Annotated in this window: 57 protein-coding genes and 5 pseudogenes (1 of these 62 running past the window's edge); 25 read left to right on the top strand and 37 right to left on the bottom strand. The window is 67.4% G+C overall.

Translation table 11 applies throughout. From position 1 onward, the window contains the following. The 11 genes in view from grxD to nifB are tightly spaced (at most 27 nt apart) and all read right to left on the bottom strand, a layout consistent with a single transcriptional unit that may run on beyond the window. Nucleotides 1-221, bottom strand: partial view of a Grx4 family monothiol glutaredoxin gene (gene grxD / locus MBENS4_RS11415; protein ID WP_039390838.1) — the 5' portion only. Its footprint begins 94 nt before the window's first position; the window shows 221 of its 315 coding nt (coding positions 1-221); it begins with the start codon at nucleotides 219-221; its stop codon lies off the left edge, out of view. Nucleotides 222-232: 11 nt separating this feature from the next. Then, nucleotides 233-490: a BolA/IbaG family iron-sulfur metabolism protein gene (locus MBENS4_RS11410; RefSeq protein ID WP_039390836.1), complete on the bottom strand. Its 258-nt coding sequence runs from the start codon at nucleotides 488-490 to the stop codon at nucleotides 233-235. 24 nt (nucleotides 491-514) lie between these two features. Continuing rightward, nucleotides 515-814: a 2Fe-2S iron-sulfur cluster-binding protein gene (locus MBENS4_RS11405; protein WP_039390835.1), complete on the bottom strand. Its 300-nt coding sequence runs from the start codon at nucleotides 812-814 to the stop codon at nucleotides 515-517. A gap of 27 nt (nucleotides 815-841) precedes the next feature. Then, complete coding sequence (locus MBENS4_RS11400) at nucleotides 842-2020, bottom strand: DegT/DnrJ/EryC1/StrS family aminotransferase (RefSeq protein WP_052322214.1); 1179 nt, start codon at nucleotides 2018-2020, stop codon at nucleotides 842-844. Next, nucleotides 2017-2292, bottom strand: coding sequence for a hypothetical protein (locus tag MBENS4_RS11395; RefSeq protein WP_039390833.1), 276 nt, complete (start codon nucleotides 2290-2292; stop codon nucleotides 2017-2019). The genes MBENS4_RS11400 and MBENS4_RS11395 overlap by 4 nt, the downstream gene beginning before the upstream one ends. Nucleotides 2293-2311: 19 nt before the next feature. Further along, a complete protein-coding gene (locus MBENS4_RS11390; protein ID WP_039390831.1) occupies nucleotides 2312-2683 on the bottom strand; it encodes a DUF3024 domain-containing protein in 372 nt (123 codons plus the stop codon). Next, nucleotides 2680-2958, bottom strand: a complete 279-nt coding sequence (locus MBENS4_RS11385) for a nitrogen fixation protein NifZ (RefSeq protein WP_039390829.1) — start codon at nucleotides 2956-2958, stop codon at nucleotides 2680-2682. The genes MBENS4_RS11390 and MBENS4_RS11385 overlap by 4 nt, the downstream gene beginning before the upstream one ends. Further along, nucleotides 2955-3305 (bottom strand): nitrogen fixation protein NifZ, encoded by a 351-nt coding sequence (locus MBENS4_RS11380; protein ID WP_039390828.1) that lies wholly within the window; start codon nucleotides 3303-3305, stop codon nucleotides 2955-2957. Before MBENS4_RS11380 ends, MBENS4_RS11385 begins: the two co-directional genes overlap by 4 nt. After that, nucleotides 3286-3861 carry a tetratricopeptide repeat protein gene (locus MBENS4_RS11375; protein WP_052322213.1) on the bottom strand — a complete coding sequence of 192 codons (576 nt, stop codon included), beginning with the start codon at nucleotides 3859-3861 and terminating at the stop codon, nucleotides 3286-3288. The genes MBENS4_RS11380 and MBENS4_RS11375 overlap by 20 nt, the downstream gene beginning before the upstream one ends. Further along, complete coding sequence (locus MBENS4_RS11370) at nucleotides 3858-4079, bottom strand: 4Fe-4S binding protein (RefSeq protein ID WP_039390827.1); 222 nt, start codon at nucleotides 4077-4079, stop codon at nucleotides 3858-3860. The genes MBENS4_RS11375 and MBENS4_RS11370 overlap by 4 nt, the downstream gene beginning before the upstream one ends. Nucleotides 4080-4085: 6 nt before the next feature. Next, a complete protein-coding gene (gene nifB / locus MBENS4_RS11365) occupies nucleotides 4086-5669 on the bottom strand; it encodes a nitrogenase cofactor biosynthesis protein NifB (protein WP_039390825.1) in 1584 nt (527 codons plus the stop codon). Between the two features lie 302 nt (nucleotides 5670-5971). Here nifB and MBENS4_RS11360 point away from each other — a divergent pair, with 302 nt between their 5' ends. Then, nucleotides 5972-7066, top strand: coding sequence for a CNNM domain-containing protein (locus tag MBENS4_RS11360; protein ID WP_039390823.1), 1095 nt, complete (start codon nucleotides 5972-5974; stop codon nucleotides 7064-7066). A gap of 15 nt (nucleotides 7067-7081) precedes the next feature. On the opposite strand, the gene MBENS4_RS11355 is transcribed toward MBENS4_RS11360, so the two are convergent. From MBENS4_RS11355 to MBENS4_RS11335, 5 genes are all read right to left on the bottom strand, one after another. Next, the gene (locus MBENS4_RS11355; RefSeq protein WP_039390821.1) at nucleotides 7082-7930 is read right to left on the bottom strand and encodes an SIR2 family protein; all 849 of its coding nucleotides are present in this window, start codon (nucleotides 7928-7930) and stop codon (nucleotides 7082-7084) included. Between the two features lie 5 nt (nucleotides 7931-7935). Continuing rightward, nucleotides 7936-8145 (bottom strand): putative nitrogen fixation protein NifT, encoded by a 210-nt coding sequence (gene nifT / locus MBENS4_RS11350; RefSeq protein ID WP_226635292.1) that lies wholly within the window; start codon nucleotides 8143-8145, stop codon nucleotides 7936-7938. A 12-nt stretch (nucleotides 8146-8157) separates the two neighbouring features. Next, nucleotides 8158-9030, bottom strand: coding sequence for a 4Fe4S-binding leucine-rich repeat protein (locus MBENS4_RS11345; RefSeq protein ID WP_039390817.1), 873 nt, complete (start codon nucleotides 9028-9030; stop codon nucleotides 8158-8160). A 16-nt stretch (nucleotides 9031-9046) separates the two neighbouring features. Further along, nucleotides 9047-9241, bottom strand: a complete 195-nt coding sequence (locus MBENS4_RS11340; protein ID WP_039390815.1) for a 4Fe-4S dicluster domain-containing protein — start codon at nucleotides 9239-9241, stop codon at nucleotides 9047-9049. 144 nt (nucleotides 9242-9385) lie between these two features. Then, nucleotides 9386-10822 (bottom strand): alginate export family protein, encoded by a 1437-nt coding sequence (locus MBENS4_RS11335; RefSeq protein ID WP_052322212.1) that lies wholly within the window; start codon nucleotides 10820-10822, stop codon nucleotides 9386-9388. A 332-nt stretch (nucleotides 10823-11154) separates the two neighbouring features. Between MBENS4_RS11335 and modA the strand changes: the two genes are divergently transcribed. Genes modA through MBENS4_RS11320 form a run of 3 tightly spaced genes read left to right on the top strand, consistent with a single transcriptional unit; the run spans nucleotide 11155 to nucleotide 13347 of the window. Further along, a complete protein-coding gene (gene modA, locus MBENS4_RS11330) occupies nucleotides 11155-11928 on the top strand; it encodes a molybdate ABC transporter substrate-binding protein (protein WP_039390813.1) in 774 nt (257 codons plus the stop codon). 2 nt (nucleotides 11929-11930) lie between these two features. Then, nucleotides 11931-12635, top strand: a complete 705-nt coding sequence (gene modB, locus MBENS4_RS11325) for a molybdate ABC transporter permease subunit (protein ID WP_039390811.1) — start codon at nucleotides 11931-11933, stop codon at nucleotides 12633-12635. After that, a complete protein-coding gene (locus tag MBENS4_RS11320) occupies nucleotides 12625-13347 on the top strand; it encodes a molybdenum ABC transporter ATP-binding protein (protein WP_084592049.1) in 723 nt (240 codons plus the stop codon). The genes modB and MBENS4_RS11320 overlap by 11 nt, the downstream gene beginning before the upstream one ends. On the opposite strand, the gene MBENS4_RS11315 is transcribed toward MBENS4_RS11320, so the two are convergent. Beyond that, nucleotides 13274-13657, bottom strand: coding sequence for a winged helix-turn-helix domain-containing protein (locus MBENS4_RS11315; protein WP_039390810.1), 384 nt, complete (start codon nucleotides 13655-13657; stop codon nucleotides 13274-13276). The genes MBENS4_RS11320 and MBENS4_RS11315 overlap by 74 nt on opposite strands. Nucleotides 13658-13852: 195 nt before the next feature. On the opposite strand from MBENS4_RS11315, the gene MBENS4_RS11310 reads away from it, so the two are divergent. After that, entirely contained in the window at nucleotides 13853-14503 is a 651-nt protein-coding gene (locus MBENS4_RS11310; RefSeq protein ID WP_039390808.1) for a TetR family transcriptional regulator C-terminal domain-containing protein, read from the top strand. 19 nt (nucleotides 14504-14522) lie between these two features. On the opposite strand, the gene MBENS4_RS27385 is transcribed toward MBENS4_RS11310, so the two are convergent. Both MBENS4_RS27385 and MBENS4_RS27380 read right to left on the bottom strand, forming a co-directional pair. Then, nucleotides 14523-14957: a LysR substrate-binding domain-containing protein gene (locus tag MBENS4_RS27385; RefSeq protein WP_340140816.1), complete on the bottom strand. Its 435-nt coding sequence runs from the start codon at nucleotides 14955-14957 to the stop codon at nucleotides 14523-14525. Then, the gene (locus tag MBENS4_RS27380; protein ID WP_340140815.1) at nucleotides 14954-15445 is read right to left on the bottom strand and encodes a LysR family transcriptional regulator; all 492 of its coding nucleotides are present in this window, start codon (nucleotides 15443-15445) and stop codon (nucleotides 14954-14956) included. Before MBENS4_RS27380 ends, MBENS4_RS27385 begins: the two co-directional genes overlap by 4 nt. Before the next feature lie 72 nt (nucleotides 15446-15517). Here MBENS4_RS27380 and MBENS4_RS11300 point away from each other — a divergent pair. From MBENS4_RS11300 to astD, 3 genes and pseudogenes are all read left to right on the top strand, one after another. Continuing rightward, nucleotides 15518-16542, top strand: a pseudogene (locus MBENS4_RS11300) (2-oxoadipate dioxygenase/decarboxylase family protein). Beyond that, the gene (locus tag MBENS4_RS11295) at nucleotides 16539-17954 is read left to right on the top strand and encodes an FAD-binding oxidoreductase (protein WP_052322211.1); all 1416 of its coding nucleotides are present in this window, start codon (nucleotides 16539-16541) and stop codon (nucleotides 17952-17954) included. Before MBENS4_RS11300 ends, MBENS4_RS11295 begins: the two are co-directional and overlap by 4 nt. A 19-nt stretch (nucleotides 17955-17973) precedes the next feature. After that, nucleotides 17974-19398: a succinylglutamate-semialdehyde dehydrogenase gene (gene astD, locus MBENS4_RS11290; protein WP_039390806.1), complete on the top strand. Its 1425-nt coding sequence runs from the start codon at nucleotides 17974-17976 to the stop codon at nucleotides 19396-19398. Here astD and MBENS4_RS11285 read toward each other — a convergent pair whose 3' ends face one another. The 12 genes and pseudogenes from MBENS4_RS11285 to MBENS4_RS11230 form a co-directional block, all read right to left on the bottom strand. After that, a complete protein-coding gene (locus MBENS4_RS11285) occupies nucleotides 19399-20283 on the bottom strand; it encodes a LysR family transcriptional regulator (protein WP_039390803.1) in 885 nt (294 codons plus the stop codon). A gap of 82 nt (nucleotides 20284-20365) precedes the next feature. Next, nucleotides 20366-21601 (bottom strand): NAD(P)/FAD-dependent oxidoreductase, encoded by a 1236-nt coding sequence (locus tag MBENS4_RS11280; RefSeq protein ID WP_039390802.1) that lies wholly within the window; start codon nucleotides 21599-21601, stop codon nucleotides 20366-20368. 46 nt (nucleotides 21602-21647) lie between these two features. Beyond that, nucleotides 21648-22852 (bottom strand): annotated as a pseudogene (pcaF, locus tag MBENS4_RS11275) (3-oxoadipyl-CoA thiolase). Nucleotides 22853-22866: 14 nt separating this feature from the next. Further along, complete coding sequence (gene pcaD / locus MBENS4_RS11270; protein WP_039390800.1) at nucleotides 22867-23646, bottom strand: 3-oxoadipate enol-lactonase; 780 nt, start codon at nucleotides 23644-23646, stop codon at nucleotides 22867-22869. Next, nucleotides 23646-24317: a CoA transferase subunit B gene (locus tag MBENS4_RS11265; RefSeq protein WP_039390799.1), complete on the bottom strand. Its 672-nt coding sequence runs from the start codon at nucleotides 24315-24317 to the stop codon at nucleotides 23646-23648. The genes pcaD and MBENS4_RS11265 overlap by 1 nt, the downstream gene beginning before the upstream one ends. Continuing rightward, the gene (locus MBENS4_RS11260) at nucleotides 24317-25024 is read right to left on the bottom strand and encodes a CoA transferase subunit A (protein ID WP_039390797.1); all 708 of its coding nucleotides are present in this window, start codon (nucleotides 25022-25024) and stop codon (nucleotides 24317-24319) included. The genes MBENS4_RS11265 and MBENS4_RS11260 overlap by 1 nt, the downstream gene beginning before the upstream one ends. A gap of 8 nt (nucleotides 25025-25032) precedes the next feature. Then, a pseudogene (gene benD / locus MBENS4_RS11255) lies at nucleotides 25033-25784 on the bottom strand (benzoate diol dehydrogenase BenD). A 45-nt stretch (nucleotides 25785-25829) separates the two neighbouring features. Further along, nucleotides 25830-26345, bottom strand: coding sequence for a benzoate 1,2-dioxygenase small subunit (gene benB, locus MBENS4_RS11250; RefSeq protein ID WP_039390795.1), 516 nt, complete (start codon nucleotides 26343-26345; stop codon nucleotides 25830-25832). Next, nucleotides 26342-27697 carry a Rieske 2Fe-2S domain-containing protein gene (locus tag MBENS4_RS11245; RefSeq protein WP_039390793.1) on the bottom strand — a complete coding sequence of 452 codons (1356 nt, stop codon included), beginning with the start codon at nucleotides 27695-27697 and terminating at the stop codon, nucleotides 26342-26344. The genes benB and MBENS4_RS11245 overlap by 4 nt, the downstream gene beginning before the upstream one ends. A gap of 43 nt (nucleotides 27698-27740) precedes the next feature. Next, complete coding sequence (locus MBENS4_RS11240) at nucleotides 27741-28655, bottom strand: dioxygenase family protein (protein ID WP_039390791.1); 915 nt, start codon at nucleotides 28653-28655, stop codon at nucleotides 27741-27743. A 45-nt stretch (nucleotides 28656-28700) separates the two neighbouring features. Then, complete coding sequence (gene catC, locus MBENS4_RS11235; protein WP_039390789.1) at nucleotides 28701-28991, bottom strand: muconolactone Delta-isomerase; 291 nt, start codon at nucleotides 28989-28991, stop codon at nucleotides 28701-28703. A 6-nt stretch (nucleotides 28992-28997) separates the two neighbouring features. Beyond that, nucleotides 28998-30155, bottom strand: coding sequence for a muconate/chloromuconate family cycloisomerase (locus tag MBENS4_RS11230; RefSeq protein ID WP_039390787.1), 1158 nt, complete (start codon nucleotides 30153-30155; stop codon nucleotides 28998-29000). 107 nt (nucleotides 30156-30262) lie between these two features. Here MBENS4_RS11230 and MBENS4_RS11225 point away from each other — a divergent pair, with 107 nt between their 5' ends. The 7 genes from MBENS4_RS11225 to MBENS4_RS11195 all read left to right on the top strand — a co-directional run bounded on the left by MBENS4_RS11225 (nucleotide 30263) and on the right by MBENS4_RS11195 (nucleotide 38044). After that, nucleotides 30263-31204 (top strand): LysR family transcriptional regulator, encoded by a 942-nt coding sequence (locus MBENS4_RS11225; protein ID WP_039390786.1) that lies wholly within the window; start codon nucleotides 30263-30265, stop codon nucleotides 31202-31204. A 137-nt stretch (nucleotides 31205-31341) separates the two neighbouring features. Further along, nucleotides 31342-32715, top strand: a complete 1374-nt coding sequence (locus tag MBENS4_RS11220) for an MFS transporter (protein ID WP_039390784.1) — start codon at nucleotides 31342-31344, stop codon at nucleotides 32713-32715. Between the two features lie 20 nt (nucleotides 32716-32735). Continuing rightward, entirely contained in the window at nucleotides 32736-33962 is a 1227-nt protein-coding gene (locus tag MBENS4_RS11215; RefSeq protein ID WP_039390782.1) for a benzoate/H(+) symporter BenE family transporter, read from the top strand. A 30-nt stretch (nucleotides 33963-33992) separates the two neighbouring features. After that, the gene (locus MBENS4_RS11210) at nucleotides 33993-35519 is read left to right on the top strand and encodes an alginate export family protein (RefSeq protein WP_039390781.1); all 1527 of its coding nucleotides are present in this window, start codon (nucleotides 33993-33995) and stop codon (nucleotides 35517-35519) included. 160 nt (nucleotides 35520-35679) lie between these two features. Continuing rightward, nucleotides 35680-36279, top strand: coding sequence for a CHAP domain-containing protein (locus tag MBENS4_RS11205; RefSeq protein ID WP_084592048.1), 600 nt, complete (start codon nucleotides 35680-35682; stop codon nucleotides 36277-36279). Between the two features lie 77 nt (nucleotides 36280-36356). Then, on the top strand, nucleotides 36357-37073 hold the full coding sequence (locus MBENS4_RS11200; RefSeq protein WP_144400897.1) for a hypothetical protein: 717 nt from the start codon (nucleotides 36357-36359) through the stop codon (nucleotides 37071-37073). A gap of 125 nt (nucleotides 37074-37198) precedes the next feature. Then, the gene (locus tag MBENS4_RS11195) at nucleotides 37199-38044 is read left to right on the top strand and encodes an alpha/beta fold hydrolase (RefSeq protein WP_039390779.1); all 846 of its coding nucleotides are present in this window, start codon (nucleotides 37199-37201) and stop codon (nucleotides 38042-38044) included. On the opposite strand, the gene MBENS4_RS11190 is transcribed toward MBENS4_RS11195, so the two are convergent. Further along, on the bottom strand, nucleotides 38041-39057 hold the full coding sequence (locus MBENS4_RS11190) for a nitrilase-related carbon-nitrogen hydrolase (protein ID WP_039390777.1): 1017 nt from the start codon (nucleotides 39055-39057) through the stop codon (nucleotides 38041-38043). The genes MBENS4_RS11195 and MBENS4_RS11190 overlap by 4 nt on opposite strands. Beyond that, a complete protein-coding gene (locus MBENS4_RS11185) occupies nucleotides 39054-40172 on the bottom strand; it encodes an LLM class flavin-dependent oxidoreductase (RefSeq protein WP_039390775.1) in 1119 nt (372 codons plus the stop codon). The genes MBENS4_RS11190 and MBENS4_RS11185 overlap by 4 nt, the downstream gene beginning before the upstream one ends. 178 nt (nucleotides 40173-40350) lie before the next feature. On the opposite strand from MBENS4_RS11185, the gene MBENS4_RS11180 reads away from it, so the two are divergent. From MBENS4_RS11180 to MBENS4_RS11160, 6 genes and pseudogenes are all read left to right on the top strand, one after another. Continuing rightward, the gene (locus MBENS4_RS11180) at nucleotides 40351-40860 is read left to right on the top strand and encodes a hypothetical protein (protein WP_039390774.1); all 510 of its coding nucleotides are present in this window, start codon (nucleotides 40351-40353) and stop codon (nucleotides 40858-40860) included. A gap of 15 nt (nucleotides 40861-40875) precedes the next feature. Continuing rightward, nucleotides 40876-41490: a class I SAM-dependent methyltransferase gene (locus tag MBENS4_RS11175; protein WP_039390772.1), complete on the top strand. Its 615-nt coding sequence runs from the start codon at nucleotides 40876-40878 to the stop codon at nucleotides 41488-41490. Continuing rightward, on the top strand, nucleotides 41487-41795 hold the full coding sequence (locus MBENS4_RS11170) for a hypothetical protein (RefSeq protein WP_039390771.1): 309 nt from the start codon (nucleotides 41487-41489) through the stop codon (nucleotides 41793-41795). Before MBENS4_RS11175 ends, MBENS4_RS11170 begins: the two co-directional genes overlap by 4 nt. 127 nt (nucleotides 41796-41922) lie before the next feature. Continuing rightward, nucleotides 41923-42660, top strand: a pseudogene (locus tag MBENS4_RS27185) (histidinol dehydrogenase); the annotation flags it as partial. A 101-nt stretch (nucleotides 42661-42761) separates the two neighbouring features. Beyond that, nucleotides 42762-43274: a histidinol dehydrogenase gene (locus MBENS4_RS27180; RefSeq protein WP_255352653.1), complete on the top strand. Its 513-nt coding sequence runs from the start codon at nucleotides 42762-42764 to the stop codon at nucleotides 43272-43274. Between the two features lie 308 nt (nucleotides 43275-43582). Beyond that, on the top strand, nucleotides 43583-44299 hold the full coding sequence (locus tag MBENS4_RS11160) for a hypothetical protein (protein WP_039390770.1): 717 nt from the start codon (nucleotides 43583-43585) through the stop codon (nucleotides 44297-44299). A 78-nt stretch (nucleotides 44300-44377) separates the two neighbouring features. Here MBENS4_RS11160 and MBENS4_RS11155 read toward each other — a convergent pair. The 3 genes and pseudogenes from MBENS4_RS11155 to MBENS4_RS11145 form a co-directional block, all read right to left on the bottom strand. Further along, nucleotides 44378-45840 (bottom strand): annotated as a pseudogene (locus tag MBENS4_RS11155) (aldehyde dehydrogenase family protein). A gap of 106 nt (nucleotides 45841-45946) precedes the next feature. Next, nucleotides 45947-46726: a maleate cis-trans isomerase family protein gene (locus MBENS4_RS11150; protein WP_052322210.1), complete on the bottom strand. Its 780-nt coding sequence runs from the start codon at nucleotides 46724-46726 to the stop codon at nucleotides 45947-45949. Then, nucleotides 46723-47013 carry a hypothetical protein gene (locus MBENS4_RS11145; protein ID WP_144400896.1) on the bottom strand — a complete coding sequence of 97 codons (291 nt, stop codon included), beginning with the start codon at nucleotides 47011-47013 and terminating at the stop codon, nucleotides 46723-46725. The genes MBENS4_RS11150 and MBENS4_RS11145 overlap by 4 nt, the downstream gene beginning before the upstream one ends. Nucleotides 47014-47196: 183 nt before the next feature. On the opposite strand from MBENS4_RS11145, the gene MBENS4_RS11140 reads away from it, so the two are divergent. The 4 genes from MBENS4_RS11140 (at nucleotide 47197) to MBENS4_RS11125 (ending at nucleotide 52568) form a co-directional block, all read left to right on the top strand. Then, entirely contained in the window at nucleotides 47197-47994 is a 798-nt protein-coding gene (locus tag MBENS4_RS11140) for a helix-turn-helix domain-containing protein (protein ID WP_039390766.1), read from the top strand. Nucleotides 47995-48163: 169 nt separating this feature from the next. After that, a complete protein-coding gene (locus MBENS4_RS11135; protein ID WP_039390765.1) occupies nucleotides 48164-49561 on the top strand; it encodes an FAD-dependent oxidoreductase in 1398 nt (465 codons plus the stop codon). After that, nucleotides 49561-50376 (top strand): alpha/beta fold hydrolase, encoded by an 816-nt coding sequence (locus tag MBENS4_RS24125; RefSeq protein WP_052322209.1) that lies wholly within the window; start codon nucleotides 49561-49563, stop codon nucleotides 50374-50376. Before MBENS4_RS11135 ends, MBENS4_RS24125 begins: the two co-directional genes overlap by 1 nt. A 23-nt stretch (nucleotides 50377-50399) precedes the next feature. Then, entirely contained in the window at nucleotides 50400-52568 is a 2169-nt protein-coding gene (locus MBENS4_RS11125) for a xanthine dehydrogenase family protein molybdopterin-binding subunit (RefSeq protein ID WP_039392252.1), read from the top strand. Between the two features lie 114 nt (nucleotides 52569-52682). On the opposite strand, the gene MBENS4_RS11120 is transcribed toward MBENS4_RS11125, so the two are convergent. Then, nucleotides 52683-53528: TonB-dependent receptor domain-containing protein (locus tag MBENS4_RS11120; protein ID WP_039390764.1), on the bottom strand; the 846-nt coding region annotated here is incomplete at its 5' end.

The following is a 53528-nucleotide window of genomic DNA, read 5'->3' as shown; positions in this document are numbered from 1 at the left end:
TAGACCTGGGGCAGCGTGGGCCAGTCGGAATACTCCTTGATGCCTTCGCGCAGGAACGGATCGTCGAGCACGTTGATCCCGACATAGGGCCGCCCGATAGCGTCCAGCACCTTCACCACGCCTGCGGAAAAGCCGCATTGCGGGGCGGCGGGCACGCCCTTCATGAAGACGACGATCTCGTTGTCGGTGACAAGCGCGCGGATACGGTCGGACGTGGCCATGGCCATTCTCCTCAGGTTGCAGGGGTGGTGGGGGGGACTGCAGGAACGAACGTCTGCAGCGCCAGCGCGTGCAGTTCATGGCCCATGTCCGCGCCAATCGCGGCGTAGACCATCTTGTGCTGGACGATCCGGCTCTTGCCCGCAAAGGCGGCGCAGGTGACGCGCGCGGCCCAGTGGTCGCCGTCCCCGGCCATATCGACCATCAGCACGTCCGCGTCGGGAAAGGCCGCGGTGATGCGGCGTTCGATCTCGGTGGCATCCATGGGCATAGGCTGTCTCTCCTTGGCACGTCGTCAGACGAAGCTCAGAACCTCGACGGTCACGTCCTCGGTGCCGGTCAGCGTTGCCTGGCAGGCGAGGCGCGACTTGGAACCGACGCCGACGATGGTGTCGAGAATGTCGTTCTCCGCGCGGCTGATGCGCGAGAGGCCCTTGCGCCCCTCGATCACGAAGAGGTGGCACTGGCCGCAGGAGGCTTCCCCGTCGCACTTGTGGGCGACCGGTGCCCCGCTGGCGAGCATGGCGGCGAGCAGGCTGTCCCCCTCGGCAACGGCGATGGAGGTGGCGGACGGCAGGATGGTGAGCGTGGTCATGGCGTTTTTCTGTGTCTCTTTCGGTGGTCAATAGATGGCGGCCCCGGCGCCTGCGTTGATCGAGGCGTCCTTGAGACGCGCGACCATGAAGGCGATCTGTTCGGGCGTGAGGTGGGCGTGAAAGGGCAGCACGACCGCGCGGTCGGCGACCTTCTCGGTCACGAAGAGGTCACCGCGCGTCCAGCCCAGCGCCCGGTAGGCGCGCTGGAGGTGGAGCGGGCTGGAATAGGCATGCGCCTCGACGCCCTCGGTGCGCATGTCCTCCAGGATCGCGTCGCGCGACCCCTTGGTGAAGCGCGTCCCCAGGTGCACGGTGTAGAGGAACCAGTGGACCTCCTTGACATCGGGCGAGATGTAGGGCGGCTTGATCCCCTCGAAGCTCTGCATGAAGCCGTCGTACATGGCCTGCACCCCGCGGCGGCGTTCCAGGAGCACGTCGAGGCGGCGCAGCTGCGCGAGCGCAAGGGCAGCCACCATCGCGCCCATCGCGGCCCCGAAGGGCGCATCCACCCCGGCCGAGACCGAAGTGCGGTCCGAGAGGCTGCGGCTGCGCAGCCGCCGCAGGGCCATGGCCAGCTGCGTGTCGTCGGTGAGCGCGATGCCCCCCTCCCCGCAGGCGATGACGCCGGGCTGGGCGAAATCGAAAAGCGCGACATCGCCGAAGCTGCCGACCACGCCCGCCTTGTGGCGCGAGCCGATCGCCTCGCTCGAATCCTCGATCAGGAAGAGGCCGTGCGCATCGGCTAGCGCGCGCAGGCCCGGCCAGTCGGCGGGGTGCCCGCAGGTGTTGCCCGCCAGGATCGCGCGGGTCCGGCTCGTCACCTTGTCCGCGCTCTTCGTCGCCGAAAGACAGCCCGACCAGTAGTCGATGTCGGCAAAGACCGGGGTCGCCCCGCAGCGCAGGACCGCGTGGCCCAGTTCGTGGAAGGAGTGAGCCGAGAGGATCACCTCGTCGCCCGGCCCGATCCCCTTTGCCGTCAGCACCATGACCAACGCCATGGCCGCACTGGAGGCCGCGACCCCGCGCGCGCGGCCGCACTGGGCGGCGAAGGCCTGCTCCAGCTCCTCGACCAGCGCGCCCTGCCCCAGCTGCGCGCCGCGCAGGACCTGCTCGACCGCGACCACGTCCTCCAGCGTCAGGTCGGGGTCGCTCATCGGGATCTGCAGCACCTCGCCCGTGGCGATCGAGACGACCTGCCCGCTCATGCCGGAGCCCTCCCCGCGACCAGAAGCCCGCTCGCCTGTGCCGGATCGCCGGTGACGCGGATGCAGTGGGCGGAAACGTCGAGCAGATGCAGGTCGCAGGCGCCCGCCGAGCGGTAGGGTTCCTCGAGCACGTCGCCCGCATCGCACTGGCGCAGGGCGAGATTTGGGACGAGACGCCGCAGCGCGACGCCCAGGGTTTCGGGCCGCGCACTGTCGCCCAGCGCCTGTACCAGCGCGTCGATGCGCGCGAGATCGATTTCGCTGAGCGGCATGGGCCTTCGCCTCCTTCCTCTATTGCCAGAAAACGCGGGCAGGATCGGCGTTGAGCCAGCCCATGAGCTCACCAAGGCGCGCGAACGGGCCGTCCTCAATCCAGCTGTGCGTGCCGTGATCGCGCCGGTAGAGCCTCCATTCGCGCGCGCGCTCGTCCCAGAGGAGGCGCGCGATGTCGATTTCCCCGCCTTCGGGATCGACGGTGCGTGAACAGCACGGCGCGCGCACGAGGTAGCCGTCCTCGATGGGCACGACCACGGGCTCGACGTAGCGGTAGCGCCGCCGCCGAACGAGCAGGCGCTCGATCCGCGCCAGGTCGAACTCGTTGGGCTGGCGGACGAGAGGCGCCCGCGGCGCGGGGGCCTGGGCGGAGGCGGCGGCAAGGCTCATGGCAACGTCCCTCCCGCTTCGGCGCGTTCGATCTCCTCTTCGAGGCACCCGACGACAAGCGGGGACCCGGCCCCCTCGCCGCGCGCAAACTCGACGAGGTAGACCGGCTGGTTGCTCTCCTCGTGGTGGCCCACGTTGACGATCTCGCCGCGCGTCCCGCGCGGGGCCAGGATCGCTTCGGGCGGGGCGCCCGGAAACGAACCGTCGTTGACAAGGTCCACCACGGCGCGCACGGCCTCGCCCCAGCCGTAGACGGGCTCGCGAATGTCCATCATGGCGCCGCACTCGGAAGGGGCGATGCAGGGCGCGGCGCACGCGCGACAGGCAGTTCGTCCTCGTCCTCCTCGCTCGCCCAGACCGGGTCGAGCTCGCGCCGCTTCATGCCCACGCGGTGGCCGCTCTCGAAGAACTCGATGCCATAGATGTAGAACTGCTGGAGAAAGGTGCCGATCGAGACGACGACGCCCTCTTCGCCCTTCTTGACCAGCAGTTCGCCGATCTCCTTGCCCGCGTAGGTGCCGTCATTGCGCACAAGACGCCGCGCGCGCACGCGTTCTCCATAGCGGAAGGCGGGCGGGCCATTGAGTTCAACGACCTCGCTGTCACGAACGATGTTCGCCATCGGCCTCCTCCTCATCCTCCATGCGGTTCAGGACATCGATGAGAACCTGCGCGCCGATGCGGTCGCGCGGGTCGAGTTCGAGCAGTTTCTCGGCCGCCTCCCGCCCCGCTTCGAGATGGCCGGTGCGCAGCGAGAGGTAGGCGTAGCCCTTGAGGCTGAAGAGGAAAAAGCGCGGCAACAGCGCCTCCCACTCCCCGAAGGCGGCATCGCACGGCTGCACCCGCCGCCAGTCCTCGCCCAGGACGTTGAGGCGCAGGGCCTTGGCAACGCAGGCGCGCGCCACGTCGAGAGCTTCGTTCAGCCGTCCCTTGTAGAAATAGAAGCGGTAGAGCGCGATCAGGACGGCGGCATGGTCGGGCGCGATCTTCTCGGCTTCGAACAGATGCGTCTCGGCCACATCGGTCAGGTGATAGCGCGTGGCCGCACGTTCGAGGTGAGAGCGCGCCTCCTCGGGCAGGCCCCCTCCCAGGAGGGGGCTGGCGAGGATCGAACGCTCGAACGCATCCGATGCCCCGCCAAAGCCCTCGAACGGCAGCGTTTCACGCGCCCCGCTCATGCCGGCTGGTACCGCGGCACGCTGGCGTCGAGCACGCAGGTGTCATCGACCGGGCAGATCGCGACGCACTGCGGGTCCTCGAAGTGGCCGATGCACTCGGTGCAGAGCGCCGGGTCGATGACGAAGGTGCCCTTCGCCTCCGAGATCGCCATGTTGGGACACAGCGCCTCGCAGGCCGTGCAGTTGGTGCACTGGCTGGCGACGATCTTGTAGGCCATCGCCGCTCACCCCGCCTGGCTGAGCAGCGCACCCTGGCGGATGGCCGCATCGCCGCGCTGCTGGTGGACGATCTCGCCGCTCGCGATACGTTCAAGGTAGTCCTTGAACCAGACCAGCGCGGACTGTTCGATGTACTCGTGGGCGTACTGGTCGACCGGCTCGACGCCCGCTGCCTGGAGGTCGGCCTTGGGACAGCCGCCGATCTTGGCGACGAAGACCGCGTGGCAGTCGTTGATCGCCGCGATCACGGTGTCGAGCGCATCCTCCTCGCCATAGCCGCCCTGGCAGTAGAGGTCGACGCGGCGGTGGCCGACGAACTTGGCGCCCTTGGCGTTCAGTTCATAGACCTGGAACTCCTTGGCGTGGCCGAAGTGCTCGTTGATGATCCCGTGGCCCTTGGTGGCAACCGCGACCAGGACCGAGATATCGCCCGCCTTTTCAAGGCCGTCCAGTTCGCTCGCCTTGGCGGCCACCTTGGCCTGGCGCTCGCCTTCGACCGCCTGCTGGTAGGCCTTGCGGCCTTCGGCGTCGTATTCGATGTCCATCGCCATGATCTTCTCGGTGGTAAACTCGGCCGAACGATCTTCGCCGAGCAGCCCGACCGCGTCGGCGCGGCACTGGCGGCAGTGGCGCATCATGTTCATGTCGCCCTCGCACGCGTCCTGAAGCGCCTTGAGTTCCTGCGCGGAAGGACCGCGCTGGCCGTTGAGACCGAACACGGTGCCATGCTCGGGCGCGGAAATGAGCGGCATGATGTTGTGCAGGAATGCGCCCCGGCTCTTCACCGCCTTGTTCACCTCGACGAGGTGCGCATCGTTGATGCCCGGGATCATCACCGAGTTGATCTTGGAAAGGATGCCCCGCTCGGTGAGCATCTCGAGGCCCAGCATCTGCCGCTCGGTCAGGATCTTGGCGGCTTCATAGCCCTGCAGGCGCTTGTTCTCCCAGAAGATCCAGGGATAGATGTGCTGGCCCACTTCGGGGTCCACCATGTTGATGGTGATGGTGACGTGGTCGACCTTGTACTTGGCGATCTCGTCGACCCAGTCAGGCAGTGCGAGGCCATTGGTCGAGAGGCACAGCTTGATGTCGGGGGCGACCTCGCTGATGAGGCGGAAGGTCTCGAAGGTCTTGGCCGGATTGGCGAGCGGGTCGCCCGGTCCGGCAATGCCCAGCACGGTCATCTGCGGAATGGTCGAGGCCACCGCAAGCACCTTCTTCGACGCCTGCTCGGGCGTCAGGCGTTCGGAAACGACACCCGGACGGCTCTCGTTCGCGCAGTCGTACTTGCGGTTACAGTAGTTGCACTGGATGTTGCAGGCGGGCGCGACGGCCACGTGCATGCGTGCGTAGTGGTGGTGGGCTTCTTCGGAATAGCACGGATGGTTCTTCACCTTCTCCCAGATCTCGGGCGGCATGTCGGCCGGCCCCGCGCTCGATCCGCAGCTCGCCTTGCCCGAACCGCCTTCGGTCCCGCAGCCCTTGTGCTCGGCCACCTTCTGCATGACATCGGAAATATCGACGACGCCGTCTGCGGAACTGGCCTCGCGTGTGCTGTCCGGATCCTGGCTGAAAAGGGTGTCGGTCATGGAAAACTCCCCAAGTCGCAGCCGGCGGAGGGGGCACCACCGGCTTTCTGCTGATGGGAGAGGCTCAGCAAACTGCGTGCCAGATATCGGAAACTACCGATTTTCGGCCACTTCATGCCGCATCGCAGCACAGCGTGCCCGAAGGCCCCTGTCGCGATTGTCACGCTTGGTACGCCCGCTTTGTCCGGCTCGCGACACGACAAGGTGCAGTTCGTGCACGATCAGGCACCTAGGCAAGGCGGAGAATCCCCGTTACCAGAACGGGTTCGCGCACACTCGCGCAACGGAGTACGAATAGCCGCATGGCCTTGCTGGTCTTCTATGTCGCCCTGGCGCTGTGCGTCTCGTTCCTGTGTTCGCTGCTCGAATCCTCGATGCTGACGCTCACGCCCTCGCAGGTACGCACCTTCGAGCAGCGCGGCACGCCCTGGGCGCGCAAGCTCAAGCGGCTGAAGGACGATGTCGACCGCCCGCTGGCCGCGATCCTCACCCTCAACACGATTGCCCACACGATGGGCGCGGCGGGTGCGGGCGCGCAGTACGCCAAGCTCTACGGCAGTGGCAGCGAGGCGGTGTTTGCCGCGCTGCTGACGGTCGCGATCCTGATCCTCACCGAAATCATCCCCAAGACCATCGGCGCGCGCTACGCGACGGGGATTGCCCCGTTCTGCGCCTGGATCCTGCCGCCGATGATGGTCGTGCTCGCCCCGCTGGTGTGGTTTTCGCGCCAGATCACCAAGCTTATCGCGCTGGGGCGCACCGCGGAGACACCGCGCCACCGCGAAGAACTCCTTGCCGTCACCAGCCTGGGCCAGGCCTCGGGCCAGATCGACACGGCCGAAGCCCGCTTCCTCAACAACCTGCTCCAGCTCGACCGGATCAAGACGGCCGACGTGATGACCCCGCGCACGGTGGTCTTCAGCCTGTCGCAGGACATCGCGCTGGACGAGTTGACCGAGAAGGTGCGCAAGTCCCCCTTCACTCGCATTCCCGTCTCGGGCGAGGGTGTCGACGAGATCCGCGGCTTCGTCATCAAGCACGACGTGCTCGATCTGCTCATGGACGAGGACTGCGACGAGCAGGGCTTTGCCGACCTGATCCGCCCGCTGCCCAGCGTGCTCGACCAGCTGAGCGTCGACCGCCTGTTCCACCGCTTCATCTCCGAGCACCACCACATCCTCATGGTGGTCGACGAATACGGCAGCTTCCTGGGTCTGGTCACGCTGGAGGACGTGCTGGAGACGATCTTCGGCTTCGAGATCGTGGACGAACTCGACGCGGTCGACGATCTGCAGGAATACGCCCGCGAACTCTCGCGCCGTCGCGCCGAGGCCGCCACGCGGATGAAGACCCCCGCGCCTGCCGCCGCGCCCGAACGCCGCGCCGCGCGCGACTGAGAGCCTTTCCGCCCTTCAGCCCATCAGCTGACCCAGCGCCTCGCCCAGAGGCTTGGCGATGGGAGAGATGTTCTGTTCCTCCAGGAAGCGTCGCTCGTTGCGGGTGAGCGTTTCCACGTCGAGCACGGCATAGTGCCGCGCGGACGAGCGTTTCATGATCTGCCGGGCATAGGTGCGCAGGAGCTGGTCGTCGAAGCGGCAGCCTAGGAACACGAAGCCAAGACCTGTCCGGCGATGCCGGACCTCTTCTGGGATCGGGGTCTGGATGTCGATTTCGGTGAGGACCTCGACGTAGTCCGCATCGGTGATGAGGAAGTTCGCATCGGGCGCGATGCCGCCATGGGGGGTGTAAAGCAGCGTCGTCGCGGCCTCGGCCTCCTGTGCTTTCGCCGGATCGCCGCCGGGCGTGTAGAAGCGGAACCAGCGGTCCTCGCCGATGTGCGCGCGGGTGATCCCCTGCACTTCGGCCCAGTCCTCGCGGCCTGCGGCAAGAAGCGCGGTGCGCATCTCGCCCGCATACCAGGCATCGACGACAAGCGGCAGCGGCAGGCCCGCCAGCCAGCGGTGGAAGGCCGAGGGCAGCACGCCCTGCGCAAAAGCCTCCTTCATCCAGGCCGTCACGGTATCGCGAAAGCGCGTGCTCTCGATGTACTGTGCCGCAGCCCAGCAATTGCCCTTCGCGCGGCGTGGCAGGGTGGTCTTCGTCGCGAAGAAGTCGGCCAGAGCCGCGGTCGAGAGCGGCACCGCATGCGCGCCCAGCGCCGAGATACCCGGCCCCACGAAAGGCACCAGTTGCCCGGCCCGCAGCCCCTCGCCCACTTCATCAAGCAGCACCTCGGGATTTTCCAGAACATGTGTCGCCATCACGCTCAGTCCTCTTCCACGGTGGCGCGCTTCTTCGCCTCGACAGTGATCGGCAGGCGCGTGTCCTCGGCCAGCCAGGGCAGTTCGAGCACCCATCCGTTGGCAAGGCGCACCCAGCCGCCCCACAGGCTTTCCTTCTCGACCTCCACGATCGGCTCCTCCAGGTCTTTCTTGGGCACGTAGGCCGAGAGCTGTCCCTCGGCGCGGCGGATCATGACTTTCACGGACTAGGTCTCCTTTCCGGGATCATGGGGCGCGGGAAAAGCCACCACGGCGGCACCGTCATTCCCGGTATGGTCCGCGAGCCGGCCCGCCAGTTCGGGCACCGCCTCGATGCGCGTGCGCGCCAGCTCACGAATGGCGGGTTCCTCGTCATCGAGCAGCGCGAAGAGATCCTCCTCGGCCAGCCGCTCGGCCACAGTGAAGCGCACGCGCATGTCGCTGTCCTCGACCAGCAGGCGCAGCGGATCGGGCGGCAACCGCCCGGCAACCTCGCGGCGCACCAGCGGGTCGGGGTCGAACGCCATGTCGGGCAGCGCGCGCACATCGATGCGCCGGGCGACCCAGGCGCGCACTTCCGGATCGGGGTCATGGCGTACCAGTGGCAGCATCTCGACCGGCATGCGCCGCACCGCGGTGATGCGCACCATGTAGGCCTCGTCGCGGATTGCGGGCACCAGGTCCGCCCCGGTCAGGCGCGAGGCCGCCGCGATGCGCACGTCGATGTCCTCGTCGTGGATCATGTCGCGGATCCTTTCTGCAGGCAGGCGCAGCGTCGCCATCGCGCGGACTTCGGGTTCGGGATCGTCCAGCAGGGGAGCGAGCCGGAACACCGTGGCGTGGCGCGCGGCGCCTGCGCGCACCTCGAAATAGGGATGGTCAAGGTACTGGTCGGCAAGCTCGGGATTGGCGCGCAGGAACGTCTCCACCCGGCGCGCGCGGCGGTCACGGATGCAGGCGCGCCCCTTCGCGCACAGGCCCATCGCGTTGATGGACTGGTGGTCGCACTCGCGGCAGCGCACCGGGCGCCCCTTCCAGTCGAGCGCGGCACCCAGGTTGTCCTCGAAGGCGTTGTCCTCGAAGGCCACGGCCCGTCCCATGCCCCTTGCGCGCCGGTCAGGCCGGCACGCAGGTCTTGGGGACGGGGCAGACCGTGTCGCACTGCGGATGGTCGTACTCGCCCGCGCACTCGGTGCACTTGGCGGGATCGATGATGAAGGTGTCGCCCTTCATCGAGATCGCCGCGTTGGGGCATTCGAATTCGCACGCGCTGCACCCGGTGCACTGCGAGGCGATGATCTTGTAGGCCATGGTAGTCCTCCTGCCTGTGTCCGCTCGAGTGGAAGCAGGAAGCGTGCCAGCCAGAAAGGTCAGGACTTATAGTACGTTAGGATTACAGCGTGTTGTCCGGGACCCGACAAACGTGTCCGTTTTCGTCCATCGTTCCGGCGCGTGTCAGAAGTGGACCGTCGCGCTGGTATAGCCATAGAGCGTATCGCCCCAGCCGTTGGCACCGCTTGCATTCTTCAGGAAATCGCCGCGAAACAGCACCGCCCCGCCGGTGTCGATTTCCAGCACCCTGGGCACCAGCCAATAGCCCGCGCGTGCCTCCAGCTGGTAGCCGGCGAAACGGCCCGCGTTCCCATCGGCGTCCGAAACACCGGTCGAGGAAAAACTGTCCTCAAGACTGTCCGCCCAGTTCGCCCGGCCCATCGCCGCAAGGGAAAGCCGCTTGGCCGGGCTGGCCTGGACCAGCGCCCCTACCGAGCGGATATTGGCACGGCCCAGCGCTCCGTAGAGCGAGGTCGGTCCGAACTCGAAGCGGCGCGCGCCGAACAGGGTGTCGAAGCGGTTGTAGGAACCTCCCCCGTTCTCACCCGGTTTGTCGCCCGAGACGAGATCAAGCTCCAGCGCCACGCGCGGGCTCCAGCCGCCGGAAAAGCGGTAGCCCACCTCGGCGTGTGCAAAGTAGGCCGAGACGTCGCGCTTCAGCGCGCCCGGCGCCGTCGAATTGCGGATATTGCCGAACTGGTAGGCCCCCTCGACGTCGAAATCCAGGCACCCCGCCGTACTCTTGCGCGACAGCCGCGCCCCGGCCGTGCGCAGATGCCGGTTGCGCGTGGCACGCGAGGGCGTGTCATCCTCGTCGAGGGCGTAGAAATAACCCTCCAGCGCCGCCCCGCGAAGGCCGATGGGCGTGCGCGCAAAAGCGCCCCAGAAGGTCTCGTCGAAACCCTGGCTATCGGCGTGGACGTGGTTATCCAGAATGCCATCCCGGTCGCCGGGCAGACGCCGCACCGGCATCGTGTAGAAGGCCGAGACGGACTCTCCGCCCTTGCCCGTCCAATCCGCCCGAAAGCCGGTGAAGGCGTTGATCGTGTTGCGAAAGCGATTGCGCGCGACAAGGCGGCGCGAGCCCATGTCCATGGTGAAGCGCCCGGCCTGGAGCCGCGCGGACGTGCCCTCGCCCAGCGCCGTGCCAAAATCGAAGGCGAGATAGGCCTGCGTCACCGCCAGCGCGTTGACCTCGGTGGTGCCGAGCGAACTGCCCTCACCCCCACCATAGGCGCGCGAGTCGGTGATCTCGCCGCCCACCTGCACCGGCCCTGCGTCATAGGTCACCTGCAGGTCGCTGCGCAAAAGAAGCGCATCGCTGCTGCGCGCGCGGCCGGGACGAAACTGGTTGTCGATCGCCTCGTAGCGCGCCCGCACATGGCCCTCGACCGTCAGCCCCTCGGGATTTCCCAGAGCCTTCTGGAGTGTGGGGGCATCCCCCTCCCCGGCATGGGCCACTCCTGGAAAAAGGGGCAGGACGGGCAGCATGGGCAAGACCAGCGCGCGCAACACGCCCGCGTCACGGGCGCGCACGGCGCCCTGCAATATCGTCGTCATGGGAACTCCCTGGAGCATGCGCGCGACCTGTCCCTGTGCCTGGCACAGGACAAACGTTGGGGTCGCGGCACCGTTTTCTATATCCAAGTGTATATTAATGTTGCTGAGAGTCCAGACCACGCTCCACGCGCTCTTGCGAAAAATATTCTTCACTCGCAATAAGCAGCTTGAGGAACACGCCTATTTCTCGTGACTTAGAGACATATCGCCCACCAGAATCGGATGATGCAACGCATCATGACACCCGCTGCACCGCAGCAAATTCCTGTTTCACATCTTTTCCGCACAGCCATTTTAATATACAGATGGATATAGCAATTTCCGGAGGGATCATGTTGAACCGAATCGGCCGCTGGTGCGCGGCCCTCGCGCTGCTGCTGGCCATCGGCCTTTCCGGCCCGGCCGCATGGGCCGCAGGCCCTACCGTGCTCGCCGCGGCAAGCCTTCGCGAATCGATGAATGCGGCGGCCGATGCCTGGGCCGCGAAGGGCCATGATCGCCCGGTCATCTCCTTTGCCGGTTCCTCCGCGCTCGCCCGCCAGATCGAGGCCGGGGCGCCGGCCGACATCTTCGTGTCGGCCGACGAGAAGTGGATGGACTATCTCCAGACCCGCAAGCTGATCCGCACGTCCACACGCCGTTCCTTCCTTGCCAACGACATCGTTCTCATCGCCCCCAAGTCCAGTGCGCTGAAACTGGCGATCAAGCCGGGCTTCCCGCTCGCGCGCACGCTTGGCAGCCGCCGTCTCGCCATGGCCGACACCAACGCCGTTCCCGCCGGACGCTACGGCAAGGAAGCGCTCCAGAAGCTGGGCGTGTGGGAGAGCGTTTCGGGCAAGGTTGCCAGCGCCGAGAACGTGCGCGTCGCGCTCGCCTTCGTCAGCCGGGGCGAAACCCCGCTGGGGATCGTCTATGCCACCGATGCCAAGGCCGATCCGGGCGTGCGCGTCGTCGGCACCTTCCCGCGCTCCAGCCACACCCCGATCAGCTATCCCGTCGCGCTGACCGCAAAGGCCGCCAACCGGGAGGCCGAGGCGTTCCGAAAGTTCCTGATTTCCAGCCAGGGCAAGGCCGTCTTCGCCCGCTTCGGGTTCCGCACGAACTGAGCATGGCAGGCCTCCTCTCCCCCGAGGAATGGCAGGTCGTCGTCCTCTCGCTCAAAGTGAGCGGCGTGGCGATCCTGATCGACCTGCCACTGGCCTTTGCGCTGGCCTGGCTGCTCGCGCGCGGGCGCTTTCCCGGCAAGGTGCTGCTGGATGCCATCGTCCACCTCCCGCTCGTCCTGCCGCCGGTGGTGACGGGCTGGATGCTGCTGCTCGCCTTTGGCAGCAACGGGCCGGTCGGGCGCTTCCTGCTCGATACCTTCGGGCTCGGTCTCATCTTCCGCTGGACCGGCGCAGCGCTTGCGGCCGCGATCATGGCCTTGCCGCTGATGGTGCGCGCGATCCGGCTCTCACTCGAGGAAGTCGACCGGCGCCTGGAAAGCGCCGCGCGCACGCTGGGCGCAGGGCCTTGGCGCACCTTTGCCAGCGTCACGCTGCCCCTCGCGCTTCCCGGCGTGATGGCCGCGCTTGTCCTGGGCTTTGCGCGGTCCATCGGCGAATTTGGCGCGACGATCACCTTTGCCTCGAACATTCCGGGCGAGACCCGCACGCTGCCGCTCGCGATCTATACCGCGCTGCAGATCCCGGGCAGCGAGGGCGACGTGGCGCGCCTCGCGATCATTTCGGTGCTGCTCTCGCTCGCCGCGCTGGTGATCTCCGAGACACTGACCCGGCGCTCCGGACAGAGGAAGGCCGGCCATGCCCTTTGACGTCGACATCGCCCTCCAGCGCGGCAGCGCGCACATCGCGGCCCGTTTCCGCGTCGGGCCGGGCCTCACCGCCCTGTTTGGCACCTCGGGGGCGGGCAAGACGAGCGTGCTCAACGCCGTCGCCGGGCTGATCCGCCCGCAGAGCGGCCGCATCGCGGTGGGCCAGGAGGTGCTCTACGATGGCACTACGCGCCTGCACCTCGCGCCCGAGAAGCGCGCCTGCGGCTACGTCTTCCAGGACAGCCGCCTGTTCCCCCACAAGACCGTGCGCGACAATCTGCTGTTCGGCTGGAAGCTCGCGCCCGCCGCCCGGCGCTGGATGGCGCTGGAGGAAGCGAGCGAATTCCTGGGCATCGCGCATCTTCTGAAGCGCATGCCGCGCACGCTGTCGGGCGGCGAAATGCAGCGTGTCGCGATCGGCCGCGCGCTCCTTTCCGGGCCCCGCTTCCTGCTCATGGACGAGCCGCTCTCCTCGCTCGACGAGGAACGGCGCGGCGGGGTGATGCAGGTGATCGAACGCATCCGCGACGAACTGGCCCTGCCCATCCTCTACGTCAGCCATGACCGGCGCGAGGTGGACCGGCTTGCCGATCATGTCGTGACGCTGGGCCCCAACGGCACCGGGGTGACGTCCGGGATCAGGACTTCTGATGCGCCAGCGGCGCGTCGCGCAGCGCTGCGCCCAGTTCCGTCCACTCCGCACAATCCCTGAGACCGCGGCTCTCCTCCTGGAGGCTGCGGTAGAGCTGGAGTATGCCCCGTCCATAGGGGGTCATCCGCGCACCGCCGCGCGCCGAACCGCCCGGCGCGGTTTCCACCAGCGGTTCGTGCCAGCAGCGGTTCATCGTATCGACCAAGAGCCAGGCCCGGCGGTAACTCATGCCGATCTTGCGCGCCGCGGCGGAGATCGAACCTTCCTCGCCGATGGCATCGAGCAGGTCCGCCTTGCCCGGCCCCATGGCGATCTCATCCCCTGAATAGATCTGCAACTTGATCTTCAAGACTGGTGCGCTCTGGCTCATCTGCCCGTCTTGGCCCGGATCCATTCGCGTGGCAAGCCATGGCCGCAAAGCGCGTTGAAACACTTGTCTGTACCACTAAGAGACACTCTGGCGCGCAACGAATGGCCACTTGCCTAGCGTTGAATCGATTGCAATATAACGCTGGGGCCTTTGGGCGCGATACGAAACAGAACAAGAAGAAGCGGGACCATAAAAATGAACACTCGTCCGACGGAGACGCCGCAGCCCGGGGCACAGAGGCCACGTCGCACCATCAAGCGCCAGCAACCCGGCGTGCGGCGGCAGGATCTGCTCCAGGTGACCCTCGAATGCCTTTCCAGGTTGGGGCCACGGGGCACCACGGGGCGCGAAATCTGTCGGCAGGCCGGGGTCTCGCATGGCCTGTTGCGCCACTACTTCACCAACCCGCAGAACCTGCTGCTCGAAACCTACGAAGAGCTCTGCAACCAGGTCATCACGGGCCTTGCCGCCGAACTCACGGTGCCCGACCGCGACGCCTGGGTCTCGCTTGACGCCTTCTTCGACAAGCTGTTCTCCGACGAATGGGCCAACACCCAAAGCCTGGGCGCCTGGCTCGCGTTCTGGTCGCTGGTGCGCAGCGACCCCGAGTTTGCGGCGCGCAACGATGCCCTCAACAATGAAGTCCGGCGCCTGCTGGCCGATGCGATGTCGCGCCTTTCCGAGCGCCCGCAGGCCTCGTCGATGGACGATGCCGTCGCCATCATGGCCGCAACCATGGACGGCCTGTGGTTCGAGTTCTGCCTCTCGCCCAACCGCCTCTCGCGCGAGCGGGGCATGGAATTGTGCAAGCGCACCTTGCGCATCCTGATCCCCGAAGCGGCCTGACACGGAGGACCGAAGCGCCTCAATCGGGTGTCGTCGCGTTGGCCTCGTCGCGCACCCAGGCCACGAACCGGCCGAGCGGCGATCCGCCCTCGGGGTCGCCGCGCCAGACGAGATGGTAGGCATCGCGGGTCGACAGCGCGGTCTCGAAAGGGACCACCAGGCTGCCCGCGGCCAGTTCGGGTTCGATCAGGAAGCTGGGGATGAGCGCCACACCCGCCCCCGCCGCCGCGGCCTGCGCCAGCATCAGGAAGTGGCCGATGCGGGGCCCCTCGCAAGGACGCGCCAGTTCCACGCCGCACGCCGCGAACCACTGGTCCCAGGCCCTGGGGCGCGAGGACTGGAAGAGCAGCGGCTTGTCCGCCAGGTCTGCCGGGCGATCCAGCGGGTTCGCCTCCAGCCAGGTGGGCGCGCAGACCGGGACCGCTTCCTCCTGAAACAGGAAGGCATGGTTCATCCCGGGCCAGGGCGGCTGCCCGAAATCGAAGGCGGCATCGAACTCGCCCGCCTCCTCGTCCTCGCCGAAAGGCAGCTGCGGGCCGCGATATTGATGACAAGCTCGGGGTGCCGGGCCGAGAGCCGGGGCAGGCGCGGCGCCAGCCAGCGCATGCCCAGGCTGGGCAGGCAGGCAATCGTGAGGCTGTTGTCCCCGCGCTGTTCGCCCAGCCGCGCGCTGGCCCGCGCGATCTGCGCGAGCGCAGGCTCCACCGCCTCGGCATAAGCGCGCCCGGCCGCGTTCAGCTCCACACGCCGCCCGGCCCGCACGAACAAGGGAACACCCAGCCGCGCCTCGAGTTGGGATATCTGACGGCTGATCGCGCTCTGGGTCAGCCCGACCGCGCGCCCCGCCTCGGAAAAGCTGCCATGGCGGGCCGCAGCCAGAAAACTGCGCAAGGATTGCGAGGAAGGCAGATGCACGCCGGCGAGGTCATTCCATTTCATCATGCATTGATGATAGCTTGTCGTTTGCAGGGCAAGAATTTCGCGTGGTAAGCGCATGGGCAGAGGAGACAATCGATGCAGGATCTGCACACATCGACCGTTGCACGCCTGGTTCGCGCGCACCTGGGTGACGAAATCGGCGCCGTCACGCTCGCCGCACTTAATATGACGCCTGCGCTGCTGAGCGACGAGGGCGAGCGCGTCTCGCGCGCCAGCATGGCCACCGCACTTGGCGCGGCCCTGTTCCGCACCGTTCTTGACGGCGTGCCGAGCGCGGCGGGCTATGTCGGCGAGCGCCTGGAAATCGACACACGCATCACGCTCGACCACGGCGCGCTGCGCACGATCCTCTTTCCCGATGGCCCCACCGGTGCCCTTCCCGGCGGGCAGGAGGCCTTCGCGCGCATCCTGCGCCCGCTCGGCTATGTCGAGGCCGCGCAGTATCCGTTGCCGCGCCTCCGGATGACCGGCCACGCCTGGTGCCACCTCGACCATCCCGAGGACATCCTCCAGTACTTCGTCAGCGAGCTTCATGTCGACCAGTTCGACGCCGGGTTTGCTGCCGCCGCGCACCGCGTCTTCGACACGTCGGTCGATCCGCTGAGCGCACAGGCCAAGGCCGTGCTTGACCGCTTCGCGGCCGAAGGCAGCGTGCCCTTTGCCGAGGCCGAGCGCTTCTCCCCGTCCTCGTCTCCGCCTTCGACCGCGCGCATGAACCCGCCTTCGAAGACGACTACGAAACGCTGCTCGCCCAGTCGAAGGAAGCCGCCTGGATCGCCACCGAGGGCAACGCCTTCAACCACGCGACCGACCGCGTAGCCGATGTGGGCGCGCTGGCCGACGCCCTGCGCGCGGCGGGCAAGCCGATCAAGGACAAGGTCGAGCACTCCGCCTCGGGCCGCGTCCACCAGACCGCCTTTCGCGCCGACATGGTCGAGCGTCCCTTGCGCCGCGCCGACGGCGCGCCGGTCACTCGCACGGTGCCCGGCTCCTTCTTCGAATTCATCACCCGCGACACCCTGCCCGGCAGCGAGGCGCTCGACCTCGGTTTCGACAGCGGCAATGCCACGGGCATCTTTGCCATGACACGGACCACATGACCCTTTCCAGCGACGCCCGGATTGCCCTTGAGACGATTGTCGGCGAGGCCAATGTCCTCAGCACCGAAACCGACATCAACGCCTACGCCGAGGATGGACGCGGCACGCGCGGCGCGCCGGCCTGCGTGGTGCGTCCCGCCAGCACCGGCGAGGTACGTCAGGTCCTGGAAGCGGCCCATGCCCATCGCGTGACCGTCATCCCGCAAGGCGCGCGCACCGGCCTTGTCGCCGCCGGGCTTGCCGCGAGCGCGGAGGACCAGATCGTGCTCAGCCTCGAACGGCTGAAGGGCGAGATCGCCATCGATCCGGTCAACCGCTCGGCGCGGGTGGGCGCAGGCGTACTCCTCTCCGAGCTCAACGCGGCGGCCGAGGAACATGGCCTGTTCTTCCCCATCGACCTCGGCGCGGACCCTTCCATCGGCGGCATGGTTGCGGCCAACACCGGCGGGGCGCGGCTCTTGCGCTATGGCGATGTGCGCCAGAACCTGATGGGCCTCGAACTCGTCACCTCCGAGGACGCCCCCCGCATCCTTTCGCTCGGCTCCGAGCTCTGGAAGAACAACAGCGCGCTCGCGCTTCAGGACCTTGTCGCGGGCAGTTCGGGGACGCTGGGCGTGGTGACAGGCGCGACGCTCGCGCTGAGCCCGAAGCCGGTCAACACCGTGACCGCGCTGCTCGCGCTTCCCCATCCCGAGGCCGCGCTCGATGTCCTGGCGCGCATGGAAAGCGCCTTTGGCACACTGCTCACCGCCTTCGAGGGGATCTCCCGGCCCGCGCTGGAAGCCGCCATCACCCATGTCTCCTCGCTGCGCGATCCCTTCGCGGGCGAGATCCCGGGCTACTGCGTGCTGCTCGAGCTTTCGGGCGGCGCCGCGATCGAAGCCGAATGGCTGGAGGAAAAGCTCGCCGAAACGCTCGAGCCCCTGTTCGAGGACGGCACCATCGCCGACACCCGCATCGACCGCGGCACCGCGCTGTGGGCCGTGCGCCACGCGGTGCCCGAGGGCCTGCGCAAGTCGGGCAAGGTCGTCGCCTGCGACATCGCGATGAAGCGCGGCGATGTCATGCGCTTTCGCACCGATATTGCCGCGCGTCTTGCCAAGGTGGCCCCCCAGCTTGAGCTGTGCGACTTTGGCCACATCGGCGACGGAGGCCTCCACTGCAACAGCGTCTGGCCCGAGAGCGCAGGCGCCTTCGATCCCGCCATTGCGGACGCCGCGCGCGAGACCATCTTCGCCGCCGTCGTCGAGGACTACCACGGCAGCTTCAGCGCCGAACACGGCGTGGGGCCGGCCAACGCGGACTGGTACGCGCGCTTCATTCCCGAAGACGTGCGCTTGCTGTCCGGACAGATCCAGGACCTGATCGCCCCGCGCCCGATGGGCCGGGTGCGCTTTGGCCCCACGCGCTGAATTTTCCGGGAGAGAAAACATGACAACGCCCCACAACGGCCCCGCCTTCACCTCGCTCAATCCGGCCACCGGGGAGGTGGTCTGGGAGGGCGCAAGCGCCACGCCCGCCGATTGCGAGGCCGCCATCGCCAAGGCGCGCAAGGCCCTTGGCGCCTGGCGCGCTGCGCCGCTCAGCGAACGGATCGCCGCCGTGGAGCGTTTCGCCGCCGCCATCGCCGAAGACGAAGAGGGCCTTGCCGAAACGATCTCGCGCGAGACCGGCAAGCTCCTGTGGGAGACCCGCACCGAGGCCAAGGGCATGGTCGGCAAGGTCGCCGTCTCCATCCGCGCGCAGGCCGAACGGGCGGGCGAGCGGCGCCAGGACATGCCCTTTGGCGAAGCCGTACTGCGCCATCGTGGCCACGGCGTGATGGCGGTCCTGGGCCCCTACAACTTCCCCGGGCACCTCCCTAACGGCCACATCGTGCCTGCCCTCCTTGCGGGCAACACGGTGGTCTTCAAGCCTAGCGAGATCGCCCCTGCGACCGGCGCACGCATGGCTGCGGCCTGGGACAAGGCCGGGCTTCCCGAAGGCGTCTTCAACCTGGTTCAGGGCGGTCGCGAAACCGGCGAGGCGCTCGTGGCGGGCGACATCGATGGCCTGCTCTTCACAGGCTCGGCCCACGCGGGCCGCGCGCTCAAGCACGCCACCATTGACCGCCCCCACCTGATCCTTGCGCTGGAACTGGGCGGCAACAACCCGCTGATCGCCTGGGACAGCCCCGAGGAAGCCGCCTCGATCATCGTCCAGTCCGCCTTTGTCACCTCGGGCCAGCGCTGCTCGTGCGCGCGGCGCCTGATCGTGCCGGAAGGCGCGATGGGCACGGCCATCATCGAGGCGCTCGACGCGCTGACCGGAAAGCTCGGCATCGCCGCCTGGAACGAGGAACCCACGCAAGCGGCCTTCATGGGCCCGCTCGCCTCCACCGCGGCCGCGCAGCAGGCCCATCGCCAGGTCGGCGCGCTGATCGACCATGGCGCCACCTCAATCCGCGCCTTTCACGGCATCGAGGGCCGCGCGCCCGCCTTCGTCGCGCCCGCGATCCTCGATGTCACCGGGATCGAAGTCCCCGACGAGGAGATCTTCGCCCCGGTCCTGCAGGTGCGCCGCGTGCCCGACTTCGACGCGGCACTGGCCGAGGCCAACGCCACGCGCTTCGGGCTGTCGGCGGGGCTGATCAGTGCGGATGGCGCGCTGTGGCAGCGCTTCGTGGAGGAGAGCCGCGCTGGCGTCGTCAACCGCAACCGCCCGACCACGGGCGCGGCCGCCAACATGCCCTTCGGAGGCCTTGGCGATTCGGGCAACCACCGCCCCAGCGCCTACTACGCCGCCGATTACTGCGCCTATCCGATTGCCAGCTTCGAGGCCGAAACGCCCGGTGCGGTCGCGATCCCCGGGCTGTAATCAAGCTTCGCGCAGCGCCGCGACCAGCGCGTGCTCGGACGGGGACAACCGTCCTTCGGGCCGCGTGAAGAGGCCGGTCGGGCGCTCATAGCGAGCCAGCCCAAGGTCGAGCGAGACCAACTGGCCCGAGCCGATTTCGGCGGCGAAGCTGCTGCGATCGCCGAGCGACACGAAGGGCCCTTCCAGAAGGCATCCCTTTACCACATGAAGCGAGGAGGTGCGCAGCGCGATGGGCGGCTCGGTCAGTTCGGCGCGCGCGAACATCTCGCGCCAGCCTGCAACCAGCGCCGGGTGGTCGGGCACGATCCAGCGCTCCTGCGCAAGGTCGGCCAGACCCACTCGCGCCTGCCCCGCCAGCGGATGGTCGGCGCGCATGATGACGCCCGCGCTTTCCATGGCGAGGGTCTCGAACGCCAGGCCTTCCAGATCGACATAGGGCCCGCGCGCACCGAAGACGAGCCGCACCGCCCCTTCGCGCAAGGCATCAAGCAGCGCGCCGAGCGGCCCCTCGCGCACCTGCACCTGGACTCGGGGATGGCTGCGCGCGAGCGCGGCAAGCGCGCGCGGCAGGCGCTGCATGGCAAAGGCGGCGTCGGTGCCGATGTGCAGGGTCTCGCGGCCTTGGCCTGCCCCGGCCCGCACCGCCTCCACCGCCCGATCGCGCTCGGCAAGGATCAGCCGCGCGCGCGGCAGGAGTTCGATACCATGCGGTGTCAGCTCGACACCGCGCGCGCCGCGCGTGAAGAGTGGGGCTCCCAGGCTCTCCTCCAGCATCTGCAGGCTGCGCGACAGCGAGGGCTGCGAGACGGCAAGCGTCTCAGCCGCGCGGTTGACGCTGCCAAGGCTCGCGACTTCCACGAAGCGTTCGAGTTGCCGGATATCCATCGCGCCTGCGCTCCTCCCGAATGATCGAGAGAAGCTATAACAGGTGCACGTGGATAGCCATCTTTTCGATAGCTCTGTCCGATCAGGCGGGCAGCAGTTCCTTCAGGGGCTTTGCGGGATCCGCGAGGAATTGCGCCGGGACCTGGGCGCCGGCCTCGACCAGCTTGCGCCCCTGCACGAAGTCCTTGGCGTTGTTCACGCAATCGACCGCAACGACCTTGCCTTCGCGCAAGTACACGACCGAGAACTTGCGGGTTTCCGGATCGCCGCGCAGCACGGTTTCGTCGTAGCCCGCGTTGATCCCCGCGGTCTGCAGGCGAAGGTCATACTGGTTCGACCAGAACCAGGGGAAGGCCTTGTAAGGGGCCGGATTGCCGCAGATCGCCTTGGCAACGCAGGTCGCCATGTCGGTCGCGTTCTGGACCGATTCCACGCGCATATCCGCGCCGCCCGCATAGGCACAGGCGAACTGCGCGCAGTCGCCGATGGCGTAGACGCCGGGCAGGTTTGTCTGGCAGTGATCATCGACCGCGACCCCGTTCGCGCCCTCGGCGCCTGCGCTCAGCAGAGGCGCGACGGCGGGCACGATGCCGATGCCCACGATCACCGCGTCGGCGGGCAGGACCGCGCCATCGGCCAGGCGCACGCCCGTCACCTTGTGCCCATCGCCTTCAAGGCACTCGACCAGGGTTCCGGTGCGCAGATCCACGCCGTGGGCGCGGTGCTCGGCCTCGTAGAAGGCGGACAGTTCCTCGCCCGCGACACGCGCGAGCACCCTGTCCTGCGCTTCGAGCAGAGTGACTTCAAGGTCGAGCTTGGAGAGGACAGCGGCGGCCTCCAGACCGATGTAGCCGCCGCCGATCACGACCACGCGGCGGATCCCTGCGTCGACTTCGGACATGAGACGGTCGCAGTCCTCACGGGTGCGCACCGCATGTACCCCCGCCAGGTCCGCGCCCGCACAGGTCAGGCGGCGGGGATCGCCGCCGGTTGCCCAGACGAGGTGCGTGTAGTCCAGCGTCCCGCCATCCGAGAGCGCCACCGTCTTCGCCTCCGGGTCGACCCCGGTCACTTCGGTGGAGAGACGGAAGGTCACGTCCTTTTCGGCCCAGAAGGTCTCCGGCCGGATGTAGAGACGGTCGAAGGTCTTCTCGCGCGCGAAGTACTCCTTGGAGAGCGGCGGGCGCTCATAGGGGAGTTCGGGTTCGCGGCCGATGACGGTGATCGCGCCTTCAAAACCGTTCTGCCGCAGCGCAATGGCGCACTGCGCGCCCCCGTGTCCGGCTCCGACGATAACGACAGACGACTGTTCCGTCATGCGACCTCTCCTTCTTGTTTTCGCGTGGTTTTCGGGTGGGCGGCGCTCAGACGCGCTCAAGCAGGACGGCCAGGCCCTGCCCGACGCCGATGCACAGGAAGACAAGCGCGTAGCTGCCGCCCGTCACGTGCAGTTCCTCCACCGCGCTCATCGCGATGCGCGCGCCCGACATGCCGAGCGGATGGCCCAGCGCAATGGCGCCGCCGTTGCGGTTGACGCGCGGGTCGGTGAGCGGGTCGATGTCGAGCGCGCGCAGCGTGGCGATGGCCTGGCTGGCAAACGCCTCGTTGAGTTCGATCACGTCGACCTGGTCCATGGTCATGCCCTGGCGCGCCAGAACACGGCGCGCGGCCTCGATGGGGCCAACGCCCATGACGCGGGGCGCAATGCCCGCGGCCGACATGCCCAGAACGCGCGCGCGCGGGGTAAGACCGTGGATTTTCGCGGCCTCTTCGGAAGCGACCAGCATGGCCGCCGCGCCGTCGTTGAGGCCGGACGCGTTGCCCGCCGTCACCGTGCCGCCCGGCTTCACCACGCTCTTGAGCTTGGCAAGCACGTCAAGACTGGAGCGGCGGGGATGCTCGTCGGCGTCGAAGACGAGCGGGTCGGCCTTGCGCTGCGGGATCGTGACCGGGACGATCTCCTTCGCCAGTCGCCCGCTCGCCTGCGCGGCGGCGGCCTTTTCCTGGCTGTTGAAGGCGAAGAGGTCCTGGTCCTCGCGGCTGACGTTGTAGTCCTCGGCCACGTTCTCGCCGGTCTGCGGCATCGATTCGACGCCGTAGAGTTCCTTCATCTTGGGGTTGATGAAGCGCCAGCCGAGCGTCGTGTCCTCGATCTTCTGGTCGCGCCCGAACGCGCTGCCCGCCTTGCCCAGAACGTAGGGGCTGCGGGTCATGTGCTCGACCCGCCCGCGATCATCAGGTCCGCATCGCCCGCCTTGATCGCCTGCGCGGCCATGCCCAGCGCGTTGAGACCGGACGCGCACAGGCGGTTGACGGTGACGCCCGGCACGTTCTCGGGCAGGCCTGCCAGCAGCGCCCCCATGCGCGCGACATTGCGGTTGTCCTCGCCCGCCTGGTTCGCACAGCCCAGGATCACGTCATCGACGCGCGCCCAGTCCACGTCCGGGTTGCGCTCGACCAGAGCGGCCAGCGGCACGGCGGCCAGATCGTCGGCGCGGATGCCCGAGAGCGAGCCGCCGAGCTTGCCGACGGGGGTACGGATGGCATCGCAGATGAAGGCTTGGGTCACGTCAGGTCTCGGCTTCAGTTCGTAAGGAAGGACGTCATGCCCGCGGCCAGCGCCTCGGGCGCTTCGAGGGGCGCCAGATGCGCGGCCTCGAGCGCGAGATGCTGCACGCCGGAGATCGTCTGCAGCAGGGTTTCACCGTGGCCCTCCAGCGGGGTCGAGGTGTCGCGCGTGCCGGTGACGACCAGCGTCGGGCAGGCAATGGCGGAAATACGGCCCGCCAGGTCCATGTCGCGGATTGCTGCGCCGCAGCCCGCGTAGCCTTGCGCGTCGGTCGCGATGAGCTGACGCAGCACGGCGTCATAGACGGCAGGCTCTTCGGCGCGGAATTCGGGCGAGAGGAAGCGGCCCATCGCCATCTCGGCAATGGCGACCATGCCCTTTTCGCGCACCGTCGCAATGCGCTGGTCCCACGAGGCCGCGTCCATGGTGGCCGAGGTGCAGACCAGCACCAGCTTCTCCAGGACGCCGGGGTGGGAGAGGGCGATCTCCATGCCGATCATGCCGCCCAGCGAGACGCCTGCGAGCGTAAAACTCTCGACACCCGCCTCCCTGGCGACCGCGAGGATGTCCTCGGCCAGAAGCGAGAGCGTATAGTCGCCCGGCTCGGCCTGCGAGGCGCCGTGGCCGCGCGTGTCGATGCGCAGCAGGCGGAACTGATCGCGCAGATGTGCCAGCGCGGGGTCCCACAGGTCCATGTCCGAACCGATGGAGTTCAAAAGGACGAGGACCGGCGCGCCTTCGCGCCCGTCCATCTTCCAGTAGATCTGCGCGCCCGAAACCTGGGTAAAGGGCATCAGGCCACCTCTTCCAGCGCGGAGGTATCGAAGGGCACGGCGGTCTTCGCGCGCACTTCGTCGAGGGTGACGCCCGGTGCCAGTTCCACGAGGCTGAGGCCACCTTCGGCGCGGTCGACGGCAAAGACGCACAGGTCCGTGATGATCATGTCGACCACGGCCTTGCCGGTCAGCGGCAGGGTGCACTCGGGCAGGATCTTGGATTCGCCCTTCTTGGTGCAGTGATCCATGACCACGACGATCTTCTTGACGCCCGCGACAAGGTCCATCGCGCCGCCCATGCCCTTGACCATCTTGCCCGGGATCATCCAGTTCGCAAGATCGCCGTTCGCGCTCACTTCCATCGCGCCCAGGACGGCCATGTCGATGTGGCCGCCACGGATCATCGAGAAGCTATCGGCGCTGGAGAAGAAGCTGGAGGTCGGCAGCGCAGTGACGGTCTGCTTGCCCGCGTTGATGAGGTCGGGATCTTCCTCGCCATCATAGGGAAACGGCCCGATGCCCAGCATCCCGTTTTCCGACTGCAGCGTCACCTTCATGCCCTCGGGCACGTAGTTGGCGACGAGCGTCGGGATCCCGATGCCCAGGTTCACGTAGAAACCGTCCTTGAGTTCCTTGGCCGCGCGCGCGGCCATCTGGTTGCGGTCCCAGCCCTTGGCTTCCTGCGTCATTAAACGGCCTCCCTTTCGCGCACGGTCTTCTTCTCGATGCGCTTCTCGTTGATGGTGGAGAGCACCACGCGGTCGACGTAGATGCCGGGCGTGTGGATGCAGTCGGGATCGAAGGTGCCCTCGGGCACGATCTCTTCCACCTCGACGACGGTCACCTTGCCCGCGGTCGCCATGTTCGGGTTGAAGTTGCGCGCGGTCTTGCGGAACATGAGGTTGCCCTCCGGGTCCGCCCGCCAGGCCTTGATGATCGAAAGGTCGCTGCGCAGCCAGGTCTCGCGCACGTAGTCCTCACCCTCGAAGGTTTCGACCGGCTTGCCTTCGGCGACCACGGTGCCAACGCCCGTCTTGGTGTAGAAGGCCGGGATCCCGGCGCCGCCGGCGCGGATGCGCTCGGCAAGCGTCCCCTGCGGGTTCAGTTCCAGTTCCAGCTCGCCCGAAAGGTACTGGCTTTCGAAGAGCTTGTTCTCGCCCACGTAGGAGGAGATCATCTTCTTCACCTGGCGGCTTTCCAGGAGCATCCAGAGGCCAAAGCCGTCGGCGCCCGCGTTGTTCGAGACGACGGTGAGGTCCTTCACGCCCGACTTGCGGATCTCGGGGATCAGGCTCTCCGGGTTGCCCGAAAGGCCAAAGCCTCCCGACATGATCGTCATCCCGTCGAACAGCACGCCGTCCAGCGCGGCTGCGGGGCTCTCGTAAATCTTGCTCATGGTCTTCCTTATCCCAGGTCGCCGCCCGCAACGGGCAGGACGGAGCCGGTCATGTAGCTGGCCTCGTCGGAGGCCAGGAACAGGATCGGGGCGATCTGCTCATCCAGCGTGCCGTAGCGTTTCACGAAGGTCGAGGTGGTCACCTGTTCGACCGCCTCGGCCATCCAGGCCTGCTCCTGCGCGGTGTCGCCAGACGCGTTGCGCGGCACCTTGCGCGGGGGCGCGGACGTGCCGCCGGGCGCTGTGGCGACGACGCGGATGCCCTGTTCGCCATATTCCATGGCGAGGCTCATGGTGAGACCGTTGACCCCGCCCTTCGCCGCCGAATAGGCACCCGGCGAATGCCGCGCGTCGCATTGGACGAGACATTGACGATGGTGCCCGCGCCCTGCTCCAGCATCGCGGGCAGGACCGCGTGGCAGCCATAGAGCGTGGGCATGAGCGAGCGGCGGATTTCCGCGTCGATCTGTTCGGGCTCGAACTCGGCGTAAGGGCGCATGCGGATCGCACCGCCCACGTTGTTGACGAGGATATCGATGCGGCCGAACGCGGCCACCGCTGCCTCGGCCGCCGAACGTGCGCCCTCGTAGGTTTCAAGGTCGCACACGACCGAGATCGCCGTGCCGCCCGCCTGCGTGATTTCCGCCTCGACGTCCGCGACGAACTCGGCGCGGTCGACAAGCACCACGCGCGCGCCTTCGGCCGCGGCGCGGGTGGCGACACCCGCTCCGATGCCCTGCGCAGCCCCGGTCACGATCATGACCTTATCGGCAAAAACGTCCTTCGAAAATCACGGGGGGCCTCCTCAGACGTGGTAGATGTCGATGATCTGGTGAATGTAATCGTCCTTGAGAACGATCTTCTTCTTCACGATCTTCGGGGTCTCACCCGAGACATCGAGGGTGAGGAAGGTGGTGCCGAAGAACTGCAGCGTGGTCTTCGAGCGATGGCTGAGCGTGTGCCAGTTGTAGCGCAGGTCGATCTCGCCCTCACGCGTTTCCAGCACCTCGACGTTGTTGACCGAATGGGCCGTGCGCGGCTGGGGCATCGAGGCCGAGGAGCGCTCGGTGCGGATGCGGTAGACGCGATCTTCCAGACCATTGCGGTTGGGGTAGTAGATCAGCGAGATCTGCGTCTGGGGATCGGTGCACAGTTCGTCATCGTCGGTCCAGGCCGGCATCCAGTACTCGACATCGGGCGAATAGCATTCGAGCCATTCCTCGTAGTCGCGATCATCGAGCAGGCGCGCCTCGCGGTAGAGGAACGCGCAGATGTCCTGGTAGGAAAGCGCAGCGGTGTCCTTTTCGAGCGTCATGGTCATTCTGCCGCCTCCATCATTTCTGCGGGCGTTGCATCCTTCTCGATCCCGTCCAGCATGATCTGGGCCCAGAACTCGTGTTGGCGCACGAAGAGACCTTCGTCTTCCGAACGTTCGCTGGAAAGGAGCGGGTTCATGCCCATGGCCTTGGCGTTCGCGTCGGGACCTTCGATCCAGCGGGTCGCGCCGCGGCTGAGGTCGTTCCAGAGCGAACCGGCGCCTTCGTAGGCGTGCTGGCAGCTGCGGAATTCTTCGAGGTCATCGGGCGTTCCCATCCCCGAGACGTTGAAGAAGTCCTCGTACTGGCGGATGCGGTGTGCACGGTCCTGTGCGCTCTCGCCCTTGGGGGCGTAGCAGTAGATCGTCACCTCGGTGGTGTGCACGTCGAGCGGGCGCACGACGCGGATCTGGGTGGAGAACTGGTCCATCAGGAAGACATTGGGATAGAGCGCAAGATTGCGCGTCTGCTCCATGATGAACTTGGCCTTCTGTTCACCAAGCCGGGCTTCCAGGTCGTCCTTGCGGTTCCAGATCGGGCGCACTTCGGGGTTCATCACCTGCGTCCAGAGCAGGATGTGGCCATGCTCGAAACCGTAGACACCGCTTGCCGGGGCCTTGGACCAGCCATTGGCGTCGACCGCCTTGGTGCCGCCTTCGGCGCGGCGCCCCATGGTCGACTGGTAGTTCTCGTGGACCGAGCTGACGTGGTAGCCGTCACACCCGTTCTCCATCTGCATCTTCCAGTTGCCATCGAAGGTGTAGCTGGAATTGCCGACGAGGACTTCCAGGCCTTCGGGCGCCTGGTCGACCATCTGGTCGATGATGACCTTGGCCTCGCCCAGGTGCTCCTCAAGCGGGAGCACGTCGTGGTTGAGCGAGCCGAAGATGAAGCCACGGTAGCTTTCGATCTTCACGCGCGTCAGGTCGTGCGAGCCATCGAGGTTGAAGCTTTCGGGATAGGCGCCGGTGCTGGCGTCCTTGGCGCGCAGCAGCGAACCGTCGTTCTTGAAGCTCCAGCCGTGGAACGGGCACACGAAGAGCGGCTGGTTGCCGCGCTTCTTGCGGCACAGCTGGGCACCACGGTGGGCACAGGCGTTGACGACGCAGTGGAGCGCGTCCTCCTTGCCCCGGGTCAGGATCACGGGCACGCGGCCGATGAAGGTCGTGAAGTAGTCGTTCTTCTTTTCGACCTGGCTTTCATGGGCGAGATAGACCCAGTTGCTCTCGAAGATGTACTTCATCTCCAGTTCGAACAGCTCCGGGTCGGTGAAGACGTCCCGGCGGCAGCGAAACTCGCCGGTCTCCGGGTTGTCGACGACGGCGGTCGCCACCTTCTCTTTCAAACGATGCGTCATGATCCTGTCTCCCGTGATCGTGGTGCCCGTGTGCGGGCTATTCTCAGGCGGCTTCGGTTTCCGCCTCGGCGCTGGCGCGGCGGCGGGTCGAGAGCTGCTCGTCGTCCTGCGAAGTTGCCTTCTGCAGCTGGAAGTCGAACGCGAGGTCGACACGGTCGCCCTGGCGGCTCGGCACCGGCAGCAGGCCCTCGCGGGTCCCGAAGGCAAAGTCGTCCTTGGCGAAAGGATCATCGCCAAAGTTGATCTGCGTGGTCAGCGTGCGGTAGCCCGGCGCTTCCACGAAGAAGTGGACGTGGGCGGGACGGCTGCCGTGGCGGCCCAGTGCAAACATGAGCGTTTCGGTCGCGCCGCCCGGGGGGCACGAGTAGCCGCTCGGCATCTTCGAGTGGAAGACGTACTTGCCGTCGTCGCCCAGCTTGATGCGGCGGCGGTTGTTGAACGGCGTCTGCTCGGTGGTGGGGTCGAAGTGCGAGTACCACCCCTGCGAGTTGGCGTGCCAGACATGGACGACGGCGTCCTTGACGGGCTCGCCGTCGGGGCCGGTGATGGCGCCCGTCATGGTGAGGTTGTCCGCTTCGGGATCCGGGTCGCTGGTAAGGTTCGCGCCGTTCTCGACGAGCGGGGCTCCCGAGACGTAGAGCGGGCCCTCGATGGTGCGCGGCGTGCCGCCCGAAAGGCCCGCTTCGGCGTCCTTGGCGTCCATGTAGAGGTCCATGAAGTGCTCGAGGCCCGAGCCCGGAGCGATCAGGCCGAGTTCACCCGCGCCATCGGCGAAGAACTTGATGGCGCCCCAGAATTCGTCTTCCGAGATGTCGTGCTTGACGATCACTTCCATGATCGACTCGGTCAGGTCGCGCACGATGCCCTTGAGGCGCGTGTCGCCGCCCTCCTGGCCGATGCCCGCCGCGGTATCGAGCAGCTTCTGAATTTCCGGTGTTTTTACAAAGGTCACATCCATGGTGAACTCTCCCGATTATAGAAATTGGTTGGGCTTTGGGCGCCCTCAGGTGTCGTCTTCGCGAATGGCCGAGGGGTGGCGGTTGAGCGGCGTCACCTTCATCGCCATGAAGGGGTAGAGCGGCAGCGCCATGAGCACGTCGTGAAGCGCCTCGTTGCTCGCGACATCGAAGATGCTGACGTTCGAATAGAGCCCGGTCTTGCGCCAGATGTGGCGCCAGGTGCCATCGGCCTGCAGCTTCTGCGAGTAGGCCTTCTCCTCGGCCTTGAGGCGCGCGGCTTCCTCGGCGTCGAAGTCGAGGGGGATGTTGACGTCCATTTCAACCATGAAAAGCATGGGGGATCAGGCTCCTGTAGTGACGGCGTGGAGGCGCGGACCATCGCGGTCGCGCCGGAAATAGGCGATCTTGTCCTCGTCGAGCGCGATACCCAGGCCAGGGCCGGTCGGCACGCTCAGCGCGAAGTCGGCATAGTGCAGCGGCTCGGCCAGAATCTCGTCGGTCTGGAGAAGCGGGCCGAACAGTTCGGTACCCCAGTCGAGCTGCGGCAGGGTCGCAAAGACATGGGCCGAGGCGGCCGTGCCGACGCTGCCCTCCAGCATCGTGCCGCCGTAAAGGCCAAGGCCCGCAGCGCCTGCAATCGCGGCGACTTGCGCGGTCGCGAAGAGGCCGCCCGACTGCTCGATCTTGAGCGCGAAGACCGACGCGGCGCCCGCCTCGGCAATGCGCAGCGCCGAACGCGGCCCGTGGAGTGCCTCGTCGGCCATGAGCGGAATGGTCTGCCCCTGCGAGAGACGCGCCATCGCCGCGATGTCATCGCCCGCGGTGGGCTGCTCGACGAGGTCACAGCCGACATCGTGCAGCATCGCCATGCCGAGGCGCGCCTGGGGCTCGCTCCAGTTCTGGTTGACGTCGACACGGATGCTCGCGCGGTCGCCCAGCGCCTTGCAGATCGCCCCGACATGGGCGACGTCATCGCGCACGGCGCGCTTGCCGATCTTGAGCTTGAAGATGTTGTGACGACGCTCGGCCAGCATCTGCTCGCCCTCGGCGATGTCGCGGGCGGTGTCGCCGCTTGCCAGCGTCCAGGCCACGGGCAGCGTGTCGCGCACGCGCCCGCCGCCGATCAACTCGGAGACGGGGACGCCCAGACGCTTGCCCGCCATGTCGAGGAGCGCGCTTTCCACGGCGCACTTGGCAAAATGGTTGCCGCGCACGCAGGCGTTGATCCGCGCCATCGTCTCGCCCACGCGGGAGATGTCGCTCGCTTCCAGCACCGGCAGGATGTAGGTGTCGATCGCGGACTTGATGCTCTCGGGGCTCTCCTCGCCGTAGCTGAGGCCACCGATGGTGGTGCCTTCCCCGAGGCCCTCCACGCCGTCACCGTCAACCAGGCGCACGATCGTCATCGCCTGCGAATGCATGGTGGCCATGGCCAGAACATGCGGGCGAATTGTCGGCACATCGACAATGAAGGTATCAGCGCGATCCAACGCAGCCATTGCAGCCTCTCTCCCGTGTGATTACGTTTCGAGGGAAATTTAGTACTCCCCGTGCCCGCATTCAAAGATCAATCGGGTCATGGGATTATACCTGAGAGGTATCTTGAATGGACCTGCGCCTCCTTCGCTACTTCGTCGCGGTCGCCGACGAAGGCAATTTCAACCGCGCGGCCGACCGGCTGCACATCGCCCAGCCGCCCCTTTCCCGCGCGATCCAGCAACTTGAGGCACATGTCGGGGCCACGCTGCTCGACCGTTCGAGCCGCCCGCTGCAACTGACCAAGGTCGGACGCCTGCTTCATTCGCAGGCACTCCAGGTGCTCGCGCGGATCGAGGACGTGGAAGCGATGGTGCGCGCGGCTGCGACCAGCGAGCGGCGACGCCTTGTCATCGGATTCGTTGCTTCCACCATCTATGCGCGCCTGCCCGAGCTCATCCGCGAGTTCCGAAAGGTCGCCAAGAACGTCGAACTGGTCATGGTCGAGAGCACCACGCTCGACCAGCTGGCCGCGCTCAAGGACGGGCGCATCGATGTGGGCTTCGGGCGCATCCGTTTCGATGATCCGGCGGTGCAGCGCGTGATCCTGCGCCACGAGAAGCTGGTTGCCGCCTTCTCGCCCGACCACCCCATGGCGAGCGGGTCCGGGCCGGTGTCGCTGAGCGACCTCGCGCAGGAGCCGCAGATCATCTACCCGCGCCAGCCCCGCCCCAGCTATGCCGACCAGGTCCTCTCGCTCTGGCGCGACTACGGGATCGAGCCAAGGATCGCGCACGAGGCGCGCGAACTGCAGATCGCCATCGGCCTTGTCGCGGCCGAGGAAGGCATCGCCATCGTGCCCGAATCGGTGCGCCGCGCGCGCAGCCACGACGTCGTCTACCGCGAGCTTGCCGAGACCGCGACTTCGCCCATCATCATGAGCCACCGCCCCGGCGACCACTCGCCCGAACTGGCGCTGATGATTGCCACGATCGCGCGCAAATACCGCGACTGGGGCTACGACGTGCCCACCGCGCTCGACGCGCACGAGGCCGCAATCGCGAGCGGTTAACCCCCTGAGCGCCTTGCGCAAATTCCATCCAAATACTTCCAGCGTATCGACCTGGCACTCAATCGGTATTTGGCACCCCCTGCTAAATCACTCAGTCTCCTGAAAAATACAAAATCACAAACCGGGAGAGTATCGATATGCAAGGTATCGATGTCGGCCGCCTGATCGAGCAGGCGCCTCTGAGTTCACTGCACAAGAAGATCATTGTCGCCTGCGCCATCCTGCTCGTCGTGGATGGCTACGACGTCTTCATCTACGGCGCGGTCCTGCCGCGCCTGATGGACGAATGGGGCCTCAGCCCGACCGAGGCGGGCTCGCTCGCCAGCTGGGCGCTGTTCGGCATGATGGGCGGCGCGCTCGTCTTCGGGCCGCTCGGCGACCGCATCGGGCGCAAGACCTGCATCACCTTGTGCTTCACCCTGTTCAGCGCCTCCACCTTCCTCAACGGCTTCGTGACGACCCCGCTCACCTTCGGGCTGCTGCGTTTTGCCGCGGGCCTTGGCTGCGGCGGCCTCATGCCCAACGCGGTTGCGCTCACCAACGAATATGCGCCCAAGCGCATCCGCTCCACGCTCGTCGCGCTCATGTTCAGCGGCTATGCGGTGGGCGGCATGGTCGCGGCCGGGCTCGCCATCTACCTTCTGCCCGCCTTCGGCTGGCCCTCGATGTTCTTCGCTGCCGCGGTGCCGCTCATCTGCCTGCCGCTGATCCTGAAGGCGCTGCCCGAATCCATCGGCTTCCTCATCCGCAAGGGCGAAATCGAGACCGCCCGCGCGCACCTGCGCCAGCTGGCGCCCGAGGCCAACCTGCCCGCCGACGCCCCGCTCGAATACCACGAGGCCAAGGTCGCTTCGACCTCGGTTGGCGAGCTGTTCCGCCAGGGCCGCGCGCTGGGCACCTTCGCGATGTGGCTGTCATTCTTCTGCTGCCTCCTCATGGTCTACGGGCTCAGCTCCTGGCTGCCCAAGCTCATGGTCAGCGCGGGCTATTCGCTCGGCTCCAGCCTCTCCTTCCTCCTCGCGCTCAGCTTCGGGGGCATGTTCGGGGCGATCTCGGGCGGACGCCTTGCCGACCGCTTCGGCCTGCCGCGCGTGGTCATGGCCTACTTCGCGCTCGGCTCGGCCTGCCTCATGCTTCTGGGCCTCAACAGCCCGATGCCCGTCCTCTACCTGCTGATCTTCATCGCGGGCGCAGGCACCACCGGCACGCAGATCCTGCTCTACGCCTGTGTGGCGGAGTTCTACACCCTCTCGGTCCGCTCGACGGGCCTGGGCTGGGCGTCGGGCATGGGCCGCGTGGGCGCCATTGTCGGGCCCATGCTGGGCGGCATTCTCCTCTCCGCGCAGCTGCCGATGGGCTGGAACTTCGTCGCCTTCGCCGTGCCGGGCTTCATCTCGGTGGCCGCAACCGCGCTCTTCACCCTGAGCCTGCGCCGCCAGGCGGCGGCAACGGTGGCCGCCACCACGGCCAGCCCCGCCCCTAATACCCCCGAACGCGCGCTCACCGCCTGAGCCCGCCCAAGGAGAATTCCATGCCCCTTCGGCATCTTACCTGGCTGCCGACGATTCTCGCCGGGATCATCGCCACCACCATTTCCTACGCGGGACCGCTGGTCATCGTGTTCCAGGCCTCTGCAGGCCTGGAACAACCGCTGGTGGCCTCCTGGGTCTGGGCGATCTCGATCGGCAGCGGGGTGCTGGGCATCGTGCTCAGCCTGCGCTGGAAGGTGCCGATCGTCATCGCCTGGTCGGCGCCCGGCTCCGCTCTCCTGGTCACCATGCTGCCCCAGACCGACTTTGCGACCGCCATCGGCGCCTATATCGTCGCCAATGTCGCGGTCTTCCTGGTCGGCATCTCGGGCGCCTTCGACCAGCTTACCCGCCGCCTGCCCCCCGCGATCACTGCGGCCATGCTGGCGGGCATCCTGTTCCGCTTCGTGATCGACATGGTCGGCACCCTGCCCGAGGCCCCCCTGACGGTGGTGGCAATGATGGGCGCCTTCTTTGCCGGGCGCGTCGTCTCGCCGCGTTATGCCGTCGTGGCCGTGCTGGTGGTGGGCGTGACCCTGTGCGCGCTCACCGGCTCGCTTTCGGGCACCATAGCAACGCCCAGCCTCACCCTGCCGGTCTGGACGACGCCCCGTTTCGACCTTGCCGCAGCCGCCAACATCGCGGTGCCGCTCGCCGTGGTTGCGCTGACCGGCCAGTTCCTGCCCGGCATCGCGGTCCTGCGCACCGCCGGTTTCGAGCATCCCCCCGCGCGCCCGCTGATCTCGGCAAGCGCGATCACCTCGGTCCTGCTCGCGCCCTTCGGGTGCCACGGCCTCAACCTTGCCGCGCTCACCGCCGCGATCTGCCTGGGCGAAGAGGCGCATCCCGAAAAGGAAAAGCGCTACGTCGCCGGGGTCGCGGGCGGGGTGACCTACCTTCTCTTTGGCGCCTTCGCCTCGACCGTGCTCGCGCTCTTTGCGCTGCTGCCCGAATTCCTCATCGCCGCGCTGGCGGGCCTCGCCCTCTTCCCCGTTGTCGCCGGATCGCTGAGCGCGGCCCTCAAAGCCGAGGACGGGCGCGACGGCGCGCTCGTTACTTTCGCGGTTTCGGCCTCGGGGCTCACGCTGTTCGGTCTGGGCGCCGCGCTGTGGGGCCTCGTCTTCGGGATCGCGGTCCACCTGCTTCAGACCTTCGCCCTTCACCGCCGCCCCCCGGCACCCACCGCGCCCCGGCCTTCAAAAGACAGGACCGCGCGCCAACCCGGATAACCGGGACGAGACCTTTCGGGAGAGTTCAAGATGATCGCATTCATGGCACCGCTGGTGCTTGCCAGTGGAGCTGCGTCGGCTGCGCCCGCGCCTCAAGAGCAGGCGCAAGAGCAGGAACCACGCCAGCCCGTTCCCATCCCCGCGCCGCTGCCGATCCCGCAGGACAAGGCGTCCGCCGATACCACCCAGCTGCCGCAGGGGGCGCGGGCCCCCATCGTCACCTGGGACGGACGCGTGCTGCAGGAGCCCGACCCGGCCTTCCACCCAATCAACCACGAGGAGAACTACGCCAGTTTCCGGGACGTGCGCGATGCGAACCTGTGGACCAAACTGAAGTACATCCCCATCGCGCCCGACGTGTACGGCACGCTGGGCGGCGAACTGCGCCTACGCGGCGAGCTGCGCCCGGGCGAGCGTTTCGGGGCGGGTCCCCAGGACGATGACGGCAATTTCCAGATCCGCGCGCGCCTCTGGGGCGATGTCCATATCGGGCGGCAGGACAGCGCCTCGCTGCGCGCCTTTGTCGATATCGAGCACGCCACCACCTCCGGCCTCGAGTCCGTCGAGGCGACCATCGATGAGGGCCGCGCCGACTTCAACCAGGCTTTCCTGGAGGCGCGCGTGCCGATCGGCTCGGGCGAGATCAAGGCCCGCGTCGGGCGCCAGGAAGTGGGGCTTGGCGGCTACACCGTCTTCGACATGCGCGAGGGCGCCAACACCCGCCGCTCGCTCGACCTGGTGCGCGTGATCGGCAAGGCGGGCCGCATCGACGGTGGCTTCATGATCGGCCACCCGGTAACCGAGCGCAAGGGCTCCTTCGATGATGCCACCAACACCGACTACGACCTGTGGGGCCTCAACGCGGGCTACGGCTTTGGCAAGGGCGCGCACTCGGGCCGCGTGGAAGCGATCTTCGTCGCGACCGACGCGCTGCGCGGGTTCGACAGCGTGGACCCGGCTGCGCGCGACGAACGCCGCACGCTTTCGCTGCGCCTGGCCGGGATCGACGGCCCCTGGAACTACAGCCTCGAAGGCATCCGCCAGTGGGGCTCCAACGGCCCGCGCGACATCGACGCGTACTATCTGACCGCGCAGGGCTCCTACTCCTTCAAGGCGCCATGGAAGCCGCAGCTGGGCCTGCGCTTTGACCTCGGTTCGGGCGACAAGGACCCCAACGACGGGAAGCTGGGCACCTATGGCCCGCTGTTCCCGCGCCCGCTGACCTACAACGGCGACCTTGGCCCCCACAACCTCACCATCCTCCAGCCCTCGCTCGGCCTCGCCCCCGCCAAGGGGCTGTCGCTCAATCTCTCGATGGCCGGGCTCTGGCGCACCTCGGTGCACGATGCGGTCCATTCGCTGGGCGGCGCGGTGATCCGCAGCGGCGATTCGAGCAATGCACGCTACTTCGCGACGCGCTATTCGGTCTCGGGCCGCTATGCCCTCAATCCGTTCACCACCATCGGTTTCTACACCAATTACAGTGACCTGGCCGACGCCTTCAAACCGGGGCGCGACCTCTTCTACGGCGCGACCTACGTGACCTTCCGCTTCTGATCCCGCTCTCCCGGCGTGCGAAGAAACGCAGTTCATCGCACGCCGGGAACCGCACGGGACGAGCCGGGCACGAAGCGCGGCAAGGCGTGGAACGCCTGTCTGGCCCCAAGATACAACATCACCTAGACGCGCCCCGGGTTCGCAAATTCAAGGGTCGTTCATGAAATTCCTGACGGGGGCACTGCGCCGCACATTCTCGCCGGCGCCGCGCAAGGCGGGTGCAAAAGTTGTCTCGGGCCGCCTCGCACAGGCCCTGTCCGCGCTGCTGGGAACCGCCCTTGCCCTGACCGCGCTTCCGGCCTCGGCCCACGTCCTGCAGTGCGTACCCTATGCCCGCGAGCAATCGGGCATTTCGATCCACGGCGATGCGCGCACCTGGTGGAAGCAGGCCGCGGGCACCTACGCACGCGGCGGTGAGCCCGAAGTCGGCGCGGTCATGGCCATGGCCCCCTCGCACGACATGCCGTTGGGCCATGTCGCGGTGGTGTCCAAGGTCGTCGACACGCGCCATGTCCTGCTCAACCACGCCAACTGGTCGCGCCCGGGCATGATCGAGCGCGGGGTCCTCGCCGAAGACGTGTCGGACGCGGGCGACTGGAGCGAAGTGCGCATCTGGTTCGCCCCCATCGGCGCGCTCGGCTCGCGCCACAACCCGGTCTACGGTTTCATCTACCCCGAGGCTCCGCACGCCGAAGCCGCCCCCGCGCTCGAACTTGCCAGCGCCGACACGGCGAGCAGGGTGGCCACGGCCACGATGTAATTCGCGCAAGAGCCCTTGCCATCTTGCCCATAAGGATGCGGCACAAGGCTCTTGCATTTGCCATGTGACAACATCACATGGCAGCGATGTCCGGTTCCCCTACACTCTCGCTCCTCCTCATTGGCCTGGCGACGGCGTTCGCCACGTATGCGGGCGGAGTGATTACCCTGCGCCTCGTGCGAAAAAGCACGCTGATCTTCGGCGTGACCAGCGGTTTCGTGCTGGGGCTGGCCCTCTTCGACCTCCTGCCCGAGGCGCTTCACGGCCAGACCGGGCCGGGCGCGACGGCCAGTGTCCTTGTCATGGCGCTGATCGGCCTTGGCGCAGGCCTGCTGCTGCATCACCTGCCCGAAACCGCGGCCCCCAAGGGAAGCGCGGGACGCATCGCACTCCTCGCGCACAGCCTGCTCGACGGTGTCGGGATCGGCCTTGCCTTCCAGATCTCGCCGACGACAGGCTGGATCGTGGCCGCCGCCGTGCTCACGCACGATCTCGCCGACGGGGCCAACATGGCGGGTCTCAGCCTGGCCCATGGCCATGCGCACACCGCGCCGCGCTGGCTGCTTGCCAACTCACTCGCCCCGCTTCTGGGCATTGGGCTGGGCCAGCTCCTGCCGATGGGCGAGGCGCATTTCGCGCTGCTCCTCGCGCTGTTTGCGGGCAGCTTCCTCTATATCGGCCTGTTCGAGCTGTGGCCGCGCAGCGCGGCGGGCGAAGGCCGGCTCAGGACGGCCGTGGCCAGCGGCGCGGGGCTGGCCTTCATGGGCACTGTGATCACGCTCGCGCACGGCTGACGCAGACACTCGCGTCTTCTCCTGACGGCCATTCGCCTGCACGCGCCTGTCCTGACTGGATGCGCCGCGCTATCCCGAAGCTAGCCCGGTACACCCGGGACCAGACCGGCTAGGAGAACCTGCACATGTCCTCGAATTCCCCCGCTTCGCCCGTGCGCCGTGGCTTCGTCGACGTGCCGTTCGGCCAGGTCCATTACCGCGAAGTGCAAGGCACGGGCCGCCCGCTCGTCCTCCTTCACGCCTCGCCGGGAAGTTCGCGCCAGCTGGTACCGCTGATCGAGCAGCTGGGGACCGGGCGCCGCGTAATCGCGCCGGACACCGCCGGGTTCGGAGACAGCTCGCCCCACCCGCTGGCGGCTCCCGATGCGCGCGATTTCGCCGCGACCACGCTGGCCGCGCTCGACGCGCTGGGGCTGGAGGAGTTCGACCTCTATGGCTCGCACACCGGGGCGTGCATCGCCGCCGAGATCGCCATCGCCCAGCCCGGGCGCGTCGCCCATCTCGTGCTGGACGGAGTGGGCCTGTTCGAAGGCGCGTTCCTCGAAAGCCTGATGGCCAACTACGCGCCCGCCTTCACGCCCGACCTTGATGGCGCGTACCTGTCGCGCGCATTCCAGTTCCTGCGCGACCAGTGCAGCTTCTGGCCTTGGTACAACCGCACGCGCGAGGGGCGCCGCGAGGCCGGGATCATGCCCGCGCCCGCGCTCCACGCCTGGCTGCTGGAACTGCTGAAGGCGAACGAGACCTACCCGCTGGGCTACCACGCCGCCTTCACCTGGCCCGTGCGCGAGCGTCTGCCGATGGTGCCCGTGCCCACGCTGATGATGGCGGCCAGCGACGATCCGCTTGCCGCCAACACCGCCGAGCTGGCCCCCACCCTCTCCGGCGCACGCTATGAAAGCCTGCCTGCCGCCTCCGACCCCGCCTTTGCCGCAAGGCGCCAGGCGGTGGTCGAAAGCTTCCTTGGCTAGGACGTCGGCTCGGGCGCGGGGGCGTGGTCGCGGCCCAGCGCCTGCAACCGCTCGCGCACCTGCGTTTCGACCGCGATCATCGCCGCAAAGCCTGCAGGCGGCGCATCGCCAAAGGCGTTGGAAGGCCAGAGCGTGAGCGCGCTGCGGTCCTCCTCGATCTGGGGCAGCATTCCGGCCAGAAGGTTGCCCGCCGGTTGGCTGCGCGCACGGCGCAAGGCCTCGATATCGATGGTCGAGAGGTGGAATTCCTCGCTCACGGCCGCGCCGATGGGACGTCCTTCATAATCCCAGGCCTGCGAGGGCAGCTCCCCTTGCGCAATGTTCGCCATGCCGAAGTAGACTGCGTTCTCGAAGGCGCGGACCGGACGGCAGAGCTCTGCGCCCGGACGGTTGAGATAGTCGATCCCCTGCATCGCGGCGACCGGATTGAGGATCACTTCTGCACCTTTCAGCGCCATGGCGCGGATCGGTTCGGGCCAGTGCGGCTCGGCCCCGATGCTGACGCCCAGCCCGCCAATCGGCGTGTCGAGGACGGGGAGGAACGCCGCGTGCCCGAAGGTCTCGACGAAACGGTCGTAGACGTCGACCGGGCTGGTGCGCAGCGAGAGCGAGTAGTTCTTGCGGTAGGCCAGACCAATCTCGCCCTCGGGCGTCAGCACCGCCACCGAGAAGAAGTAGCGGCCCGGAAAGGCCGCGTGCTTCTCGGCAATCTGCACGGCGGCATAGACGCCTGCCTTGCGCGCGGCCTCGCCCAGCCGCTCCATTTCCGGTCCCGGAAAGGTGACCGCCGCGCCCAGCCAGGCCTCGGGGCCAAGCGGGGTGTAGCCGGTCATCGCGAACTGGGCAAAGACGACCAGGCGCGCGCCGTGCTCGCCCGCCGCGCGCGCAATGGCGTCGCAGGCGATGGCGATGTTGGCATCGAGTGCGCCGTCGAGCGGCATACCGTCCGCGCCAAAGACACTGCCCGTCGCCGGACGGCACAGCGCCATGGTATAGGGAGCGATGCCGCTCATGCCAGCGCCGCCTTGGCCGCGGCCATCTGTGCCTTCAATTCGGGTACGAGTTGGCGCCCGATGAGCGCAGCGTCGGTGTCCTGTTCGGGGCTGCGCAGAAGGAAGCGGGTAATGCCAAGGCGGCGGTATTCCATCAGGCTGTCGGCGACCTGCTGCGGCGTTCCGACTAGAACCGAATTGTTGCCGCGCCCCTTGAAGGCCTTGTTGAGCCCGGTCCACAGGCAGCGGTCGAGGCGGTCCCCCTCCTTGGACTGCGCCAGCATGCGCTGGAAGGCGCCCGCGGCGGCCTTGTCCTCGTCCTTGTCGTGCTTGCCCATGACGATGCCGCGCTCACCGCCCGCGATGCGCTCGGTCACCTGCTGCTCCAGCTTCATCGCGCGCTCCCAGGCCGCATCCTCGGTTTCGCCCAGGAGGATCACCATGGTCATCAGCACCTTGATGTCGCGCCCGTGCCGCGCGGCCGCCGCATGCGCCTTGCGCGCGAGGTCGCCCGCACCCTCGAAGGTGTCCCCCCCTTGCGCGTAGACGTCGGCGACCTTGCCGCACAGGTCGAGCGCCAGGTCCGAGGTGCCTCCCCAGTAGACCGGCATGGCCCCGCCGTGCGGGCGCACCATCGCGAAGGCGTCGCGGTACGTGTAGAATTCGCCGTCGAAGTCGAAGGGCTGCTCGCTCGACCAGACGCGGCGCATGACCTCGACGTATTCGGCGGCGATGCGGTAGCGCTCTTCCTTGGTGTTGAAGGCGCCGTCGGCCTGGACTTCGCGGTCATCGGCCCCGGCGATGACGTGGACCGCCGCGCGGCCCTCGCTCAGGCGGTCGAGCGTTGCGAGATGGCGCGCGGCATAAGTGGGCTGCACCGGCCCCGGGCGATGCGCCATCATGAAGCCGAGCTTGGAGGTCACGCCCGAGAGGTGCGCGCCGATGGCAAAACTCTCGGGCATGACCGCAGCGTTGGCGATCAGCACCCGGTCATAGCCCGCCGCTTCCTGCTCCAGCGCGGCCTTGCGGATATAGGCGGGATCGAATTCGGCCCCTAGCGGTCCACTCGCCACCGATCCGGGACGGTGGTTGACGATGCCGACGATCTCCAGATCGTCCTGAATATCCGCGTACATGGCTGCTCCCTGGCAATGGCTGAGTGCCCTTGCTGCCAGAGAGCTATCGAAACTCCAGTCGAATTATTCGACCTGATATACGTAAAATGCATAAGCGAGATGCGCATAGGATGTTCATGTCGCGAACAGCGCACGCCCCCACATTGCAGACGGCGACCTCCTGCGCGAGACTTCCCCCATGGCCCAGAACGACACCTTCACGGCGCGCGACTTCGCGTTCACGCCCAACCACGACGAGACCGCCCGGCAGAATTTCATCGGCGGCTTCAAGAAGTTCATCAATTTCGATGTCGAGGCCGCGCTCGACCGGCGCTTCGATGCGACCCTGGCCCCGGCCTACGAGGCCGCCCACGGCGCCCCTCCCGCCACCCGCAAGGACGCGGTCGCCGCCGTTGAGAACGACCCGCTGTTCCAGACCTGGTCCGCGCTCACCTTCCACAGCCAGAACCTGATGTGGGGCGCGGTGCAGGACACGACCGACCGCATTATCGAGGACCGCATCGAAACCTACCGGCAGCTGCGCGATGCGCGCCCGGCCGGCGGCAGCGTGACCTTGCGCGACGAGCTGGTTGTTCGCGCCCCGGTCAGCACCACCGAGATCCACCGCCAGCCCGGCGGCTACTGGCGCGAACGCCGCGCCGACGACATCGAACAGGGCCTCAACTACACCGGCACGGTCGAACTCTAGCGCAGCGCCAAGGGCATGTCCGCGCGCGGCTCGCTGGAGAAGGACACGCTCGGCCAGTTCGTGGCCGAAGTTGCCCAGCGCCGCGCGCCGGACCTCGTGCCCGCCCGCGTCCTCGACATGGGCTGCGGCACGGGCGAGCAGACCCACGCGTACAAGAAGGTCTGGCCCCAGGCTAAGGTCATGGGGCTGGAGTGCGCCCGCCCGCTGGTGCGCTTTGCCCATGGCACGGCCGAGGCGAACGGGCTTGCCATCGACTTTCGCGAGGCCAACGCGGCGGACACCGGCCTTCCCGACGAGAGCGTCGACTTCATCACCTCGATCATCATGTTCCACGAGACGACCGCGGCACAGACGCAGGAGATCCTCAAGGAATGTTGGCGCCTCCTGAAGCCGGGCGGCCTCGTCCTGCATCTCGACGTGCCCTACCACGCGCACCGCATCCCGCTCATCAAGCAGGCCACCAACGACTGGCAGGTGCGCCACAACGGCGAGCCCTTCTGGACCGGCTTCGTCGAGCTCGACATGATGGCCGAACTGGCCCGCGCCGGGTTCGATCCCGACCACGCCTTTGCCGACTACGAAAGCGCCGGCGCGGCCACCTATTTCTTCTTCGGAGGGCGCAAGCCATGACCACCCCGGCACAGGATGCATTTCCCGCAGGCCCCAAGCCCGGCGACCGCACCGTCACCTTTCTTGAGAACCCCATCGTCGACCAGATGCTGCGTTCGATGGTGACGCTGACGATGGAACTCTCGGTCACGCGCGAACGCATGCGCACGATGGAACAGGTGCTGGACGCACAGGGCCTTTCCGTGGCCAGCGGGATCGAGAGCCTGACGCTCTCACCCGAGGAGGACGATGCCCGCCGCGCGATGCGCGAGAAGCTCATCGCGGACGTGCTTGGCCCGATCATCGAGCGGCTGGAGAAGGCCTGAGCCTTCTCCCCGCGCCCTCCCCTTCCATGCCGCGAACGGTCCATCTTTTCGCGATATGGACATCTGCGCCACGCAGCGTTCCCGCGCGGCCCGGACCGCGCCAAGTCGGCCTCATCCATGACGACACATGACGAAGGGTAGAGTGAAGATGGCGCAGTATCTGAAGCGCGGCGCAAGCGCCGAGACGCGGGCCGATGCCGACCGCAAGGTCCGCGATATCGTCGAAGCCGCGCTGGCCGACATCGAACAGCGCGGCGATGCCGCCGTGCGCGACATGTCGATCCGCTTCGATGGCTGGGACCGCGAGGACTATCGCCTGACCGACGCCGAGATCGAGGCCTGCGTCGACAGCCTGACCCCGCAGGAACGCAAGGACATCGAGTTCGCGCAGACGCAGGTGCGCAACTTCGCGCAGGTCCAGCGCGCCTCGATGAAGGACGTCGAGGTCGAGACCCTTCCCGGCGTGATCCTGGGGCACAAGAACATCCCGCTCAACTCGGCCGGGTGCTACGTGCCGGGTGGCAAGTACCCGCTGCTGGCCGGCGCGCACATGTCGGTGATCACCGCCAAGGTTGCGGGCGTGAAGCGCGTCGTCACCTGCGCCCCGCCGTTCCAGGGCCGCCCGGCCCGCGCCATTGTCGCCGCACAGGCGCTCGCCGGGGCCGACGTGATCTACGCGCTGGGCGGCATCCAGGCGGTGGGCGCCATGGCCATCGGCACGGCCTCGATCGATCCGGTCGATATCTTGGTCGGCCCGGGCAACGCCTTCGTCGCCGAAGCCAAGCGCCAGCTGTTCGGACGTGTCGGCATCGACCTCTTCGCAGGTCCCACCGAGACGCTGATCATCGCCGATGAGGTGGGCTGCGATCCCGAGATCGCCGCGACCGACATCCTGGGCCAGGTCGAGCATGGCCCCGACAGCCCGGGCGCCTCCTCACCAATTCGGAAAAGTTCGCGCGCGAAACGATGGCCGAGATCGAGCGCCTCCTGCAGATCCTCCCCACCGCCGAACATGCCCGCAAGGCCTGGGAGACCTTCGGCGAGGTCATCGTGGCCGACAGCACCGAGGAAATGGTCGCAATCGCCGACGAGATCGCCTCCGAGCACGTCCAGGTGATGACCGCCGACCCCAACTACTTCCTCGACAACATGACCAACTACGGCGCGCTGTTCCTGGGCAGCCGCACCAACGTCAGCTTCGGCGACAAGGTCATCGGCACCAACCATACCCTCCCCACCAGGAAGGCCGCGCGCTACACCGGTGGCCTGTGGGTCGGCAAGTTCCTGAAGACCTGCACCTACCAGCGCATCGAGACCGACGAGGCCTCCGCGCTGATCGGCGACTACTGCTCGCGCCTGTGCGCGCTCGAAGGCTTTGCCGGGCACGGCGAACAGGCCAACATCCGCGTGCGCCGCTTCGGTGGGCGCGAGGTGCCCTACGCCGGCCAGACCGAACCGACGAGCGAAACGGCGGCCTGAGAGACGGTCCACCAAGACTTCAAGAAATAACAAGGCAATCAGAAAACGAGAATCCGAGGACCATCGCCCTCGGGCTCCCCGAACTGTCGGCCTCACCTTTCCCACGCCATCCTGGCCGAGAAAGGTGAGGTTGCCCATTTGGGGGTCAAGGGGCGATGGCCCCTTGAAAGCCTGTTTCCTGCTTGCCTCCTTGCCGGCACACCCGGGGTTCGCGGGACCGAAGGCAGATCCTCCTCCCTTCCTTCGTCCCGCGAACATCGGCTCTCTGCAGAATTGATCGCCGCGCCCTCGCGCGATCTGTTGCGCCCATGCCCTTCACACGCATTACCGGCTCGTACGTCACCCACCCCCTCCATGCGCCCGAGCGCACGGCGGACTGGGAGGACTTCATCCTCACCTGCAACCCGGACGGATCGCGCACAGCGATGACGCTCTCGCGCTTTCCGGGCAATTCCATCGTGCGTCAGGTCATGCAGACAGTGGAGGCCGACTTCACCCCGCGCGACGGTTTTGCACGCCTCTATGCGGATGGGCGCTATGCGGGATCGGTGGTGCGCCAGATGACAGGCGGCGAAGTCACCTCTGTCGTGCTCGGCCCCGACGGCGCGCCCATCGACGTCTCCGCCTTCCCTTTCGAGGCCGCGCGCGAGGTGCTGGGCTACCATCCGACCGCGGCGGAAGGCTGGAAGCTGATGAAGCTCGACCGCAGCGTGCCCGGCGTCCAGACCATCGAGCTGCTCACCACCTCGCTTACCTGGAACGGGGGCACGATGGGCCATGGCCGCAAGGTCGAGATGCCGGTCGAGTATCTGGGCGAAGAGGACATGCACGTGCCCGCGGGCACCTTCGCCTGCCATCGCTTTTTGTGGCGCACGGGCGACATCGACGGCGACCTCGACATCTGGGTCACGCGCAAGGATGCGCTGATGGTGCGCATGAACGGCTATGCCAAGGGCCACGCCTATGTGCTGGCGCGCTGTGAGGAAACGGTCTTTCCCGACACCAACGAGTTCGGCGACTACTGAGCCACCCGAACGAAGAGGGCCGCGCCCGCACCTTCGACACGGCGCGGGCGCGGCCCTTTTTCTTGCGTCTCTTGCGGATCAGGCGCCGAGGCGGCGGATCGGCGTGTCTTCCAGCGGGATCGAGGTGGTCTTGGCCTCTGTAAAGAAGTCCGCGCAGTGGCGCGCGCCGTCGCGGCCGATGCCCGATTCCTTGTAGCCGCCGAACGGCGCGCGCAATTCGCGCATCATCGGCGTGTTGACCCAGATCGTGCCCGCGCGGATGCGCGCGCTGCAGGCCATGGCCGTCGCCAGATCGCGTGTCCAGACATAGGAGACAAGGCCGAAGTCGGAGGCATTGGCCATCGCGATCGCCTCGTCGAGGTCGGAATAGGTGAGGAACGTCGCGAAGGGCCCGAAGATCTCCTCCTGGCAGATCCGCGCCGCATTGCTGGGCGCGCGCGCGACGATGGGCTCCATGAACCAGCCTTGTGTACGGCCTTCGGGCGCCGTGCCGCCGTGCAGGATCTCGGCGCCGTCCTCGCGCGCCACGTCCAGGTAGTGCTGCACGTGCGCGCGGTGCGCCTCGAAGGCGAGCGGGCCCATCTCGGTCGCCGGATCGCACGGATCGCCGATGCGGATGCCTTGGCGCGCGCGACGAAGGCGGCGATGAATTCCTCGGCGATGGATTCGTGGACAAGGATGCGCGAGCCGCCCAGGCACTGCTGGCCGTTGCTGGCGTAGATGGCGAGCAGCGTGCCGTCGAGCGCGCGTTCCAGATCCGCATCGGGCGCGACGATGGCCGCCGACTTGCCGCCCAGTTCCATCGTCACCGGGGTCAGCCGCTCGCCCGCCGCCGCCATGATCCGGCGCCCCGTGGTGGTTCCGCCGGTAAAGCCGATCATGTCGATGTCCGGGTGGGTGGTGAGCGCTTCCCCGGTCACGCTACCCCGGCCGTTGACGACATTGACCACGCCCTTGGGAAGGCCCGCCTCGTGCATCAGCTCGACCATGCGCAGGGTCGACTGGGGGGTGTATTCGGACGGCTTCAGAACGCAGGTGTTGCCAAAGGCGATGCAGGTCGCCAGCCGCATCGAGCCCAGCGCCAGCGGCGCGTTCCAAGGCGCGATCAGCGCGGCAACGCCCTTGGCTTCGCGGGTGGTGTAGGTGAGGTACTTTTCGTTCTGCTGGAAGGTCTCGCCCGCCATCATGCTGGCGACCTCGGCAAAGCGCTTGAAGTTCTCGGCGGCGCGGTCGATCAGCGGACGCACGCCCGAAATCGGGAGGCCCGAAGTGCGCGCTTCCAGCTCGGCAAGCTCATCGCCGTGCGCGCGCAGCTTGGCATCGATGGCCTGGAGCACATTGCTGCGCGCCTCGCTACCAAGCGCGCTCCACGGCCCGAACGCGGCGCGCGCGGCCTTGACCGCCGCATCGACTTCGGCCGCATCGGCCTCGCGCAGCGCGCTCGCCTGCTGGCCACTGGTCGGATCGAAGACGGGAAGCTCGAAGCCGTCCCCGGCCGGAAGGAAGGCGCCGTCAATGAAGCTGGTGGCGGTCGTGGTCATGGCTCGAAGGTCTCGACGTCTAGCGGGAAAGAAACAAGGCAGGTGCGGCGAGGCCCTGCACAGGCGGCACGACTATGCCTCCCGCGCAGGGCCTCGCCGAGGGCGATCAGAATTCGCTCATCAGGCGACCAAAGCCCATCAGGCGGTCCTGAATGCCATTGGCGCGCAGCGCGTGCCAGTAGGTTGCGGTGTTGATCGCGATGACCGGCTTACCCAGGTACAGCTCGGCCGCCGCCGCCGCGCGGATGCCCGAGATGTTGGTGCCCACCTGGATCAGCGCGTCCACGTCATCGCCGTCGAGCGCCTTGAAGGTGTCGATGGTGCGGCGCTCCTCGACTTCGGCGATGGCGAGCCAGGACGGGCACTGCAGCGCGATGTCGCGCACCGTCTCGTAGCCGTGGTCGGCCAGGAAGTTCTTCACTTCGGCATTGGCGGTCGGGAAGTAGGGCGAGAAGAACGCGACCTTCCTGATCCCCGGCCCATAGGCCTTGAGCGCGGCGACAACCGAATCCGCGCCGGTCGAAACGCCCAGCCCCGAAATCTCCTCGACGTTGCGGCGCCACGCGTCGGCCCCTTCCGCGCCGCCGAAGAAGGTCACCGCCGACATGCCCATGACGAGGTAGTCGGGTGCGCAGGTGAGCACGCCCTTGACCGCGTCCACGGTGTTGTCGCTGATCTCCCAGGCGCCCGCCATGAAGGTCTCGTTGGAGACCGCCTTGGCGTTGTCGACGACGATGCGGCTGTAGTGGTTGGTGACACCGGGCACGCGCAGGTCGTCGAAATCGGGCTGGACGCTGGTGTTGGTCGAAGGGCCCAGGACGCCGAACTTGCGGCGGAAGCCCAGCTGGTCGCGGTTCACGCGTCCGGGTACAGTATCGATGCTCATGCAATTTTCTCCGCGTCGGCCAGACTTTGGAACATGGCCTGTTTCAGAAGGTATTCGCGGTGCTTGACCGGATCGTTGGCGATCCCGGCCATGCGTGCGAGGCGGGCGGCGTGGGCCTCTCCCGGAGCGTGCTCCATGAAGGCCTTGGTGATCCCGCGGCGCTGGCGGTCGAAGAGCGAGACGACACGCTGGTGCCCGCGGTAGATCTTGCGGAAGGTCGTCACCACGGGCGTACCGGGCACGATCCGCGCGAAGACGTCGGCCATCAGAACTTCGGTCGCCCGCACGCACATCCCCTGTCGTCGCGTATCTCGCTTTTCGAGCCCCGGGGATGCGGGCCGGGCCTGCGTGATGCCAGCTTTGGGAAATACGATGTTCGTGAAATGAACAATTCGGCTTGCATGTCTCGCCCGAAACACGACAAGATGTCCTCCATTCCAGAACAATAAAACCTGAAAACCGAGAAGCTATTGACCGCCGATTCATCGATACGCGTGATTGGACGCGCGCTGGAAATCCTGCGCGTCATCAATCTGAAGGGCTCGCCCAGTCTCTCCGAGATCCAACGAGCGGTGGACCTGCCCTATCCCACCGTGCTGCGGCTCGTGCGCGCGCTCGTGGAGGAGGGCGTGGTCGAGCGCGAACCCTCGCGCAAGCGCTACCGCCCGACCCCGCTCGTCCAGGCGCTGTCCTACGGCTTCCAGGGCCACGACGCGCTCGTCAGCGCTGCGCGCCCGCACATCGAGGCACTGACCGGCATCGTGCACTGGCCGATCAGCGTGGTCACCCGCATGGGCAACATGATGGTCGTGCGCGATTCCACCAGCACCCAGACCCCGCTGACCTTCAACCACTATTACCCCGGCTGGCAGGTGCCGCTCATCCAGTCGGCTTCGGGGCGGGCCTATCTGGCACACGCCACGCCCGATTCGCGCGCCTCGCTGATCCGCCATGTCGAGGCGACCGGCTCGGAAGGCGACGTGCAGATGCTGCGCGTCTTCGAGAGCAGCGGCGAGGCCGAGAAGATCCGCAAGCAGGGCTATGTCGCGATCTCGCGCACCGCCTATTCGGCCAATCCGGGGCGCACATCCTCCTTCGCAGTCCCCATCTTCGAGGGCGAGAACCTGCTCGGCACGTTGACGCTGGTGTTCTTCGCCACGGCCATGACACTCGAGGATGCGCTGGCCAAGTACCTCGACCCGGTGCTCCAGACCGCGCGGCGCATTGGCGAGGACATGGGTCGCAGCGTGCCCGCAGGCGCTGCCTGATCGGCTCCCTCCCGCCCCACTTCCATCTGGGCCGGGCCGAGGTCGCGGACGGAAAAATGTTCGCGGCGCGGTCATCGAGGTCTCACGGCTCGCCGCCGGGCACCGGCCACGTCAGTCTTTGCTCCAAGCCAACAAGGCACCAGATCCAGGCTCGAGAAGCGGAGACAACATGACGGACGGGTTCGATATCATCGTGGTCGGGGCAGGCACGGCCGGCGTTCCTGCAGCGGCCGCGGCCGCCGCGCGCGGGCTCAAGGTCGCGCTGGTGGAAGCTGCGGATGACATCGGCGGCACGCTGGTCCTCTCGGGCGGCTCGATCAGCGCGGCGGGCACGGCGATGCAGCGCGCCGCGGGCGTGGCCGACGATGCCGACACCCACTTTGCCGACGCCATGCGCATCAACCACGGCACGGGCGACCACGTGCTGCTGCGCGACTGGATCGAGCGCGCGCCCGAAGCCATCGACTGGCTGCTGGAATCGGGCTGGACCTGCACCCCCTTCGAGCCCGTCTTCGCGCCCGAGCACGATCTCTACACGACGCCGCGCACCTACCGCAGCACCGAGCAGGGCTTCTCGCTGATCAAGGCCTACCGCAACGCGATTGCGCCCGCCATTGCGGCCGGGAACCTCGAACTCTTCCTCGAAACCCGGGTCGAGGACGTGATCGTCGAGGACGGCGTCGCCCGGGGCGTTGTCGCCACTCACAAGGGCGAGGAAATTCGCCTCAAAGCCAGGGCCGTGGTGCTCACCACCGGCGGCTTTGGCGGCAGCAAGGAGCTGTGGCAGGAGATCCACGGCGTGGTACCGCTGCGCTACCACATCGACACCGTGGTCGGCGACGGTCTCAAGCTGGCGCGCAAGGCGGGCGGCACGAGCTGGTTCGAGGACACCCTGCTCCCGTCCTTTGGCGGCACGCGCGACCTCGGCGCTCCCGCGGCAGCCTGGGTCCACACGGTGATCGTGCCCAGCGTGCGCCAGCCCTGGGAAGTCTACGTCAACGCCGAGGGCGAGCGCTTCATGCCCGAGGACGAGCCCATCATCGATTCGCGCGAACGCGCCATCATGCGCCAGTCCGACTGGTCGTTCTGGGTCATCTACGACGAGGCCATCCGCAATGAGGCCCCGCCGCTCTTCAAGTGGGAGCCGGAAAAGCTCGAACAGCTCTTCGAAGGCTTTGACGAAGACTACGTGCGCGCCGATAGCCTGGAAGAACTCGCCACGCGCTGCAAGATGCCGGTCGGCACCTTCACGAACACCATCGACACCTACAACCGCGGCCAGAAGGTCGGCTCGGACATGTTCAAGCGCCAGCACCTGCCCGCCCCGATCGCAAATGGCCCGTTCTACGCGGTGCGCCACTACGGCTATTCGATCACCTGCTACCCGGGCATCCAGGTCGACCATGACCTGCGCGTCACCGGCGCGAACGGCGAGGCGATCGAGGGCCTCTACGCCGCGGGCGAGGCCATCGGCATTGGTTTCCTCGGCCACTCGTTCCTGAGCGGCGCCATCGTCTCGAGCGCGGTCACCTTCGGGCGCAAGCTCGGCCAGACGCTGCTCGCCTGATGGCTGCGGACAGCGCCGAAGTCTCCCCGCGCCGGGGCTATGTCGACGGACCCTTCGGGCAGATCCACTACCGCCGTACCGGCACGGGCCGCCCGCTCGTGCTGGTGCACCAGGCGGCGATGGACAGCCGCCAGTTCACAGCGGTCTACGGCCTCCTCGCCGAGGCGGGCTTCGATGCCATCGGCTTCGACCTGCCCGGCTTCGGCAACTCGGACTGTCCGCCCTTCCCGCCGCGCGTCGAGGACCTTGCGGCCAGCATCGTCGCAGCCATCGACGCGCTCGGGCTGGAGCGCTTCGACATCGCCGGGCACCACACCGGCGCGATGGTCGCGACCGAAGTGGCGCTGGCCCTGCCCGAACGGGTCCAGCGCCTGGTCCTCAACGGCCCGATGCCGCTGACCGACGCCGAGCGCAGCGCCTTCTTCGCCGACAAGCATCTGCGCGAAAAGGAAATCGTCCCCAAGCCCGGCGGCCAGCATTTCGCCGAGTTCGCCGCGATCCGCGAACGCCTCGTGGCCGGCAGCCTTCCTCTCGAGACCGTCAACAGCTACGTCCTTCAGGCCATGGGGGCCCCCTCGCCGTTCTGGTACGGGCACAACGCAGGCTTCCAGTACCGCCACGAAGACAGCCTGCCGCGCCTTGCCTGCCCCACGCTGATCCTCACCAACACCGGCGACCAGATCTACGCGCACGCCCAGCGCGCCCGCGCCCTGCGCCCGGACATGGCCTATGCGCAGCTGGAGGGCGGCGGCGTCGATATCATCGACCAGCAGCCCGAAGCCTGGACGAAGACCCTGACGGAGTTCCTCACCTGATGCGACACGAACCGGACACCTCCTTGCCCCGAGCCTCCGGTGGCCTGGATCGCCGCCGGTTCGTCTCGCTCTCGGCCACGGCCCTGGTGCTCGGCATCATGGCCCCGAAGCTGGCCCAGGGCGCCGCGCCGGACACCCCGACAAGGCGCGCAGCGGACGCCCCCCACCTGGCCAGCCCGTTCCTGAGCATCGATGCACAGGGCACCGTCACGGTTTATGCCAAGCACCTCGACATGGGGCAGGGCATCTGGACGGGGCTCGCCACGATCCTCGCCGAGGAACTCGATGCCAACTGGGAGCAGGTCCGCGTGGAGGGGGCGCCCGCACGCCTCCCCGACTATGTCCACCTCGACTACGGCGCGCAGACCACCGGCGGCTCCACCTCGATCGCGCAAAGCTGGCAGCAGCTGCGCGAAGCCGGGGCGAACGCGCGCGCCATGCTGGTCGCCGCCGCCGCCGCGCGCTGGCAGGTTCCCGCAGGCGACATCACGGTCGCACAAGGCGTGGTTCGCGCTGGCGAGCGCAGCGCCCATTTCGGCGAACTTGCCGCCGAGGCCGGAGCCCAGGACGTGCCCGAGGTCAGCCCCAAGCCGCGCCCCAAGCCGCGCAACGCCTACAGCCTCGTCGGCCAGCGCGGGCTGGGTGCGCTCGATGCGCGCGCCAAGTCGACCGGGCGCCAGCTCTACGCCATCGACGGGGGCTGGCCCGGCCTCAAGGTTGCGCTGCTGGCCCGCCCGCCGCGCCTTGGCGCGCACGTCGCGCGCTTCGATGCCAGCGCCGCGAAGGCCATGGCCGGAGTGCGCGCAGTCGTTGAAATTCCAGGTGGCCTTGCCGTTGTCGCGGATGGCACCTGGCAGGCGATGAAGGCGCGCGACGCGCTCGACATCACCTGGGACGAAAGCGCGGCCAGCACCACCAGTTCGCAAGGCTACCTCGACACCCTCTCCGAGGCGATGGACAGCGCCGAGCCCGAATTCAGCGAGGAGCGCGGCGACAGTGCGGCAGCCTTTGCCGAGGCCGCACAGGTCCTCGAGGCCGAGTTCACCTTCCCCTACCTCGCCCACGCGCCGATGGAACCGCTGACCTCGATGGGGCGGATCGAAGACGGGGAATGTTACCTGCGCGCCGGGTTCCAGTCGCAGACGATCAACCAGCAGGCCGCCGCCGAGATCCTGGGCCTCCCCACCGAGAAGGTCCATCTCGAGACGATTGCCGCAGGCGGCAGCTTCGGGCGGCGCGCGGCCGCGGATTCGGACTGGATCCGCGAACTGGCGCAGGTCCTCAAGGCGACGCAGGGGCACTGGCCGATCAAGCTGATGCGCACGCGCGAGGACGAGATGGCCGCCATGCGCTACCGCCCGCAAGCGCTTCACCGCCTGCGCGCCGCGCTCGATGCCACGGGGCGCCCCACTGCCATCGAGCACGGCATCGGCGGCGAAGGCGTGTTTCCGCATCTTCTGAAGATCGCCCCCGAGGTCCATCGTTTCAGCGTGATCCTGGGCAATGCCTTTGCGCAGTACGATTTTCCGGCGGGCCGTCTCGACTGGTGGCGCGCCGATCTCGACATCCCGGTCGAGACCTACCGGGGCATCGCCAACAACCACACCGCGCCCGCCAAGGAGATCTTCCTCGACCGCCTTGCCCGCGCGGCGAAGACCGATCCGGTCGCCTTTCGCCTGAACCTTCTTGCCGAGCGCCCGCGTACCGCCGCGGTCCTGCGCCGCGCCGCCGCGATGCTGGACTGGGATAGCCCTGCGCCCGAGGGGATCACCCGGGGCGTCGCGGTGCAGTTCGCCGATGAGACCCACATCGCCCAGATCGCCGAAGTCTCCGGCACGCCCGAGGACTACCGCATCGAGAGGATCGTGTGCGCGGTGGACCTGGGCCTTGCCATCAACCCGGACATCGTGCGCGCGCAGATCGAGGGCGGCATCGCCTTTGCGCTGTCCAACACCTTCGTCAGCGAACTGACAATCGAGAACGGCGCGGCCGTGCAGTCGAACTTCCACGACTACCCGATCCAGGGCATGTACGGCATGCCGCGCCGGATCGAGGTGGCCATCGTCGACAGCGAAGAAGCCCCGACCGGCATTGGCGAACCGGGCTCGCTGCTGGCAGGCGCCGCCGTCATCAACGCGCTTGAACGCATGGGCGCAAAGCCTGTGACGTCGTTCCCCTACCGCCCAGCCTGAGCTCGCGGTCGGCCGCCCCGACAGCGCCCACGAAAAACCCCGGCGGTTCGCACACCGCCGGGGTTTTTCGTGCGACAGTCCAGGAAGGGAGCCGTAGCCCCCTCCCCTCGCGCATCAGAAGTCGTAGCGGACGCGCAAGCCCCAGGTGCGCAGCTGGGGCAGGCCCACCACCATCGTGTCGTAGGTGGCAAAGCTCTGCGCCGGGTTCGCCAGCTCCCAGTTGGGCTGCACGCTGGTATAGGTCTTGTTGTTGAAGGCGTTGGTGACAAAGCCCTCGAAGCTGAGACCGTCCGAGCGCAGGCCCAGGCGGAAGTTGACGACGGCGGCATCGTCCGTCTTCGCGTAGTTGCCTTCGCTGGCGTAGACGCCCGACTTGTAGGTGAACTCACCCCGGCCATAGACCGAATAGTTGCCCATAGACGGCACCGGCACGGCGTACTCCGCCCAGCCCTGCAGCGAGTACTTCGAGGTGAACGGCAGGCGGTTGCCCGTCGCGTCGCCGTCGCCGGTCATCGTCTGGCAGAAGGCGCACGAGCCGCGCTTGATCGTGCTGTCGTTGATCGCGCCTGCCAGGAACATCGTCAGCTCGTCGGTCGGGCGCGCGGTCATCTCCAGCTCGAGCCCCTTGAGGTCGACGCGGCCCTGGTTGGTGAAGACCGAGACATAGAGCGGCGTGTCGTTGGGCCGCGGGATGAGGAGCGTCGTCTCGGTGATCTTGTCGGACCAGATGTCGTAATAGACATCGCCGGCAAAGATCAGGCGCCCATTGAACAGGCTGCCCTTGAAGCCGGCCTCGAAGTTGTCGAGGATTTCCGGCTTCACCCCGTGGGTGACGCCCTGCGCTTCGAGGTCCGCGGCGTACTCGGGCGGGACCGAAAGCAGCGGGTCGATGCCCAGCCCCGGGTTCACGCCGCGCGAATAGGTCGCATAGAGCATGAGGTCCGGGTTGGGCTTGTACTG

It is taken from the genome of Novosphingobium sp. MBES04, from assembly GCF_000813185.1.
Lineage (GTDB): Bacteria > Pseudomonadota > Alphaproteobacteria > Sphingomonadales > Sphingomonadaceae > Novosphingobium > Novosphingobium decolorationis.
This window is presented reverse-complemented; position numbering and strand designations above follow the sequence as displayed.

Excerpts from the sequence above, each read along its gene's own strand:
- MBENS4_RS11240 (WP_039390791.1), bottom strand. The coding sequence starts at position 28,655 with ATGGATGTGACCTTTGTAAAAACACCGGAAATTCAGAAGCTGCTCGAT.
- MBENS4_RS11410 (WP_039390836.1), bottom strand. The coding sequence starts at position 490 with ATGCCCATGGATGCCACCGAGATCGAACGCCGCATCACCGCGGCCTTT.
- MBENS4_RS11260 (WP_039390797.1), bottom strand. The coding sequence starts at position 25,024 with ATGAGCAAGATTTACGAGAGCCCCGCAGCCGCGCTGGACGGCGTGCTG.
- benB (WP_039390795.1), bottom strand. The coding sequence starts at position 26,345 with ATGACCATGACGCTCGAAAAGGACACCGCTGCGCTTTCCTACCAGGAC.
- MBENS4_RS11225 (WP_039390786.1), top strand. The coding sequence starts at position 30,263 with ATGGACCTGCGCCTCCTTCGCTACTTCGTCGCGGTCGCCGACGAAGGC.
- MBENS4_RS11150 (WP_052322210.1), bottom strand. The coding sequence starts at position 46,726 with ATGAGCATCGATACTGTACCCGGACGCGTGAACCGCGACCAGCTGGGC.
- MBENS4_RS11175 (WP_039390772.1), top strand. The coding sequence starts at position 40,876 with ATGTCCGCGCGCGGCTCGCTGGAGAAGGACACGCTCGGCCAGTTCGTG.
- MBENS4_RS11345 (WP_039390817.1), bottom strand. The coding sequence starts at position 9,030 with ATGGGACGGGCCGTGGCCTTCGAGGACAACGCCTTCGAGGACAACCTG.
- MBENS4_RS11385 (WP_039390829.1), bottom strand. The coding sequence starts at position 2,958 with ATGATGGACATTCGCGAGCCCGTCTACGGCTGGGGCGAGGCCGTGCGC.
- MBENS4_RS11285 (WP_039390803.1), bottom strand. The coding sequence starts at position 20,283 with ATGGATATCCGGCAACTCGAACGCTTCGTGGAAGTCGCGAGCCTTGGC.
- MBENS4_RS11160 (WP_039390770.1), top strand. The coding sequence starts at position 43,583 with ATGCCCTTCACACGCATTACCGGCTCGTACGTCACCCACCCCCTCCAT.
- MBENS4_RS24125 (WP_052322209.1), top strand. The coding sequence starts at position 49,561 with ATGGCTGCGGACAGCGCCGAAGTCTCCCCGCGCCGGGGCTATGTCGAC.
- MBENS4_RS11210 (WP_039390781.1), top strand. The coding sequence starts at position 33,993 with ATGATCGCATTCATGGCACCGCTGGTGCTTGCCAGTGGAGCTGCGTCG.
- MBENS4_RS11310 (WP_039390808.1), top strand. The coding sequence starts at position 13,853 with ATGAACACTCGTCCGACGGAGACGCCGCAGCCCGGGGCACAGAGGCCA.
- MBENS4_RS11230 (WP_039390787.1), bottom strand. The coding sequence starts at position 30,155 with ATGGCTGCGTTGGATCGCGCTGATACCTTCATTGTCGATGTGCCGACA.
- nifB (WP_039390825.1), bottom strand. The coding sequence starts at position 5,669 with ATGACCGACACCCTTTTCAGCCAGGATCCGGACAGCACACGCGAGGCC.
- MBENS4_RS11180 (WP_039390774.1), top strand. The coding sequence starts at position 40,351 with ATGGCCCAGAACGACACCTTCACGGCGCGCGACTTCGCGTTCACGCCC.
- MBENS4_RS11135 (WP_039390765.1), top strand. The coding sequence starts at position 48,164 with ATGACGGACGGGTTCGATATCATCGTGGTCGGGGCAGGCACGGCCGGC.
- pcaD (WP_039390800.1), bottom strand. The coding sequence starts at position 23,646 with ATGCCCTTTACCCAGGTTTCGGGCGCGCAGATCTACTGGAAGATGGAC.
- astD (WP_039390806.1), top strand. The coding sequence starts at position 17,974 with ATGACAACGCCCCACAACGGCCCCGCCTTCACCTCGCTCAATCCGGCC.
- MBENS4_RS11200 (WP_144400897.1), top strand. The coding sequence starts at position 36,357 with ATGGCAGCGATGTCCGGTTCCCCTACACTCTCGCTCCTCCTCATTGGC.
- MBENS4_RS11355 (WP_039390821.1), bottom strand. The coding sequence starts at position 7,930 with ATGGCGACACATGTTCTGGAAAATCCCGAGGTGCTGCTTGATGAAGTG.
- MBENS4_RS11405 (WP_039390835.1), bottom strand. The coding sequence starts at position 814 with ATGACCACGCTCACCATCCTGCCGTCCGCCACCTCCATCGCCGTTGCC.
- MBENS4_RS11380 (WP_039390828.1), bottom strand. The coding sequence starts at position 3,305 with ATGGCGAACATCGTTCGTGACAGCGAGGTCGTTGAACTCAATGGCCCG.
- MBENS4_RS11320 (WP_084592049.1), top strand. The coding sequence starts at position 12,625 with ATGCCCTTTGACGTCGACATCGCCCTCCAGCGCGGCAGCGCGCACATC.
- MBENS4_RS11195 (WP_039390779.1), top strand. The coding sequence starts at position 37,199 with ATGTCCTCGAATTCCCCCGCTTCGCCCGTGCGCCGTGGCTTCGTCGAC.
- MBENS4_RS11265 (WP_039390799.1), bottom strand. The coding sequence starts at position 24,317 with ATGACGCAGGAAGCCAAGGGCTGGGACCGCAACCAGATGGCCGCGCGC.
- nifT (WP_226635292.1), bottom strand. The coding sequence starts at position 8,145 with ATGATCCGCCGCGCCGAGGGACAGCTCTCGGCCTACGTGCCCAAGAAA.
- MBENS4_RS11370 (WP_039390827.1), bottom strand. The coding sequence starts at position 4,079 with ATGGCCTACAAGATCGTCGCCAGCCAGTGCACCAACTGCACGGCCTGC.
- MBENS4_RS27180 (WP_255352653.1), top strand. The coding sequence starts at position 42,762 with ATGGCCGAGATCGAGCGCCTCCTGCAGATCCTCCCCACCGCCGAACAT.
- MBENS4_RS11335 (WP_052322212.1), bottom strand. The coding sequence starts at position 10,822 with ATGACGACGATATTGCAGGGCGCCGTGCGCGCCCGTGACGCGGGCGTG.
- modB (WP_039390811.1), top strand. The coding sequence starts at position 11,931 with ATGGCAGGCCTCCTCTCCCCCGAGGAATGGCAGGTCGTCGTCCTCTCG.
- MBENS4_RS11395 (WP_039390833.1), bottom strand. The coding sequence starts at position 2,292 with ATGCCGCTCAGCGAAATCGATCTCGCGCGCATCGACGCGCTGGTACAG.
- MBENS4_RS11360 (WP_039390823.1), top strand. The coding sequence starts at position 5,972 with ATGGCCTTGCTGGTCTTCTATGTCGCCCTGGCGCTGTGCGTCTCGTTC.
- MBENS4_RS11205 (WP_084592048.1), top strand. The coding sequence starts at position 35,680 with ATGAAATTCCTGACGGGGGCACTGCGCCGCACATTCTCGCCGGCGCCG.
- MBENS4_RS11375 (WP_052322213.1), bottom strand. The coding sequence starts at position 3,861 with ATGAGCGGGGCGCGTGAAACGCTGCCGTTCGAGGGCTTTGGCGGGGCA.
- modA (WP_039390813.1), top strand. The coding sequence starts at position 11,155 with ATGTTGAACCGAATCGGCCGCTGGTGCGCGGCCCTCGCGCTGCTGCTG.
- MBENS4_RS11245 (WP_039390793.1), bottom strand. The coding sequence starts at position 27,697 with ATGACGCATCGTTTGAAAGAGAAGGTGGCGACCGCCGTCGTCGACAAC.
- MBENS4_RS11185 (WP_039390775.1), bottom strand. The coding sequence starts at position 40,172 with ATGTACGCGGATATTCAGGACGATCTGGAGATCGTCGGCATCGTCAAC.
- MBENS4_RS11190 (WP_039390777.1), bottom strand. The coding sequence starts at position 39,057 with ATGAGCGGCATCGCTCCCTATACCATGGCGCTGTGCCGTCCGGCGACG.
- MBENS4_RS11170 (WP_039390771.1), top strand. The coding sequence starts at position 41,487 with ATGACCACCCCGGCACAGGATGCATTTCCCGCAGGCCCCAAGCCCGGC.
- MBENS4_RS11340 (WP_039390815.1), bottom strand. The coding sequence starts at position 9,241 with ATGGCCTACAAGATCATCGCCTCGCAGTGCACCGGGTGCAGCGCGTGC.
- catC (WP_039390789.1), bottom strand. The coding sequence starts at position 28,991 with ATGCTTTTCATGGTTGAAATGGACGTCAACATCCCCCTCGACTTCGAC.
- MBENS4_RS11390 (WP_039390831.1), bottom strand. The coding sequence starts at position 2,683 with ATGAGCCTTGCCGCCGCCTCCGCCCAGGCCCCCGCGCCGCGGGCGCCT.
- MBENS4_RS11215 (WP_039390782.1), top strand. The coding sequence starts at position 32,736 with ATGCCCCTTCGGCATCTTACCTGGCTGCCGACGATTCTCGCCGGGATC.
- MBENS4_RS11220 (WP_039390784.1), top strand. The coding sequence starts at position 31,342 with ATGCAAGGTATCGATGTCGGCCGCCTGATCGAGCAGGCGCCTCTGAGT.
- MBENS4_RS11295 (WP_052322211.1), top strand. The coding sequence starts at position 16,539 with ATGACCCTTTCCAGCGACGCCCGGATTGCCCTTGAGACGATTGTCGGC.
- MBENS4_RS11280 (WP_039390802.1), bottom strand. The coding sequence starts at position 21,601 with ATGACGGAACAGTCGTCTGTCGTTATCGTCGGAGCCGGACACGGGGGC.
- MBENS4_RS11400 (WP_052322214.1), bottom strand. The coding sequence starts at position 2,020 with ATGAGCGGGCAGGTCGTCTCGATCGCCACGGGCGAGGTGCTGCAGATC.
- MBENS4_RS27385 (WP_340140816.1), bottom strand. The coding sequence starts at position 14,957 with ATGAACCATGCCTTCCTGTTTCAGGAGGAAGCGGTCCCGGTCTGCGCG.
- MBENS4_RS27380 (WP_340140815.1), bottom strand. The coding sequence starts at position 15,445 with ATGATGAAATGGAATGACCTCGCCGGCGTGCATCTGCCTTCCTCGCAA.
- MBENS4_RS11315 (WP_039390810.1), bottom strand. The coding sequence starts at position 13,657 with ATGAGCCAGAGCGCACCAGTCTTGAAGATCAAGTTGCAGATCTATTCA.